The sequence below is a fragment of the Pseudomonas flexibilis genome, from assembly GCF_000806415.1.
Lineage (GTDB): Bacteria > Pseudomonadota > Gammaproteobacteria > Pseudomonadales > Pseudomonadaceae > Serpens > Serpens flexibilis.
On the sequence record NZ_JTAK01000002.1, the window covers coordinates 837,617 to 895,287 of the forward strand.

Genomic DNA, 57,671 nt, shown 5'->3' on the forward strand with positions numbered 1-57,671 from the left:
TACATGGAGCGCCGCCAGCGGCAGGCCGCGAAATGAAGAAAGCCGGGCATGCCCGGCTTTCTTTTGCGGCGCGTTCCGGGTTGATCAGCGCTGGCGCTTGGGCAACACATCCCTGAGCTTGTCGCGCATGGCCAGCACGGCCTTCTCGGTGGTGTCCCAATCGATGCAGGCATCGGTGATGGACACGCCGTACTTGAGCTGGCACAGGTCCTTGGGAATGCTCTGGCTGCCCCAGCCCAGGTGACTCTCCACCATCAGGCCGATGATCGAGCTGTTGCCCTCGACGATCTGGTTGGCCACGTTCTCCATCACCAGCGGTTGCAGTGCCGGATCCTTGTTGGAGTTGGCATGGCTGCAGTCGACCATGATGTTCGGCTTGATGCCGCCCTTGGTCAGCTCCTGCTCGCACAGGGCCACGCTCACCGAGTCGTAGTTGGGCTTGCCGTTGCCGCCACGCAACACCACGTGGGCATAAGGGTTGCCCTTGGTGGTGACGATGGAGACCGCGCCCTGCTGGTTGATACCCAGGAAACGGTGCGGACGGGAAACCGATTGCAAGGCGTTGATGGCCACGGCCAGGCCGCCGTCGGTGCCGTTCTTGAAGCCCACGGCCGAAGACAGGCCCGAGGCCATTTCCCGGTGGGTCTGGGATTCGGTGGTACGTGCGCCGATGGCGGACCAGCTGATCAGGTCCTGCAGGTACTGCGGCGAAATCGGGTCCAGCGCCTCGGTGGCGGTCGGCAGGCCCATCTCGGCCAGGTCCAGCAGCAGGCGGCGCCCGATGTTCAGGCCATCCTGGATTTTGAAGGAGTCGTCCAGGTACGGATCGTTGATCAGGCCCTTCCAGCCCACGGTGGTACGCGGCTTCTCGAAGTACACGCGCATCACCAGGAACAGGGTGTCGGAGACCTCTTCCGCCAGCGCCTTGAGCCGCTCGGCGTACTCGTGCGCCGCCTTGAGGTCGTGAATGGAGCAGGGGCCAATCACCAGGAACAGACGGTGGTCCTTGCCGTCGAGGATGTCGCGTACCACCTGGCGGCCGTGGCTGACGGTCTGCAGGGCGGTGTCACTGAGCGGCATCTCGCGTTTGAGCTGCTCGGGAGTGATCAGGGCTTCGTTGGAAGCAACGTTCAGGTCGTTGATCGGTAAATCAGCCATCGAGGTACTCGTAATCACAGAGCCGGCCGCCTGGCATCCCCTTGCGGCGAGCACAGCTGGAGGCGCGGAGGCGGGGAGGGCGCACCATAACGCGACAGCCCTTGGCTCGACAATGGGACAGGGCGGCGTCGACGTGGATTTATGCCGCACTACTATTGCTGAATGACTTTTTTCTTTGCTCGTATACTCGCGATATGGTTATAAGCAAGGCGGCGTTCGAGTCGAAAGAGGATCACACATGAAGCTTCAGCAACTGCGCTACATCTGGGAGGTGGCGCACCACGATTTGAACGTCTCGGCGACGGCCCAGAGCCTCTATACGTCCCAGCCGGGCATCAGCAAGCAGATCCGGCTGCTGGAAGACGAACTCGGCGTCGAAGTGTTCGCCCGCAGCGGCAAGCACCTGACCCGCGTCACCCCGGCCGGGGAATACATCATCCAGACCGCTGGCGAGATCCTGCGCAAGGTGGAAAGCATCAAGCAGATCGCCCAGGAGTTCTCCAACGAGAAGAAGGGCAACCTGTCCATCGCCACCACCCACACCCAGGCGCGCTATGCCCTGCCGAAAGTGATCGACCGCTTCATCAAGCGTTACCCGGACGTGACGCTGCACATGCATCAGGGCTCGCCGACGCAGATTGCCGAGATGGCCGCCGACGGCACGGTAGATTTCGCCATCGCCACCGAAGGTCTGGAGATGTACGGCGACCTGATCATGATGCCCTGCTACCGCTGGAACCGCTGCGTGATCGTACCCAAGGGACATCCCCTGGCCGCGCTGCCCAAGCTGACCCTGGAGGCGCTTGCCGAGCACCCGATCGTCACCTACGTGTTCGGCTTCACCGGGCGTTCCAAGCTCGACGAGGCCTTCAGCCGACGCGGACTGTCACCCAAGGTGGTGTTCACCGCCGCGGATGCCGACGTGATCAAGACCTACGTGCGCCTCGGGCTGGGCGTGGGCATCGTGGCGCACATGGCGGTGGACGAGCACGACGACGACCTGGTGACCCTGGATGCCAGCGAGCTGTTCGAGTCCAGCGTGACCAAGATCGGTTTCCGCCGCGGCACCTTCCTGCGCGGCTTCATGAGCGATTTCATCGAATCCTTCGCCCCGCACCTGACCCGCGAGGTACAGGCCAGAGCCGTGCAATGCCGCAACAAGCTGGAGCTGGACGAGCTGTTCGCGAATGTGGAGTTGCCGGTCTACTGACCGCAAACCTGCAAAAACAAAACAGCCGGCTTGCATGCCGGCTGTTTTGTTTCTGGGTTTCAACCCTTGTGGATCAGGTTGCCGGCGTGCAGGCCGCATTCCTTGTGGGTGGCTTCTTCCCACCACCAGCGGCCTTCGCGCTCGTGCTGGTTGGGCAGCACCGGGCGGGTGCAGGGTTCGCAGCCGATGCTGATGAAGCCGCGCTCGTGCAGCGGGTTGTAGGGCAGCTCCAGCATGCGGATGTAGCCCCAGACTTCGGCGCTGGTCATCTGCGCCAGCGGGTTGAACTTGTACAGCGGCCGTTCCGGCGTCGAGAAAGCGGCATCCAGTTCCAGTGCGGCGACCTGGCTGCGCGTGCCGGGGCTCTGGTCGCGGCGCTGGCCGGTGGCCCAGGCGCGCACGCCGGCCAGCTTTCGGCGCAGCGGTTCGATCTTGCGGATGCCGCAGCATTCGCCGTGGCCGTCCTTGTAGAAGCTGAACAGGCCCTTCTCGCGCACCAGGGCCTCCAGGCGGGCGTGGTCCGGACTGAGGATCTCGATGGGCAGCGAGTAGTGCTCGCGCACCTGCTCGATGAAGCGGTAGGTCTCCGGATGCAGGCGCCCGGTGTCCAGGCTGAACACCCTGACGTTCCGGTTGAGCTTCCAGGCCATGTCCACCAGCACCACGTCTTCCGCGCCGCTGAAGGACAACCACAGGTCGTCACCGAAGTGCTCGAAGGCGAGCTTGAGGATGTCCTGGGGCGATTTCTCGGCGTAGCGGGCTGCCAGTTCGGCAATGTGGCTGGGCTCGATCATGCGGCTCTCGGCGGGTTGCAACCTGGGGCCGCGATGGTAGCACCGGGCAACCTATGCAATTAAATAACCAAAATGCGCCGTACCCACCCGGCCGGTTATAAGAGTCCAATTGCGCCGCCTGTGCCGACCGGCTAGAGTGCGGCCCTTTCTCACCTCACCCTAGGAGTGTTCTCGTGGAGATCGCTTGTCTCGACCTGGAAGGCGTATTGGTCCCGGAAATCTGGATCGCGTTTGCGGAAAAAACCGGCATCGAGGCGCTGAAGGCGACCACCCGGGACATTCCCGACTACGACGTGCTGATGAAGCAGCGCCTGCGCATCCTCGATGAGCACGGCCTGAAGCTGCGCGACATCCAGGAAGTGATCGCCACCCTGAAGCCGCTGGAAGGCGCTGTCGAGTTCGTCGACTGGCTGCGCGAGCGCTTCCAGGTCGTCATCCTGTCCGACACCTTCTACGAATTCTCCCAGCCGCTGATGCGCCAGCTGGGCTTCCCGACCCTGCTGTGCCACAAGCTGGTGGTCGACGAGACCGACCGCGTGGTGGGCTACCAGCTGCGCCAGAAGGACCCCAAGCGCCAGTCCGTCATCGCGCTGAAGAGCCTCTACTACCGCGTGATTGCGGCCGGTGACTCCTACAACGACACCACCATGCTGTCCGAGGCGCATGCCGGCATCCTGTTCCACGCGCCGGACAACGTCATCCGCGAGTTCCCGCAGTTCCCGGCGGTGCATACCTATGCGGACCTGAAGCAGGAATTCCTCAAGGCGTCGAATCGCCCGTTGAGCCTGTAAGAACCAGCAGGAAAAGGCGGCCCCGGTGGCCGCCTTTTTTGTGCCTGCGCGCGTACGCCGGTCGAGCCGTAGGGTGGACAACGTTGTTCTTGTCCACCATTGCCACTAATCGGGATTCCAGAGAAAAAAAGCTGACCGCCCTACCGGTCAATGCAATGCAGCGGCGCACCCATAGCCAGCATATGCTGCTGCTTGACGCTGACCCCGCCCAGTTTCATCTCCGCCCACACCGCTTGCCAACCGCCCAGCGCGCTGTTGTCCAGATGCCTGGCCTGCAGATGCTGCCGTTGGAAATGCTCGCGGCTGCCCTTGGCCAGCAGCTCCGGGGTGAGCTGCGGCACCAGCAGGTGACTGGCCTGCGGCAGCGTCGCGGCAATCACCAGGCCCGCCGGGTCGTAGTCCGCAAAGACGACAACCGGAACCGAGACGGGCAGGCGTTGCAGCAACTGCCGCGTGCCGCGCGTGGCGGCGCCATGCCCTCGGTACAGCACAAGCGCATCGCCCAGGTTGTCGGGTAGCTGGAAACGGTGAATCTGGTCGAAACAGTCGAGGTTCTCGACCACCAGTACGCTGCCGATGGCTGCCACCTCCAACTGATCCAGCGCAACGCGTAATGCACAGCCGGTGGGCAGGGCGGGCAGCGGCGCAGGCAGCGCGCCCTTGGCCAGCACGAAACCGTCATCGGGCCGCTGCGGCGCGAGCTTTTCGTCGATGGCCTGGGTCGCCGCCTGGATGCGGTCCTCGGCCGGCAGCGGCTCGATCAGGTCCCAGCCAAAATGCCGCTTGGCTTCCTCGCGCAGCAGCTCGCGCTCGCGTGGGGTGAACGTCAGGCGGCGGCGCTCCACCCGGCCCAGTTCAAACGCCCGGTGAATGTCCTGCCAGGTTGCGTTGCAGGCCACCTCCAGCAGGTGGTTGCGCAGCAGATGATGCAGCGCCCTGGCGTGACTTCTGCCTAGGCTGACAGGCACAGCGCCAGGTCCCGCACGATGAAGTTGCCGCTGAACACCGGATGGTCCTCGCCTTCGGGCAGCAGCTCGAAGTAGTCCTTCTGCTCGTCGGGTAGCGCCTCGTAGCCGCCGATCACCTGGTACAGCCAGGTTTCCTCGTCCCAGGGCAGGCGCTGTTCGGCGCGCCAGGCGAGCGCGGAAATCGGCTGGCCGCGCTCGATCACCTGGCAGAGATACTCCTGCACGGCCTCCTGGATCGGGCTGGCCTGCACCTCGAAGCTTTCCACCTCGCCCAGCAGCGTTTCGCCGGCTTCCGGCAGGGCCACCAGGGCGCGCTCCTCGCGCTGCGCACGCACCTGCGCGGCCAGGGCCAGCAGTTCGGCTTCCTGCACGCTGTCGTGGATATCCACGGCGGCCGGGGCGAGCAGCGCCTCGGCCAGGTTGAGCAAGTGCGGCATCTGCGGCAGGGCGGTGTGCTGGCCGGGCTGATAGTCCGGCTGCTGCTCCACATGCAGGCTCCAGCCACGCAGCAGGCGGGTTCGGCCCTGGATCTTGCGGAAGCGGCCGAGCAGGTCGAGCAGGCGTGCCTGCACCACGCCCAGTTCCAGATAGGCGTCGCTGACGCTGCGCTGCAGGCTGGTGACCAGCAGGCGGCGCAGTTCGCGCAGGTCGCCGGCGGTGTCGGCCAGATCCTGGAAGTCGATCAGCTCCAGACCGGCGAGCATTTCGCTGACCTGGGTCTGCGCCAGTTCGTTCTCGCGGATCTTGGCGTTCAGGCTGCCGACGTAGCCGAACTCGTTGTTGATGCGGCTCCACAGCACGCGAATGCCGTGCCCCAGGCCTTCGCAGAAGCTGTAGACGTGCTCGCGCAGATCGGCCAGATAGGCGTCGGCGGCGGCGAAGTCGCCCTGGTGACGCGCCTCGGTGTAGTGGGCGGCCAGCGTGCGGAAAGTGGCCAGGGTGGCGCCGGTGTTGGCGTCGATCTGCCGGTTGCGGTCGTCCTTCAGCGCCTCTTCCAGCAGGGCGCGCACCGTGCGGCGCAGGTGCAGGTCGGCGCCGGGCTCCGGGCGGTAGAGGATGCCGTCCTTGACCAGGCGCTCCTGCACGCCGGGCTCCAGCGCCTCGTCGCTGATGGAGCCGGCCAGGTAGGCGTCCATGATGGGTTCGGCGTGGCGGCCCAGCTGGCGCAGGAAGCGCACGCCGGCCTGGTGCAGGTTGCCGCTCATAGCAGACTGCTCTGGCTGGCGGCCTCGGCGCGATCCTCCAGCGCCAGGCCTTCGGCTTCGTCGATGAAGCGGATCACCTCGTAGAGGTAATCCAGCTTGCCGGTGCCGATGTAAATCTGCTTTTCCGGGTTGGGGCGGATCAGGTAGCCCATGTCGCAGAGCTTCTTGAACACCTGCTTGATTTGTGCGTCGACGCTGGCGCTGGTGGAGCCGAACAGCCGGTAGTGGCTGATGCGCGCCAACTGCTCGCGGAAGGCCGGGGTGTCCTCGACGATGCCCTGCAGTTCATTCAGACGAATCGGACTGCCCTCGGTCAGCGGCGCGTCCTGGGCGCTGGCTTCCTGCACCAGCAGCAGCCATTCCACCAGCGGGGTTAGGGCATTGCAGACGTCGCGAAACTGCTGGCCCACGACCTTGCGCTCGTTCTCGCCCAGCTGGCGGTAGGCGCAATAGAACACTTCCGCCTCGGCGCCGCTGCCCACGCTGGCCACGACCCGATTGAGGGTGCTCAGGTAGTCGTCCACCTGTTCGCGGTTGGCCGGGTTCTTCAGGAAGCGCCAGCCTTCCTCATCGGTGGTGCGGCAGATGAAGCTGCCCTGCAGCAGGCGTTCGATGACCTGTCCCTTGTTGGAAAGCATCAGACGGTCTCCTCGGTCTGGCGGGCTTTCAGGCGCTCGCCGATCACATCCAGGCGCGGCTTGACCACCTGCAGCTGGCGGGTCTGCTTGTTGACGATGTAGCGGTTGCTGAACAGCGACAGCACCTCGGAATCCGGGTTGGGGAAGGCGGCGAGGATGCGGATGCGGTTGCTGGTGCAGGCGTCGAAGATCTTCTTCACGTTGTTGTGGTGCAGCGTGCCCAGTTCGTCGATCGGCCAGTGGATCATCGCCGGCGCGTCGCCGCGCAGCAGGCGGGTGAAAGCCAGCAGAAACTTGCAGAGGATCAGGTAGGCCATGCCGTGGCTGGAGGATTCGTTGAGCTGGCGGTCGGTGCGGATCACCAGGTCGCTGTTGCCCTCGCGCAGACGTAGCTCGATTTCCAGCAAGCCCGCGATGCCGCTGCTCAGGGCCGAGCGGCCGAGCACTTCCAGGGCGCGGCGCATGCTGCCGGTGTAGTCCTCGCCGGGCAGTTCGGCGAAGCCGCTGTCCTGCCATTCGCGGTAGGCGTTCACGAAGCTGCGCAGCTCCGGCCAGAATTCAAGCTCGGTGATGCGCGAGCGGATGGTCACCGCCGAATTGGACACCCCGTCGAGGAACAGCTCGTCGCTGACCTCGCGGGTGATGCGCGCGCTCTGGCTGGCGATGCGCTTGTCGATGTCGGCCAGCACGTCGAAGTAGTCGTACAGGTCCTTGCCGAAGATGCGCCCCTGCTCCAGCAGGCCGCGGATGCTCTGCGGCACCAGCTCGTTGAGCAGTTGCGCGAGCACCGGCACCAGCCGGCGGTAATCCAGGGTTGGCACGCCGCGCTCGCTGACCAGCGTGCATTCCTCGCGGCCGCGTTCCCAGGTCTCGGTGAGGCTGGAGCCGCTCTTGCCGGCCAGCAGGCTGTCGAAGCGGTCGACGTGCTGCTTGATGGTGGTCATCAACGCGTCGCGGCTGTGCAGCAGCTCCTGGCCGAGGCGCAGGCGCTCGTCCAGTTCGCCTTCCGGTGGTATGCCGTCGCGCGGCAGCTTGCACTCGCCGAGGCGGCGCAGCAGGCCCTTGAGCAGGTCCAGCTGCTCGCCAATCTGGCCCTGCTGCTGCAGGCCCTGCTTGCGCTGCTGCTCAAGCTGGTCGCGCTGGCGCTTGTAGGCCTGGGTGGCGCTGTCGAGCCTCTGCTTGAGGTCGCTGGCCTCGGCGCGCCGGGCGACCAGGTCGTCGTGCAGCTGCGGCTTGCGCTTGAGCCAGGTGACCGCGTACCACTCCTCGTAACGGAGCACCTCGGAACGCAACGCCTCGGTTTCGCGGATGCGCTGCTCGCGTTGGCGGATACCGTTCTTCAGCTCGATCAGCTGGGCTTCGTCGACGCCACGGGACTTGAGCTCGTTGCGGTACCAGCTTTCGCAGGCGGCCAGTTCGGTCTTGCCCTGGGCGCGCTGCTCGTCCATCTGGCCGCGCAGCTGCGCCAGGCGCTGCTCCAGATCCTGGATCACCTGCTGCCAGTGGGCCGAGGCTTCCAGGCGCGCGTCCTGGTGCTGCTCGGCCAGTTCGTTCAGCAACAGGCCGTGTTCGGCGCTCAGGCGGGCCAGGCTTTCGTCCAGCGCACTCAGTTGCTTGCGCGCTTCCAGGCGGCGTTCGGCGAGGGCGGCGTCGAGGCGCTCCTTGAGGGCGGCGCGCTCCTCGCGCAGCCGCTGGCGGTCGTCCCTGGCGCGTTGCAGTTCGGTGCGGGCCTGCACCAGGCGGGTGTTGAGGTCGTCCAGCGCGGCGGTCTGTTCGCCCAGCTGCGTCTCCAGCGCTTCCTGCTGATTGCGCGCGGCCTGCAGGTTGTCCTCGGCCAGTTGCACGCGGGCGCGCAGGGCGGCTTCGTCGGCCGCGTGTTCGGGCGTGGGCAGCATGGCCAGGTCCAGGCGCAGGCCGTGGAAGCTGTCGGCCGGGGCGTCGCTCAGCGCGGGCTTGAGGTCGGTGCGCTGCAGCAGACCCGGCTCGATCAGCTTGCCCAGGTGCTGTTCCCAGCCCGGCTGCTCGCGGCGCAGGAATTCCAGCAGGGTGTGCTGGCCGGGGTAGAGCAGGCGTTCCGCGACGTTCTTTTCCTGCTCGCGTTCGGCCACCTTGCGGGCCGCCTGCTGGTGCTGCTGGGCGAGTTCCTCGCGCTGGCGCAGCAGTTGGCGTTCCTGCTGGGTCAGGGTCTCGACCTGCTGGCTGGCCGCGTCGCGCTTTTCGTCGGCCTCTTCCAGGCGGCGGTCGAAGATGTCCAGGCTGCGGCTTTCCTCTTCGCTGTAGCCGAACTGGTTGATGCGCTGCTCGTGATCCTTGCGCTCCAGCTCGCGGGCATGTTTCTGCTCGCGGTAGGTGGTTTCCGACTCCTGGCGGCGGTTGGCAAAGGACTTGTCCAGCTGGCTCAGGGCGTCGTGCTGCTGCTGGGTGCGGGCGGCCAGCTCGTCGCGCACCTTGCCTTCCTGTCCGTGCAGGCGGTCCAGGGCTTCCTGCTGGCGCTCCTGGACGATCTGCTTGCGCTCCAGGTAGGCATTCTGCACGTCGGCATGCTGCTCGGTGAGCAGGCGCAGACGCTCCTTGAGGTTGTCCAGCTCCAGCTTCCAGCCGTCGAGCTTTTCCAGATCGGCCTTGGCCTGGTCGATGTCGGAATCCAGATACTGCTGATACTGCTCCTCGATGTGGTTGAGCTGCTCTTCGTCACTCCGAACGCGGGCCTGCACCTGGGACAGATCGAGGCTCAGCGCATCGCGCTGCTCTTTCCAGTCGCCTTCCAGGCGATTGAGTTCGAAGCCGATCTGCTCCAGCTCGCTCTTCAGGGTTTCCTGGCGGGCGAACAGTTGCGGCTCGTCGGTGCGGAAGGCCTGCAACAGACCGCTGAGGCGCGCCTCGCAGCCTTGCAGTTCCTGGAAGTCGCGCTCCAGGCGGGCGAATTCCGGGCGCAGGTCGGCGAAGCCCTGGATCAGCTGGCTGTCGCGGATCCAGTCCTCGACCTTCTGGGCGCTGAGGCCGGTGGTCGGCGGGGCAACACCGTCCTCCTCGAGGATGGCGGCGACCATCGACTTGATGGTCTCCATCTTGCCTTCGCGCGAATGCACCGCGCGCACCAGCTTCTCGATATGGCGCAGGCTGTGTTCGCCGTTGCACAGGGAGAACTGGCGGGCCAGCTGGCGCAGCTCGCTGCGCTGGCTGTCGCTGGAGAGCAGGGTGCGGTCGTTCTGGATGATCGCCCGGTACTGACGGGTGTTGAGCTGGTTACTCACCGCGATGCCGAGCGAACGGAAATGCCGGCCCAGTTCGTTCATGGTGCGGCAGACGATGCTGTCGCCCTGGCGGCTGCGGATGTAGTCATCCAGGTCGAAGCCTTTCTGTACCAGTCGGTAGTCCACGCCCCGGCCGTCGCTGCTGGTGGCGAGGATCGCCTGGCAGGGCTCGTCGTCCATGCGCTGGTATTCGTAGACGATGAAGCTCTGCTCGGTGGGCAGGTACCAGCGCTCGAAGCTGTCACGGGTGGCCGGCACGACGCGGCTCGGGTATTCGCCGTAGAACACCGGCACCAGGCGCTGCAGGGTGGTCTTGCCGGAGGCGTTGGTGCCGCAGATGTTGGTGTGGTCGTCCACGACCAGCTCCACCACACCCTTGAGGTGGGTGTTGATCAGAATGAGGCGATTCAGGCTGGGCATGCGAGTCCTTCGAAGATGCGAAGCAAGGGCGCAGTTTAAGCAAGCGGCACGCCGCTGCCGAGTCGCAATCGAGCGCGCTCGTCACATTTGGGGCGATTTGCCGCTGTGGCCGCGTCATGGCCGCGCAGGCAGGGCAACGTTTCCCGTGCCCGTTGCGGCCGCGCCGCCGGCGGCAGGAAAGGCGCCGACCGCCCTACCGGGGGAGTCTCTCCAGCGTGCGCAGCAGCACCTCGACCTTGGCAATGGATTCCCGGTACTCGGCCTGCCAGTCGGAGTCCATGACGATGCCGCCGCCGCCCCAGCAGCTGATCTGCCCGTCCTTGACCAGCAGGCTGCGGATGGCGATGGAGCTGTCCATCTCCCCACGCACGTCCAGGTAAAGCAGCGAGCCGCAATACAGCGCGCGGCGGGTCGGCTCCAGCTCGTCGATGATCTGCATGGCGCGGATCTTCGGCGCGCCGGTGATCGAGCCGCCAGGAAAGCTGCCGGCCAGCAGGTCCAGGGCATCCTTGCCGTCCGCCAGTTCGCCGGTCACCGCGCTGACCAGGTGGTGCACGTTGGGGTAGCTCTCCAGCGCGAACAGCTCGGGCACGCGCACCGAGCCGGTCCGGCAACTGCGCCCCAGGTCGTTGCGCAGCAGGTCGACGATCATCAGGTTCTCGGCACGGTCCTTGGTGCTGGCCAGGAGCGCCTCGGCCTGCTGGCGATCCTCGTCGGGCGTGGCGCCGCGCGGCCGGGTGCCCTTGATCGGCCGGGTTTCCACCTGGCCGCCGCGCACCTCGATGAAACGCTCGGGCGAATGGCTGAGGATGTCGCCGTCGGGTCCGCTGATGAAGCCGGAAAAGGGCGTCGGGCAGGCCGCGCGCAACGCGCGATAGGCCTGCCAGGCGTCGCCCCGGCAAGGAGCGCGGAAGCGCTGGGCGTAGTTCACCTGATAGCAGTCGCCGGCGCGGATGTAGTCGAGGATGCGCTGCACGGCACGCTGGTACTGCGCCGCGCTCTGGTCGGGCTGGAAGGGCGCGAGCAACTGGAAGGCCGCGTCGCTCTCGGCCGATGCCTCGGCTTCGAACAGCCGGATCAGGCGCTGCCGCTCGGTGGTTTCGACAGTGGGGTGGAACATCAGCTGCGTGGTGCGCCGGTGGTGATCGGAGATCAGCGCCCAGGCGTACAGGCCCAGCGTTGCGTCGGCGAAACCGAGGTCGTCACGGGCCTGCTCGGGCAGCTGTTCCAGGCGCCGGCCGAAATCGTAGGACAGGTAGCCGACCAGCCCACCGGTGAAGGGCAGCGCACAGCCTACCGGCGCCTCGGCCCGGCCCAGCGTCCCCAGCGCTGCGCGCAGGCGCTGGAAGAAGCCCTTGGCTGTTTCGTCGCACGAAGGGCTCAGCGAAGCCAATGGCCAGGCGGACAGCAGGTCATAACGTCCGCGTTCGGCCCCCGGCCGGCCACTGTCCAGCAAGACAGCTCCCGGCGCGTGGCGAATGCGGGCGAAACGTTCGGTGGGGTCGGCCTGGTAGGGCAGGTCGTGGCAGAGACAGGTTGGCATCGGGATCGCGGGCAATAACGTGACGGGGATTGTATTCCGCTCACCGGGCTTGTCCTAGGGCCGCTGTCGGTTTGCGCGGTCGAGGGGGGGTGATTAGTATCTGGAGCATCCCGCGGGGCCGTTGGCCCGATCATAACGATAAATATAAGCACCAAGGGATTCAGACCATGGACGTCGTCTCAGATACGATGGGCGGCCTTGCGCATCCGTCCAGGCGGTTCCTGCCTCCCGTGCCGGATGGCTATGTGCTCCGCTCCCGGCTACACAACCTGCTGGCCGAACACGCCGATGCCCGACTAATTCTGCTCTGCGCGCCCAGCGGCTCCGGCAAGAGCACGTTGCTGGCCGAACTGATCGCCAGCCGGCAGGCGCAGGGCAGTGCATGCGCCTGGCTGTCGCTGGCCGCCAGCGATACCGATCCCCACCATTTTCTGACCCGCTTGCTACACGCGCTGCGCCTGCAGGTGCCGGGCCTCTGTACCGCGTTGCTGGAAATGCTGGCCAGCCAGGACAGGCCAGCCCCCGGTGTGGTACTGGATGGCCTGCTGGCAGAGCTGGGCGAACTGCGCCGGCCCCTGCTGCTGGTGCTGGATGACTGGCAACCGGCCAGCACGGAGCTGCTCTCGGCCCTCAATCGCTTCATCCAGTTGGCCCCGCCGGGTCTGACCCTTGCCATTGGCTGTACGCAACGGCCTGCGCTGAATCTGGCGGTGCTGCGTGCCAAGGGGCGATTGCTGGAGATCGGCCTGGGCGAACTGTGCCTGACCCTGGACGAGATGCGCGGTGTGTCGCCGGCTGGGCTCGACGAGGAAACCCTGCAGGACCTGCATGCGCTCACCGAGGGCTGGCTGGCCGGCGCACTGCTCACCTGCCAGCCCCTGCCGGACGCACTGCCGCGTGCGGAAGCACTGGCCCACTATGCCCGGCTGCTGGACGATTTGCTGCGGCCTCTGTTTGAGGCGCTGCCACAAGAAATCCGGGAGCTGTTGCTGATCCTGGGCGTGCCGGCGCGAATGAGCGGTGAACTGGTCTGCGCCCTGACCGGACGGGACGATGGTCAGGCGCTACTCGAGGAGCTCGAGACCCGTCAGTTGTTCCTTATCCCCCTGGATCGGGAGCGCCGCTGGTACCGCTTTCATCGCCAATTCGGCCGTTTCCTGCAGTCGCTCCTGCGGCATAGCGATGCGGAGCAGTATCGCCAGCTGCAGTTCAAGACCAGCCTGTGGTTTACCAACCACCACATGCAAACCCTGGCTATCGAACATGCCTGTCTGGCCGAGGATTCGGAAATGCTCGCCGCCCTGGTGGGCGGCTACGGCCTGGAACTGATCAATCGCGGCCAGTTGCACCGCCTGTATCGCTGGCGGCGCAAGATCCCTGACGCCCTGGTGGAGCGCCATCCGATCCTGGTGCTGGTGGATGTCTGGGACAAGGCCGCCGGCCTGACCCTGGCAGAGGCCAATCGGCTGTTGGACGAGCTGCTGGCGCGCTGGGCAAGCGAGGACGAGACACCGCTGGGCGACGGACGTCTAGCCGTGCTGGCGATCAAGGCAATGCTGGCTCTGCAGAAGGATGACCTGCAGCTGTGCGTGGCGCTGGTGCGCAAGGTCGAGGCGCGACTCGAGCAGCACAGTGCCTTTCTCGAAGCTGCCACGCTGCTGATGGGAGCACTGGCCCATGCGGTGCTGGCCCAGCCGGAGCAGGCCCGGCGCCTCATCGCGCTGGCCCGGCAACGTAATCACTTCCTGAGCGGCCGCTACCTGGACATTCAGCTCGACAACATCGAGGTATTTCTGGCCTACGAACAGGGCCGCCTGCGTCAGGCCAGCATGCTCTGCGAGCGCTTGCTGGAACGAAGCCAGGGTTGTTTCGAGCCCGGCAGCACGGCGCTGGTGCTGCCGCAGATCAGCGCAGGCCTGATCGCCTATCAGCAGGGGCGTTTCGAGGGCCTGGAAGAGCGCTTGCGCCGCGCGTTGGCGGGTGTGGATGTCATCAACCCCATCGACTTCTACGCCCAGGGCCTGCTCTGTCTGGCGCGCCTGCAACGGTTGCGCGGCCAGGCCAGGGAGGCCCAGGCCACGCTCATGGAGGTGCAGAACCTGGGCGCCCGTCATCAATCCTGGCGCTTCTATGCCCAGGCGGTGGGGGAGGAAATCCTCGGATTGCTGCAGGACCCGGGTGGCGAACGCGCCAAACGTGCCGAGCAGCGCCTGAAATCAGTCGATTGGCAGCGCCAGGCGGCCGCATACCCCCAGCACACCTTCAATGCGGTGCAGTGGGTGCTGGGTTTGAGTCGGGTGCGTCTGCAGCAGGCGCGCAATCAATTCAGTGAGGCGCTGCACGAGATCACCCAGCTGCGCGCCCTGCTGCAGCCGGGTTGGCACGAGCTGCAGCGGCTGCGCCTGGACCTCCTGGCAGCGCTCAGCTACCAGCACCTGGGCTACCAGGAGCGCGCCTTGAGCCTGCTGGTGCAATGCCTGTTGGCGGCCGAGCGCGAAGGGATGCGCAGTCTGTTTGTGGAAGAGGGTGAAGGTGTACGCGCGCTGCTGCAGCATCTGGAAGCGGTCGAACGCCAGCCGGCGTTGCAGGGATTCCTGCGCGAGCTGATCGGTATGTGGCCGGGACAACCCGCCAGCAGTGAGCAATATGGCTTGCCCGAGGCACTCACCGAGCGCGAACTGGAGGTCATTCGCCTGGCTGCCCAAGGGTTCTCCAATGACGAGATCGGCCGGCAGCTATCGCTGGCGCTGGGCACCGTGAAGTGGCATCTGCACAACATCTACGAGAAGTTCAGGGTGCGTAACCGGACCCAGGCGATCCGTCGCGCCCGCGATCTGGGAGTGCTGGCATGAACCATCTTGAAAGGGGCGCGATGCGGGCGCCCCTGCTGCGCACCAAGCTGTTTCCGGCTGGCCTGGAGAGTCAGGCACTGCTCGGGCGAGACCTGCTGGTAGAGCGCCTTTACCAGGCACGCCATCATCCGCTGCTGGTGCTCGGTGCGCCGGCCGGATACGGCAAGAGCACGGCGCTGGCTCTGCTGCGCCAGCGCCTGGAGCAGGCGGGTTGCTGCGTGGCCTGGTTATCTTGCGACGAGGCGGACAGTGAGCCGCATCGCCTGCTGGAGTATGTGCTGGCGGCGCTGGAGCTGGCGCAGCCCGGCTTTGGCGGCAGCACGGCCGAGCTGCTGCGCGATGGGCCGAGCTGGCCGGTGGAGGCTTTGCTCGATGCTTTTCTGGCCGAAGTACAGCGGTTTCCCCGCGACGTCTATCTGATCCTCGACGACGTGCACCGCATTCGTCATCCGGAGTTTCCGGAAGCCGTACGCTATCTGTTGAGCCGGATGCCGCCACGGCTGCACCTGGTTGCCAGCAGCCGCTTCCTTCCCCGCTTCCTGCGCGACGAAACGGCACTTCCCGAGGGGGCCTGCCAGCTGATCGGGGCCGGCGACCTACGGCTGAGTCGGGCCGAGACGGCCGAATACATCAAGCGCCTGCGCCACCTCGAGCTGACCGAGCGTGAGCTGGATCTGCTCTACCAACGTACCGAGGGCTGGATCACCGCGCTGCACCTGGCGGCACTGGCGTTGGCGCGCCATCCGGACCGCAAGGCGTTTATTGACGGCTTAAGCGGCACCGAGCGCGACATCGCGGACTACCTGGCCGAGGATGTGCTGTCGGGTCTCCCGCCGGCGTTGTGCCGCTTCCTGGAACAGACCTCCGTGCTTGACGAGTTCAGCGCCGAGCTGTGCGATGCGCTGACCGGGCGCACGGACAGCGCCGAGCTGCTGGCACGTCTGCAACGGGAGCAGTTGTTCATCATTCCGCTGGATGGCCAGGGCCACTGGTTTCGTTACCACCACTTGTTCGCCGAATTCCTCCAGGGGCGCCTGGCGCGCAATGGCAGCCCAACGCCGCTGTTGCTGGTTGCCGCCCGCTGGAGCGAGGCGCAGGGGCACGGCGACCGCGCCATCGCCTATGCCCTGCGCGCGCGGGACTACACCCTGGCCGCCAGTCTGCTGGAGCGGCAGGGCGCTCGCCTGGTGGCGAGCAACCGGGCCTACGGGGTCCTGACCCTGCTCAAGCAGGTGCCCACCGAGCAGATCCGTGAGCACACAGTCTTTCAGCTGTTCTACGCCTGGCAGCTGGCGTTCGATCAGCGCTTCGCCGAATCCGAGGCGCTGATCGAGGAGGTCAGCGGACGCCTGCTGCAGGTGAGGGGCAAGACGCCGCAGCCCGGTCTGATCGAATTGCTGGGCGCCGCCCAGGTGCTCAAGGCGCTGGTGCTCCTCTACCAGGACAAGCTGGAGACCTGCCTGAAGATTTCCCGACAATGGCTGACGCTGGTGCCGAGCGGCCAGCCGGTTTTCCGTGCCAGCCTGGCCTGCGTGCAGGCCGCCGCCCTGGCCTTGCTCGGTGATTTTGCCGAGGCCGGCAAGGCCATCGCGCTGGCGCGCAGCGAGCTGCGTCAGGTGGACAGCGCCTACCTGTACGTTGTGACCAGTCTGATCGAAGCCCTGATCAGCAAGGAATATGGCGAACTGGAGCGCGGGCGTGCCATTGCCGAGGCGGCGCGCAATCGAGTCGAGCGGGTGTTCGGCCGGCGCAGCCGGGTCGGCGGGCCGCTGGCCCTGGCCTATGCCGACCTGCTTTACGAGCAGGATCGCCACGCTGCGGTCCTGGCCGAGCTGCCCCTGGCCACCACCTGGCGGGATGTCGCGACGCCCATTGAGCTGATCAACCGGGCAAGACTGGTCATGGTGCGCGCGCGCTTCTATGCCGGGGAACCCGAGCAGGGACTGGCGGAGCTGGAGGACTGGTTGCTGAATCTGCAGGGCCCCGGCTACGAGCGCGTCTATGCCCTGGCGATGGGCTGCAAGGTGAGCTTCCTGCTGTGGTTGCATCGTCCCAACGAAGCGGAGCGCGCCTGCCTGCAGCTGGAGCGGCAACTGGATCGCCTGGACATCAGCCGCTATCCAGACGCCTTTGCCGCCCTCAGTCTGGCCCAGGCACGCCTGGCCCTCAGTGAGCGGCGCCCGGAGAAGGCCCAGGGGGTTCTGGAGCCGCTGCTGTCTGCGCAGGCCGGCGAACATCAGCGCGACCGGCGTCTGCGCCTGGGCTTGTTACTCTCCGTAGCGTACTGGCGCAAGGGTAACAGCGAAAAGGCGTTCAACCTGCTGGAACAGACCGTACGTGATGCCTGGGAGCGGGGCTATCGACGCCTCTTCCTGGATGATGCGCTGTGGCTGTTGCCACTGTGGGAGGCCTGGCAGTCGGAGGTCGCCTGGCCAAGTCTGGGCGAGATGCTGCGCGAGCAGTGCCGGCGGCTGACCGTAGACCCGGAGAAAATTGAAGAGAATCAGGTGGTTAACCACCGCGAGCGGGAAATTCTCCGGTTGGTTGCGGCGGGCTTGTCGAACCGTGATATCGCCCAGGCGGTGCACCTCTCCGAAGCCACGATCAAATGGCACCTGCACAACCTGTTTGCCAAGTTGGCCGTGCGCAGCCGTACCCAGGCGGTACTGAAGGGCAAGAGCCTGGGCCTGCTGGGTGAGGCCTGAGGTTCGGCTGGAAGCCATCTGGCCTGTGCCATCCCTTGGATAGGCTGGCAGGTCACCGAAGCCTCAGTAGCTTTATGCGCAGGACGAGTTCGATGCTATCCGACTGTCGACCGAGGTGCTGCGGCAGGCGAGACGAAGCGCTCCTGCTGTCGAGGCGGGTGCCGCGACAGCTTCTGGGATGATCCCTAGCGAACCGAACCTTCTGGAGATAACAACAATGAAATTGAACCAACTGGCTCTGGCTGCCGCTGTTCTCGCCGCTCCGTTCATGGCTCAGGCCGATCTGCGCGCCCTGGACGACGCTTCCCTGGCAGGTATCAGCGGTCAGGACGGCATCAGCATTGCCGGTGACTTCAATGGCACCATCGGCGCCATCGTCTACACCGACAACGATGCTTCCGGCAGCGGCACCCTGCGTCTGGAAAACGTCTCCATGACCGGCTTCAGCATCACTGACGACAACCCGCTGATGATTGACGTGGTTACCACTGATATTTCCGGTACCGCTACCGATCAGCTGCAGATCACCCTGCCGGAAATGACCGGTCAGGTGTCCATCGGCGCCATCCGTGTGGGTGATACCGGTGCCAGCCTGGGCTCCCTGGCCATCATCGACCAGAACATGGCCGGTACCCAGCTGCGGATCTGGGGTCACTGATCCCCGGGCACGCGCCTGACAATCCGCCGGGCAACCGGCGGATTCCTGGATCGAGAGAACAGCAATGATAGAAATTCTGCTGGGTAGCCTGCTGGCTGTCTGGGGCTTCACCGAGGCCGTTGACACCCGGACAGTGCCCGAAGGCGGCGTGAATGTCAGTCACGGCATGACGGTCGCCGGCCCGGTGCGGGAGTCGGTGGTGGTCGAGCCACTGAGTCAGCTCAAGTATCGCAACGTCGTCCGCCAGGCTTACGACTACAGCTGTGGTTCGGCAGCTCTGACCACGGTGCTGGATTATTACCTGGGGCTCAATCTGGATGAACGCCAGGTCATGGAAGGGCTCCTCCATTATGGTGAGGCCGACAAGATCGCCGAACGGCGTGGCTTCTCGCTGCTGGACATGAAACGGCTCACGGCGGCGCTGGGCTACCAGAGCGGCGGTTTCCGTGCCGACTTCCAGGATCTGGTGACCCTGGAGCATCCGGCGATCGTTCCGATCGAATATGCCGGTTTCAAACATTTCGTGGTGCTGCGCAAGGTTCAGGAAGGTCGGGTTTATGTGGCCGATCCGGCCCTGGGCAACATCAGTTTTACCCAGACACGATTTCAGGACGTCTGGGATCAGAATGTCGTGTTCATCGTGTATCCGGGCGAGCGTCCGCCCGTGAACGCGCTTGCCCTCAGCGACGCAGACATGCGTCTGGTCGATGACAGGACCACCAGCCTGCTGGCATTTCGGGAGTTCCCGGTTCTGGCCAAATTCACCGAGAACCAGGCGACCGAAATCGGGTCCGCGGGTCAACTGCGAGAAACCCATTACATCCGCCGCAAATAGCAAGCACAGATCGCGCAGCGGACGCGCGACCCGTAATTCAAAAATAACAAGGGGTAGGCCATGGGAGTTCGGGGACTGGCGTGGCTGGCGATCATCTCGCTGGTCAGCGCGGGGCAGGTTTATGCCGAGGAAAGCAGTGTCGAGCAGGCCCGGGAAGCACTGAGCAAGAAAGAAGACGACGCGGACAGCACCAAGGCGCTGGAAGAAGTATTCCAGGCGGCCGAACAGAGCTACACCCTGCTCAAGAAGGGGGAGCGGACCCTCACTTACGGTTTCGACTATTCACTGACCCGCGACATGGCCATCCAGACGGTGCGCACGAACCAGGACAGCCAGGGTGTGCCGAGTTACAGCGTCATTGGCCAGAGCGAGGCTCAGCACAGCTTCACCAACGCCTTTACCTTCGACTACGGTGTCTGGGACAACCTGACCTTCAGTGTGCGCCTGCCACTGGTGGCCAAGTACGATACCGAGCGCGATCTCGACGTCTACAGCATCGGCGATCTCTCCACCAGTCTGCGCTGGCAGCCCTGGAACTCGGTGCGCGGACGCCCCGTTACCACGTTCTACGCGAACCTCGGCTTTCCCACCGGGGAAAGCCCCTATGACATCAACATCAACCGAGATCTGTCGACCGGCAATGGCTACTACAGCCTAGGTCTGGGGGCCAACGTCTCCCATGTCCTCGACCCGGTCGTGCTCTTCGGTTCGCTGGGGTACGCCTACAACGCGCCCATCAAGGACATCGACCAGGTGCGCGGTGGACGGTTGCTGGAAGAGGTTTACCCCGGCGCCACCTTCTCGCTCAGCATGGGCTTTGCCTACGCCCTGTCCTATGACGTGTCGCTGGCCACCTCCTACCAGATGGCCCACAGCCTGAAGCCCAAGTTTCGCTTCGCGGATGTTTCCGGTGACGGCAACGAGCAGACCAGCGCTGTCATGAACTTTTCGCTGGGCTTGCGAACCTCGCCGGATCGCATCGTCAACGTCAACGCCGGTTTCGGTCTGACCGAGGATTCGCCGGATGTCCTACTGGGGTTCTCCATGCCCCTGGATATCAAAGGCCTCAAGGCCCGATAACGCGCAGGCGGACAGCCCATGAAAATGCGATTTTCGCCGCTTGCGCGCGCGATTGCCGGGGTGACCTTGCTCTGGGCAATGGAAAGCCAGGCGCAGTTTTCCCAGAACCTGACCGTGGGCAACCCCAAGGCCATGGCGCTGGGCAACGCCATTACCGCCGATTCCAGCGGTATCGATGCGGTGCACTACAACCCGGCGGCGCTTTCCAAGCTCAAGGGTCGCCAGACCGCGCTGAAGCTGGTGACCGGGGTGATGGATATCCGTGCCGAGTTCGATGCGCCGCCCCATTACGGCGACAACTTCTTCAATTTCAAGAACGATCCGATCGCGGGCAGCCGCAGTCGCACCACCACCTCCACCATGTACCTGCCCGGTCTGGGCGGGACGGTCGATGTGCCGGTGCTGGTCGCGCCGCTGGCCGGGGTCTCCATCAATCCGCCGGGGTCGAAGTTCACCTTCGCCACCAACGTGTATACCCCGCAGGCGGTCGGTTTTCGGCGCGACAAGGATGATCCGGGCCGCTACATGGGGCAGGAAATCGCGCTGCAGCGCATCACCTACTTTTCGCCTTCGGTGGCCTACCAGGTCAACGATGAGTTCTCCGTGGGGCTTTCGGTCGGGTTTTCCCACCAGGCGCTGGCCCTGAAGCAGGATTTCCGGGCTCCAGGCATGCTCACCGGTGTGGTGGCCGCGGTTCAGGATGCGCTCTGCACCATCGAGGGCAACCCGATGGATGTGCTGATCAACCTGTGTGGCGCGCCCTTTGGTCCCTTCACCGACCTGGCGAACCTGGACGTCGACATGCAGCAGACGCTGTCGCCGACCTGGAACCTGGGTTTCCTCTGGGAACCGACCGAGTGGTTCTCCCTGGGGGCCGTCTACCAGAGCGAAGCGAAGATGCGCCTGCAGGGCAAGTACCGCGTCGAGTACACCGACAACTGGCAGAACTTCTGGAGGGGCCTCGACAGTTCACTGTTTGGCGCCATTTTCACCAGCATCACACCTGACGGCGTCTGGGAGAACGAGCAAGGCAACGTCTCCCTGGATGTGACCCATCCGGCGCATTTTTCCACCGGGATCAAGGTCCGCCCCTTGCCGCGCTGGCAGGTCAATTTCGACGTGAAATGGACCGACTACGGCAGCTGGGAAAACCTGGAGCTGGAGTTCGACCGTCAGTTGGATCTGCTGACCATTGCCATGCTGTTTGCGCCCGACAACGCCACCAACCGTTCGATCATCCTGGATCGCGGCTACGAGTCGGTGTGGAGCTGGGCCCTGGGCGTGCAGTACGACGTCAACGATCGTCTCAGCCTGCGGGTGGGCTATGAACCGCGTAGCTCATCCATCCCGAGTGATCGGGCGGATATCCTCGCGCCGCTGGGCGATGCCGACCTTTACGGCATCGGTGCCGGGTATCGCTGGGACAAGGATACGGAGATCGATATCGGCTTCAACTACCTGATCAGCAAGCAGGACATTCCCGCCGGCACCAGCTGTAACGTGAACTGCTCGGGATTGCTGGACATGGTCTACAACCCGTATGCCGACCTGGATATCAAGACCAAGGTTGAGGCGTATATCTTCTCGATCAGTTACCGGACGACCTTCTGAGAGTCGAGATGCGCAACTGGCTGCCGCTGTTGTGGGTGATCCTGGCCCTGCCCGTCGAGGCGGGGCAGGGGCGCTATCTGACCTGGCTGGATGACCAGGGACGTGTCCATAACACCTTCATCCAGGCTGAGGGTGCTGCCGGTGGCTTCTGGCGAAGCGGACCTACCCCGGAAGCGAACAGTCGGGATGGTGCCGGCTGGGCCAACAACGCTCCGGGCAGCAATGAGGCCAAGCGCCGCTACTTCACCTGGGTAGATGCCAGTGGCGCGTTGCAGAGCAGTTTCCATGTTTCGGCGACCGCGCCGGCCGATACGCAGGTATCCGGCCGCGATCCGCTGGAGGGTGACTATGTGGATTCGGAATGGCTGGAAGGCCGCAACTTCCAGGCGGATGATCGCGCAGGTGCCTATTTCACCTGGGTCGATGATCAGGGGCGGGTGCGCAACTCGCCGGTTGGCCAGCGCGGCGGCCCCGTCGGGCCGGCCGCCGCACCGGTTGAATACAGCGAAGGTCGGCAGGTAGCGTTCAGCCGACCGTCGCCCCTGCTGCCCAGTCTGGATGGTCAGCCCGCACTGGCCTGGCAGCCGCAGGAGTCCGCGGCCGGGATGACCGAGTTGCACCGGGAGTTGCTGGAGCGTTGTTGCGAGCAGCTGGCGGAAAGCGACATCATCGAACTGTCGACCGAAGAGCCCCGTTACGAGGAGTTCAATCGGTTCTCGCCGCGTCTCAGGTTGCCGCACCTTGACAGCCGTTACGTGGCCATCAAGCTGCCGCGCTCCGCGCAGCGTTATGGTCTGCGGGTGCGCAGTTTCGCCAACCGGCAACTGGTCTATCCGTCGCTGCTGTTTCTCGATGAGTCGCGCCGCCCCACGCGTCTGGTGAGCGAGGCGGTGTCCACTCTGCATCCGGAAAGCTGGCACCGCTACGCCTTCCTGGAGGGTGTGGTGCCGGTTTTCGGGGGTCGCGGCGAGCGCTACGTCCTGTTGCTGACCACCGAGGAGGACCGGGCCCGACAAACGCTGGACAACCGGCCCTACAAGCGCCCGCTGCAGTCCCTGGAGCTGAACGAGGCCGGTGTGCAGGTCCATCGCCATGCCGAGGACGGCAGCTTCGAACTCACCGTGCTGCGTTGATCAGTCCCTGGGCTTCACGTGCCCGAACACTTCCTGGGCGAAGCGTACCCGCTGCTCCGGAGTTTCGGTCACGGCTGCCTTGCGCAGGGTTTCCAGATGCGCCTCGACCGCCTGGGTGCGCAGGGTGAGGCCACAGTTGTTGGCAATCTGGATGTTCAGGCCGGGTCGTGCGTTGAGCTCGAGAATCAGTGGCCCCTTGTCCTGGTCGAGCACCATGTCGACGCCGATGTAGCCAAGCCCGCACAGCTCATAGCAACCGGCGGCCAGGCGCATGAAGCCGTCCCAGTCGGGCAACTGCACGCCATCCACCGCGTTGCCGGTGTCGGGGTGACGGATGATCTTGTTGTTCAGCCAGGTGCCGCCCAGGGTGATGCCGGTGGCCAGGTCCACGCCGACACCGATGGCGCCCTGGTGCAGGTTGGCCTTGCCATTGGACTGGCGGGTGGGCAGGCGCAGCATGGCCATCACCGGATAGCCCATCAGCACGATGATTCGGATGTCCGGCACGCCCTCGTAGCTGATGCTCTTGAAGATCGGGTCCGGAGTGACGCGGTACTCGATCAGTGCGCGGTCCCGGTGACCACCCAGGGAGTAGAGGCCGGACAGGATGGTCGACAGCTGCTGCTCGATCTCTTCATGGCTGATGATGCGCCCCGAAACCGTCTTGTAACGCCCCTCGAAGCGGTCGGCGATCACCAGGATGCCGTCGCCGCCGGCGCCCTGGGCTGGCTTGATCACGAAGTCGTTGCGCCCACCGATGATGCGGTCGAGCCCTTCGATCTGCTTCTCGGTCTCGATGATCCCGTACATCTCCGGCACATGGATCCCCGCTTCCAGCGCGCGCTGTTTGGTGAGGATCTTGTCGTCGACGATGGGGTAAAGGCTGCGCTTGTTGTACTTGAGCACGTAATCCGCGTTGCGGCGGTTGATGCCCATGATGCCCTTGGCATCCAGGGCCTTCCAGGTTTTCCAGAGTCCCAGCATGGTGTCAGTCCTTCAGGAAAGCCTTGAAGCGGAACAGTTCGGTCAGCCGGTAGCCGCGGTAGCGACCCATCGCCAGCATGAAGGCAACCATGATCAGCAGCACGCCAGGGAAGGTGAAGACGAAGTAGGTCAGCTCCGGAATGGTCATCAGCAGGTAGGCCAGAGTGGCCGCCACCAGGGTGCCGATAGCGACCTTGAAGGCGTGCGCGCCGCCGCGTTCTTCCCAGGTGATCGACAGGCGCTCGATGGTCATGGTCAGGATCACCATGGGGAACAGGGCGATCGACAGGCCGCGCTCCAGGCCCAGCTTGTGGCTCAGCAGGCTGATCACCGCCATGAGCACCACCACGAAGGTCAGCACCACGGACAACCGCGGCAGCATCTGCAGTTTCAAGTGCTCGAGGTAGGAACGCAGCATCAAGCCCAGCGCCGTGACCAGGGTAAACAGCAGGATGCCGAATCCCAGCTGGGTTTCCCGGAAAGCCAGGGCGATCAGCACTGGTGTGAAGGTGCCCAGCGTCTGCAAGCCGCCAAGGTTACGCAGGATCAGGATCATCAGTACGCCGATGGGGATCATGATCATGATCTGGTAGGTCTGCTGGGTCTGCAGCGGCAACCCGTAGAGGGAGTACTCGAGGAAACCCGCCTGGGCCTGAGCGTCCGACAGTTGCGCCAGGCGGATGGCGTTGATCTGACTGTTGTTCAGCGTGAATTCGACTTGCGGGTTGCGCCCGCCCTCCACGCTGATCAGCGGTTCTTCGCCAAACCACCAGATCAGCCGGTCTGCCGGCAGGCCTTGCTCGCCGGTCTCCGGATTGAAGTACAGCCACTGGGTGCCGTTGTAGCTGCGCAGCCACAGCTCCGGGGTCTGTGCGATGCCATTGGCCAGGCGGATCGTGTTGACGCGCTCCATGGGTACATGGGCAATGGACAGCAGCAGATCGATGACGCGGGCTTTATTTGCCGTGGAGCGATCGCCGCCCAGTAGCAGGCCGACGTTGTCGTCGTTCAGGTTGTTGACACGCTTGATGGTCTCGCTGATGAACGTCTCCACATCCGCGGAGTGCTGGCGGATGGGGGCCAGCAGCGCTTCGGCGGCGATCTTCTCCGGCCCTTCGACCGGGATGCTTTCGCGGAAGATCGGTCCTTTTTCCTCGCTCTGCTCACCCCCGTAGCGCTTGGTCAGCACCATCCGGTAGTACAGGGTCTGATCGCCGCTGGCGCGCCGGGCCGACCAGGTGACCCGGCGATTGCCATCGACCCGGTTGACGCTGACCCCATAGTTGTTGGAGATGAAGCTCTCGTTGAGGCTGACATGGCTGGCTGCCGGCGGCGGCACGAACATCTGCACCTTCACTGGCTCGCGGGGGTTGGCCTGGAGTTCCACCCGGGCGTCGATGTTCCACAGGTCCGCGGTTTCGTCTTCGGTCAATGGAATGCCGAGCACGAAGATCTGGTAGGCCGTAGTCAGCACCCCCAGCGTCACCAGCACGGTGATGAGAATTTTCAGATGCAGAGTCAGTGAGCGCATGGAGCTGTTTACTCGCCGGGAGTTGTTTCTGGGGCAGGGCAGGCAGGCTTGCCGGCCACGTATTTAATGCTGGGATCGACCAGGGCCGCAAACTCGGACAGCGCGTCGGAACCAATCAGCAGGGGGTACTGGAAGGCGCTGCGGTCGGTCAGGTTCACTTCGATCGTGCGCAGGGTCTGGCCCATGCACAGCTGCAGCTCGATAACCGGGCGCGCGGTGTAGCTTTTGCCTTCTTCAGGATCGAAATCGCCCGCGCGCCGCTTGATCCGGCTGATGCGTGACACCGGGCGCTCGATCGGTTTGCCTTCCGCGTCACCATTATCAAGCTGAAAACGCACCCAGGTTTCCCCGTCGCGTTCGAAGCGCTGGATGTGATGGGCACTGAGCGAGGCGGTCATGGCTCCGGTGTCGAGCTTGGCGGGCAGTTCCAGATCGAAATCCATGATCCGGGCGTATTCGTTCAAACCATAGATGGTTTTCTGATCGGCGGTGCTGGCAGTGGCCAGGCCGAGCAACAGGCAGAAAAGGAGGGGAGGCGTAATTCTCATAGGTCTTGGAGTACAGGCAGTGGCGGTTCTGAACCGACCGGAGTCAGCTGCGGACCGGCAAGCGCGTGGAACGCGGGAGAAGGTATGCAGAGACGCCCCCTGGAACAAGCGGGGCGAATTCTACCATGGCGCCGGAAGTCCGGCGCCTGGCGGATCGTGAACCGGGTGGTGGAAAGACAACTCGACCAAGGTGGCATGGCTTGGCAGGGTTCGTGTTGACAATCTTCTGCTGAGATCTAGCATTGACCCGTTTTTTTGAGTATTTTTTAGACATCTAGTAAATGGATTGTCGACAATGAATGAGTGGCTCCCACCAGCCTTGCTGTCTGTGGCGGAAGAAGGCGAAACCCTGGCCGAGCAGGTGTTCCGTCGTATCCAGGCCGCCATCGTCAGTGGAGAGATCAAGCCCGGCAGCAAGATCTCCGAGCCTGAGCTGGCGCGTACCTACGGCATCAGCCGCGGGCCGTTGCGTGAAGCGATTCACAGGCTGGAAGGACAGCGCCTGGTGGTGAGAGTTCCCCACGCTGGCGCCAGAGTGGTCTCGCTGGGTACCCGCGAGCTGGTGGAGCTGTACCAGATCCGGGAGTCCCTCGAAGGTATGGCGTGTCGCCTGGCCGCGCAGCGCATGACCCGCGCCGAGGTCGACGAACTGCGCCGGGTGCTGGATGCCCACGAGCGCGACGAGGCCTTCCAGGCCGGGCGCGGGTACTACCAGCAGGAAGGCGACTTCGACTTCCACTACCGCATTATTCAGGCCAGCGGCAATGCCACGCTGTCCCAGCTGCTGTGCGGCGATCTCTATCAACTGGTGCGCATGTACCGCATCCAGTTCTCCAGCACGCCGAATCGGCCGCACCAGGCCTTCGCCGAGCATCAGCGGATTCTCGAAGCCATTGCCGAGGGCGATGGCGAACTGGCCGAGCTGCTGATGCGCCGACATATCGCGGCTTCGCGCCGCAACGTGGAACAACAGGTAGACAACCAAAGCAGAGGTGACGCATGAGCTCCAACACCCCCGGTCAGCGCTTCCGAGACGCCGTGGCCGCTGAACATCCGCTGCAGGTGGTGGGCGCCATCAACGCCAACCACGCGCTGCTGGCCAAGCGCGCCGGCTTCAAGGCCATTTATCTCTCCGGAGGCGGCGTGGCTGCCGGCTCGCTTGGCCTGCCCGATCTGGGCATCACCGGCCTGGACGATGTGCTGACCGACGTGCGTCGCATCACCGACGTCTGCGACCTGCCGCTGCTGGTGGATGTGGACACTGGTTTCGGCGCCTCGGCCTTCAACGTGGCGCGCACCGTCAAGTCGATGATCAAGTTCGGCGCCGCCGCCATCCATATCGAGGACCAGGTGGGTGCCAAGCGCTGCGGCCACCGCCCGAACAAGGAAATCGTCTCGCAGCAGGAAATGGTCGACCGCATCAAGGCGGCCGTGGACGCGCGCACCGATGACAGCTTCGTGATCATGGCGCGCACCGACGCGCTGGCCGTGGAAGGTCTGAACGCCGCGCTGGATCGTGCCGCCGCCTGTGTCGAGGCCGGTGCCGACATGGTCTTTCCCGAGGCGATCACCGAGTTGGCCATGTACAAGACCTTCGCCGACCGCGTGAAAGCGCCGATCCTGGCCAACATCACCGAATTCGGTGCCACGCCGCTGTACACCACCGAGGAGCTTGCCTCCGTGGACGTCTCCCTGGTGCTCTACCCGCTGTCGGCGTTCCGCGCCATGAACAAGGCTGCCGAGAACGTCTATACCGCTATTCGCCGCGACGGCACCCAGAAGAACGTGATCGATACCATGCAGACGCGCATGGAGCTGTACGACCGCATCAACTACCACGCCTACGAGCAGAGTCTCGACGCGCTGTTTGCGCAGAAGAAGGGCTGAGGAAGAGGACCGTGCGGCCCATCAGCCTGGGTCGCGCCTGAGGCAATTTGCAGTATCCAGAACAAATTCAATAAGGAGAGAGCAATGGCTGAAGCAAAAGTACTGAGCGGTGCGGGTCTGCGTGGGCAGATCGCCGGACAGACCGCCCTGTCCACCGTTGGCAAGGAAGGCGCCGGCCTGACTTACCGTGGCTACGATGTGCGTGAGCTGGCCAAGGACTGTCAGTTCGAGGAAGTCGCCTACCTGCTGCTCTACGGCGAACTGCCCAATGCCGCCCAGCTGGAGGCCTATGTGCGCCGCCTGCAGGGGCTGTGCGACCTGCCGCAGGCGCTCAAGGAAGTGCTTGAGCGCATTCCTGCCGACGCCCACCCCATGGACGTGATGCGCACCGGTTGCTCGATGCTCGGCACCCTGGAGCCCGAGCACAGCTTCGAGCAGCAGCTCGACATCGCCGACCGCCTGCTGGCGGCCTTCCCGGCGATCATGTGCTACTGGTACCGCTACACCCATGATGGCGTGCGCATCAACTGCGTCACCGGTGAGCCGGACCTGGCCAGCCATTTCCTCGCCCTGCTGCACGACAAGTCGCCCAGCGAGCTGCACCGCAAGGTGATGAACGTCTCGCTGATCCTCTACGCCGAGCACGAATTCAACGCCTCGACCTTCACCGGTCGCGTCTGCGCCTCGACCCTGTCCGACCTGTACTCCTGCATCACCGGTGCGATCGGTTCGCTGCGCGGCCCGCTGCACGGCGGCGCCAACGAGGCAGCGATGGACCTGATCGACCGCTTCAAGACGCCGGCCGAAGCCGTCGCCGAACTGGAGCGGATGATGGAGCGCAAGGAGAAGATCATGGGCTTCGGTCACGCGATCTACAGCATTTCCGACCCGCGCAACGAGGTGATCAAGGTCTGGTCGAAGCAACTGGCCGAGGAGGTCGGCGACACCATGATCTTCCCGATCTCCGTCGCCATCGACGAGCTGATGTGGGAGCGCAAGAAACTGTTCCCCAACGCCGACTTCTACCACGCCTCCGCCTACCGGTTCATGGGCATTCCCACCAAGCTGTTCACCCCGATCTTCGTCTGCTCGCGGGTTACCGGCTGGGCCGCCCACGTGTTCGAACAGCGCAGCAACAACCGCATCATCCGCCCGAGCGCCGAGTACATCGGTGTCGAGCCGCGCGCCGTGCCGCCCATGGCGCAGCGCTGATTGGGGAAGGCAGGGCCCGCTGACGGGCCCTGCCTGCTCCGTTTTACCCATTACCCCATCGAGTCCATGGCATGAACACCGCATACCGCAAATCCCTGCCCGGCACCGCGCTGGATTACTTCGACACCCGCGCGGCGGTCGACGCCATCCAGCCCGGCGCCTACGAAAAACTGCCGTACACCTCGCGCGTGCTGGCCGAGCAGCTGGTGCGCCGCTGCGATCCGGCGCTGCTGACCGATGCGCTCAAGCAGCTGATCGAGCGCAAGCGCGACCTGGACTTCCCCTGGTATCCGGCCCGCGTGGTCTGCCACGACATCCTCGGTCAGACCGCGCTGGTCGACCTGGCGGGGTTGCGTGACGCGATCGCCGAACAGGGTGGCGACCCGGCCAAGGTCAACCCGGTGGTGCCGACCCAACTGATCGTCGACCACTCGCTGGCCGTCGAATACGCCGGCTTCGACCCGGACGCGTTCGAGAAGAACCGCGCCGTGGAAGAGCGCCGCAACGAAGACCGTTTCCACTTCATCGAGTGGACCAAGACCGCATTCAAGAACGTCGACGTGATCCCCGCCGGCAACGGCATCATGCACCAGATCAACCTGGAGAAGATGTCGCCGGTGATCCAGGCCCGCGGTGGCGTGGCCTTCCCGGACACCTGCGTCGGCACCGACTCCCATACCCCGCACGTGGATGCCCTGGGCGTGATCGCCATCGGCGTCGGCGGCCTGGAAGCCGAGACCGTGATGCTCGGCCGCGCTTCGATGATGCGCCTGCCCGACATCGTCGGCGTCAAACTGACCGGCAAGCGCCAGCCGGGCATCACCGCCACCGACATCGTGCTGGCCCTGACCGAATTCCTGCGCAAGGAGCGCGTGGTGGGTGCCTGGGTGGAGTTCTTCGGCGAAGGCGCCGACAGCCTGTCGATCGGCGACCGCGCCACCATCTCCAACATGTGCCCGGAATACGGCGCCACTGCGGCGATGTTCTACATCGACCAGCAGACCATCGACTACCTCAAGCTGACCGGTCGCGAGCCGGAGCAGGTGGCGCTGGTCGAGAACTACGCCAAGACTACCGGCCTCTGGGCGACCGCGCTGGAAGGCGCCGAGTACGAGCGCGTGCTGACCTTCGACCTGTCCACCGTCGTGCGCAACATGGCCGGCCCGAGCAACCCGCACAAGCGCCTGCCGACCTCGGCACTGCATGAGCGCGGCATCGCCGACGAAGCCATGCTGGCCGCCGCGCGCGCCGAAGAGGAAAAGGGTCTGCTGCCCGATGGCGCGGTGATCATCGCCGCCATCACCAGCTGCACCAACACGTCCAACCCGCGCAACGTGGTCGCCGCCGGCCTCGTGGCCAAGAAGGCCAACGCGTTGGGCCTGGTGCGCAAGCCCTGGGTGAAGACGTCCTTCGCGCCGGGTTCCAAGGTCGCCAAGCTGTACCTGGAAGAAGCCGGCCTGCTGCCGGAACTGGAAAAGCTCGGCTTCGGCATCGTCGCCTACGCCTGCACCACCTGCAACGGCATGTCCGGCGCGCTGGACCCGAAGATCCAGCAGGAAATCATCGACCGCGACCTGTACGCCACCGCTGTCCTGAGCGGCAACCGCAACTTCGACGGCCGCATCCACCCGTACGCCAAGCAGGCCTTCCTGGCCTCGCCGCCGCTGGTGGTCGCCTACGCCATCGCCGGTACCGTACGCTTCGACATCGAGCAGGACGTGCTGGGCCATGACAAGAACGGCAAGGCCATCACGCTGAAGGACCTGTGGCCGAGCGACGAAGAGATCGACGCCATCGTCGCCGCCTGCGTCAAGCCGGAGCAGTTCAAGCAGGTCTACATCCCGATGTTCGACCTGGGCAGCGTGGAAGAGGCCAAGAGCCCGCTGTACGACTGGCGCCCGATGTCCACCTACATCCGTCGTCCGCCGTACTGGGAAGGCGCGCTGGCCGGTGAACGCACCCTCAAGGGCATGCGCCCGCTGGCGGTGCTGCCGGACAACATCACCACCGACCACCTGTCGCCGTCCAACGCCATCCTGGCCGACTCGGCCGCCGGCGAATACCTGGCGAAGATGGGCCTGCCGGAGGAGGACTTCAACTCCTACGCCACCCACCGTGGCGACCACCTGACCGCGCAACGCGCCACCTTCGCCAACCCGCAGCTGGTCAACGAGATGGCCGTGGTCGACGGCCAGGTGAAGAAGGGCTCCCTGGCGCGTGTCGAGCCGGAAGGCACCGTCATGCGCATGTGGGAAGCCATCGAGACCTACATGGAGCGCAAGCAGCCGCTGATCATCATCGCGGGCGCCGACTACGGTCAGGGCTCGTCCCGCGACTGGGCGGCCAAGGGCGTGCGTCTGGCCGGTGTGGAAGCCATCGTCGCCGAGGGCTTCGAGCGCATCCATCGCACCAACCTGATCGGCATGGGCGTGCTGCCGCTGGAGTTCAAGCCGGGCACCACCCGCAAGACCCTGGGCATCGACGGCACCGAAACCTTCGACGTGATCGGCGAGCGCAAGCCGCGTGCCGACCTGACGCTGGTCATCCACCGCACCAACGGCGAAAGCCTCAAGGTGCCGGTGACCTGCCGCCTGGATACCGCCGAGGAGGTGTCGATCTACGAGGCGGGTGGGGTGCTGCAGCGCTTCGCTAAGGACTTCCTGGAAGGCAACGCCTAAGCAACGAACGAGGCGGCCCTGAGGGGCCGCTTCACTTTTCATCTGGAGCAGCGTAATGGCTCATCAACCTCAGATTCGAATCCCCGCCACCTACATCCGTGGCGGTACCAGCAAGGGCGTGTTCTTCCGTCTGCAGGACCTGCCCGAGCGCTGCCAGGTGCCGGGCGCGGCCCGTGACCAGCTGTTCATGCGCGTGATCGGCAGCCCCGATCCCTATGCCGCGCACATCGACGGCATGGGCGGCGCCACTTCCAGCACCAGTAAGTGCGTGATCCTGTCGAAAAGCAGCCAGCCCGGGCACGACGTGGATTACCTCTATGGCCAGATCTCCATCGACAAGGCCTTCGTCGACTGGAGCGGCAACTGCGGCAACCTGTCCACCGCGGCCGGCGCCTTCGCCATCCACGCCGGGCTGATCGATCCTGCGCGCATTCCCCAGAACGGCACCTGCGTGGTGCGCATCTGGCAGGCCAATATCCAGAAAACCATCATCGCCCACGTGCCGGTCACCAACGGCCAGGTGCAGGAGACCGGCGATTTCGAGCTAGACGGGGTGACTTTCCCGGCGGCGGAGATCGTGCTGGAATTCCTCGACCCGTCCGACGACGGCGAGGAGGGCGGCTCGATGTTCCCCACCGGCAACCTGGTCGACGACCTGGAAGTGCCCGGCGTCGGTACCTTCAAGGCCACCATGATCAGCGCCGGCATCCCCACGGTGTTCGTCAACGCCGAGGACATCGGCTACCAGGGCACCGAGCTGCGCGAGGACATCAACGGCGACCCCGCCCAGCTGGCACGCTTCGAAAAAATCCGCATGGCCGGTGCGCTGCGCATGGGGCTGATCAAGACGGCCGAAGAGGCGCTGACCCGCCAACACACGCCGAAGATTGCCTTCGTTTCCCCGCCGAAAACCTACAAGGCATCCAGCGGCAAGACCATCGAGGCCGGCGAGATCGACCTGCTGGTGCGTGCCCTGTCCATGGGCAAGCTGCACCACGCCATGATGGGCACCTGCGCGGTGGCCATCGGCACGGCGGCGGCGGTGCCCGGCACGCTGGTGAACCTGGCTGCCGGCGGTGGTGAACGCCAGGCCGTGCGCTTCGGCCATCCCTCCGGCACGCTGCGAGTCGGTGCCGAAGCGAAGCAGATCGACGGTAACTGGACGGTGACCAAGGCCATCATGAGCCGCAGCGCGCGCATCCTCATGGAAGGCTGGGTGCGGGTGCCGGGCGACGTGTTCTGATTACCTGTTTGCGAGAACGAAAAAGCCGGCCTGGGGCCGGCTTTTTCGTTTGTTCGGGCGCCCTACTTGAGACGGCGCTCCACGCCCATCTCCACCAGGATCTTGGCGGAGATCTCCTCCACCGAGAAATGCGTGGTATTCAGGCACGGGATGTTCTCGCGCTGGAACAGCTTCTCCACTTCGCGCACCTCGAACTCGCACTGGGCGAAGCTGGCGTAGCGGCTGTTGGGCTTGCGCTCATGGCGAATGGCGGTCAGCCGGTCCGGGTCGATGGTCAGGCCGAACAGCTTCTGCTTGTGCACCTTGAGGGCTGCCGGCAGTTGCAAGCGCTCCATGTCCTCTTCGGTCAGCGGATAGTTGGCCGCGCGGATGCCGTACTGCATGGCCATGTACAGGCAGGTGGGTGTCTTGCCGCAGCGTGACACGCCCACCAGGATCAGGTCGGCCTTGTCGTAGTAGTGGGTGCGGGCGCCGTCGTCGTTGTCGAGGGCAAAGTTCACCGCCTCGATGCGCTCCATGTAGTTGGCGGAGTGGCCGATGGCGTGCGACTTGCCCACCGAATAGGACGAGCTGGCGCTCAATTCCTGCTCAAGCGGCGACAGGAAACAGGAAAAAATGTCGATCATGAAGCCACTCGACTGCGCCAAGATGTCGCGGATCTCCTGGTTCACGATGGTATCGAAAATGATCGGCCGGCAACCGTCGCGCTCGGTGGCCAGATCGATCTGCTGAACCATGGCCTGAGCCTTGGCGGGCGTGTCTATGTAGGGTCGGGTGAGTTTCTGGAACTGGATGTTCTCGAACTGGGCAAGCAGGCTCTGTCCAAGGGTTTCGGCGGTGATGCCTGTTCCGTCAGAGATGAAGAAAGCGGTTCGTTTCATACGCCGAAAGCCTTAAGGTGAAAGCGATTCTTGGCTATCATAGCCGGGCTGTGCCATAGCTAGACGGCTGGCATTCTTACCTATTTCCCCGGGGCAGGCCACACCGGTGCGGACACAATCCGCTGGCAGCATTCCCCTACAGCGTGGAGAAATCACCTTGGTTGAGTACGTAGTTTCCCTCGATAAGCTCGGCAACCACGATGTCGAGCGGGTAGGGGGCAAGAACGCCTCCCTGGGCGAAATGATCAGCAACCTGGCGGGTGCCGGTGTTTCCGTCCCCGGCGGGTTCGCCACCACGGCCCAGGCCTATCGTGATTTCCTCGAGCAAAGCGGTCTGAATGATCGTATTCACGCCGCGCTGGATGCGCTGGACGTCGATGACGTCAATGCCCTGGCCAGGACCGGCGCGCAGATCCGCCAGTGGGTGATGGACGCCGAATTCCCTGCCCAGCTGGACGCCGACATTCGCATGGCCTTCGCCGAAATGAGCGGCGGCAACGAACATATGGCGGTTGCCGTGCGCTCCTCGGCCACCGCCGAAGACCTGCCGGACGCCTCCTTCGCCGGCCAGCAGGAAACCTTCCTGAACATCCGTGGCGTGGACAACGTGATCCGTGCCGCCAAGGAAGTGTTCGCCTCTCTGTTCAATGACCGCGCCATCGCCTACCGCGTGCACCAGGGCTTCGACCACAAGCTGGTTGCCCTGTCCGCCGGTGTACAGCGCATGGTGCGTTCGGAAACCGGCGCCGCCGGTGTGATGTTCACCCTGGATACCGAGTCCGGCTTCCGTGACGTGGTGTTCATCACCGCCGCCTACGGCCTGGGCGAGACCGTGGTGCAGGGCGCGGTGAACCCCGACGAATTCTATGTCCACAAGCAGACCCTGGAAGCCGGCCGCCCGGCCATCCTGCGTCGCAACCTGGGCAGCAAGGCCATCAAGATGATCTATGGCGACGAAGGCAAGGCCGGCAAGTCGGTGAAGACCGTCGACGTGGCCCGCGAGGAGCGCGCGCGCTTCGCCATCAGCGACGAGGAGGTCGCCAACCTGGCACGCCAGGCGCTGATCATCGAGAAGCACTACGGCCGCCCGATGGACATCGAATGGGCGAAGGACGGTGACGACGGCCAGCTGTACATCGTGCAGGCTCGCCCGGAAACCGTGAAGAGCCGCGCCAGCGCCACCGTCATGGAGCGCTACCTGCTCAAGGAAAAGGGCACCGTGCTGGTCGAGGGCCGCGCCATCGGCCAGCGCATCGGCGCCGGTCCCGTGCGCGTGATCCACGACGTGTCCGAGATGGACAAGGTGCAGCCGGGCGACGTGCTGGTCTCCGACATGACCGACCCGGACTGGGAACCGATCATGAAGCGCGCCAGCGCCATCGTCACCAACCGCGGCGGCCGTACCTGCCACGCGGCGATCATTGCCCGCGAGCTGGGCATTCCAGCGGTGGTGGGCTGCGGCAATGCCACCCACGTGCTGAAGGACGGCCAGGGCGTCACCGTTTCCTGCGCCGAGGGTGATACCGGCTTCATCTTCGAAGGCCAGCTGGGCTTCGACGTACGCAAGAATTCCGTCGATGCCATGCCCGAGCTGCCGTTCAAGATCATGATGAACGTCGGCAACCCGGACCGCGCCTTCGACTTCGCCCAGCTGCCCAACGCCGGTGTCGGCCTGGCGCGCCTGGAGTTCATCATCAACCGCATGATCGGCGTGCACCCCAAGGCGCTGCTGAACTTCGCCAGCCTGCCGGCCGACATCAAGGAAAGCGTGCAGAAGCGCACCGCCGGCTACGCCGATCCGGTGAGCTTCTACGTCGAGAAGCTGGTGGAAGGGGTCAGCACCCTGGCCGCCGCTTTCTGGCCGAAGAAGGTCATCGTGCGCCTGTCGGACTTCAAGTCCAACGAATACGCCAACCTGATCGGCGGCAAGCTCTACGAGCCCGAGGAAGAGAACCCGATGCTGGGCTTCCGTGGCGCCTCGCGCTACATCAGCGAGTCGTTCCGCGACTGCTTCGAGCTGGAATGCCGGGCCATGCGCAAGGTACGCGATGAGATGGGCCTGACCAACGTCGAGCTGATGGTGCCGTTCGTACGTACCCTCGGCGAAGCCTCCCAAGTGGTCGACCTGCTGGCCCAGTACGGCCTCAAGCGCGGCGAGAACGGCCTGCGCGTGATCATGATGTGCGAGCTGCCCTCCAACGCGCTGCTGGCCGACGAGTTCCTCGAGTATTTCGACGGTTTCTCCATAGGTTCCAACGACATGACCCAGCTGACCCTGGGCCTGGACCGCGACTCCGGGATCATCGCCCACCTGTTCGACGAGCGTAACCCGGCGGTCAAGAAGCTGCTTTCCAGTGCCATCCAGGCCTGCCGCAAGGCGGACAAGTACATCGGCATCTGCGGCCAGGGCCCATCCGACCACCCGGATCTGGCCCGCTGGCTGATGGAGCAGGGCATCGAGAGCGTGTCGCTGAATCCGGATTCCGTTCTTGATACCTGGTTCTTCCTCGCCGAAGGGCAAATCTGAGCGCTTTGACCATACTGGAAGGGCGGGTCTGAACCCGCCCTTTTCATATCCACGCGATAGAACCCTGTAATGCAAAGCAGCAGCCGACTCTTTCCTGTCTCCCTGCTCGGCGCCGAACTCCGCGGCGACCTGAGCGAGGACGTCTACCTTCTCAAACCACGCAACAGTCCCGATGCCAGCGTCGAGCTGGCGGTCACCCGCCTGGGGCGCGCCGATGTACAGGGGGGGCGGGGCGTACCTGTGATCCTGCTGCACGGCACCTTCACCAACCGGCGTTTCTGGTACTCGCCCAAGGGCATTGGTTTTGGCGCGCACCTGGCCCGGGCCGGCTTCGATGTGTGGATTCCGGAAATGCGCGGGCATGGTCTTTCGCCGCGCAACCGGAGCTACCGGCACAATCGAGTGGTCGACTATGCGCGCTACGACCTCCCCGCCATCGCCGCCTTCGTCATGGAACAGACCGGGCAGACACCGCACTGGATGGGCCATTCGCTCGGCGGGGTGGTGCTCGCCGCTGCCGCGGGCGGTGGTTATCTGGACCAGCACAGCGCAGCCTCGCTGGCGCTGTTCGGCAGTCAGGTCAGTCGCTTGTACCTGCCGTTGAAGTTTCCGCCGGTGGCGTGGGGCGGGCACTTGCTGCTGGGCTGCCTGCCGCATCTGTCCGGCATGCGACTGGGGCGCGGACCCGAGGACGAGCCGATCGGCGTGGCGCGCGACGCCCTGCGCTGGCATGGACTGTTCGGTCGCTTCGGCTGCGGGCGGGAAAACTGGTGGCAGGGCCTGGCCACGGTGCGTATTCCGGTGCTGGCGGTTTCCGCCGAGGGGGATCGTCAGGATCCGCCGGCGGCTTGCGAGCGTCTGCTGCGCCAGTTCGGTTCGGCCAGTCGCGAGCACCTGTGCCTCGGCCCCCGGAATGGCTTCTCCAGCCCCTTCGGCCACGTTGAAATGCTCATCAGCAAGACGGCGCAACGCGAGGTCTGGCCATTGCTGACCGACTGGCTGCGGCGCCAGGCGAGCACCTCGGCGGAAGTTCAGGGGTGTGCCACGCGCGAAGCCCTGTGCTAAAGGGGATCGCTGCGGCTAAGATGTGCGCCCCCGCAGCAGCACCATCTCAAGGAGTTCAGCATGCAATACGTCACCCCTGACCTGTGCGACGCCTACCCGGATCTGGTTCAGGTCGTCGAGCCGATGTTCGCCAACTTCGGCGGCCGCGACTCCTTCGGTGGTCAGATCGTCACCGTGAAGTGCTTCGAGGACAACTCGCTGGTCAAGGAGCAGGTCGACCTGCCCGGTGAAGGCAAGGTGCTGGTCGTGGATGGTGGCGGCTCGCTGCGTCGCGCCCTGCTGGGCGACATGCTGGCCGAGAAGGCGGCGAAGAATGGCTGGGAAGGCATCATCGTCTACGGCTGCGTACGCGACGTCGACGTGCTGGCGCTGACCGAGCTGGGCATCCAGGCGTTGGCGAGCCATCCGATGAAAACCGACAAGCGCGGCATTGGCGACCTGAACGTGGTCGTTACCTTTGCCGGCGTGACCTTCCGCCCTGGCCAGTACGTGTATGCCGACAACAACGGCATCATCGTTTCCCCTGAACCGCTGAGCATGCCCGAGTAGGTTCGATCGGATCTTAGCGCTCCGCGCCTCTGGCCGGAGCGCTTGCCCTGCTGTGACCCTCGGTTGTCCCGCCGCGTCTACCCGTTTGTACTCCGCGGAGGTGCGCATGCACGACCCCTTCGAAGAATCCCTGCGTGATCTGCTCAAGAACGCACCGTCGTCCCAGCATGACGACGATGCGACCCTCGATCGCGTGCTCAAGACCGCCAATCGTCAGGTGGGCGTCGGCGATCTGTTCTCGCTGATGGGCAACTGGTTCGAGGCCCTGATGATCGCGCTGAATGCCGGTTCCCGGAACGTGGAATCGGGCCATGCCGCCACCAAACGCTGTGCTGAAAAGGCTGAATGAAGATGGAATTCGATCCCTGGACCCAGAGCCTCGTCAACGCCATGAGCACCATGTGGGGCTCGGTGGCGGCTTTCATCCCGCGCCTGTTCGGCGCCCTGGTGGTGCTGTTGCTGGGCTTCGTGGTGGCCAAGCTGCTGGACACGCTGCTGTCCAAGTTGCTGGCCAAGTTGGGCCTGGACCGACTGATGGCCGGCACCGGCCTGACCAAGATGATGGCGCGCATCGGCATCCAGGTGCCGGTTTCCACCCTGATCGGCAAGATCGTCTACTGGTTCGTGCTGCTGGTGTTCCTGGTGTCGGCTGCCGATTCCCTGGGCCTGCAACGTGTCTCAGCTACCCTCGACGTGTTCGCCCTGTACCTGCCCAAGGTCTTCGGTGCAGCCCTGGTACTGCTGGCCGGTGTGCTGCTGGCGCAACTGGTCAACGGCCTGGTGCGCGGAGCCGCGGAAAGCGTGGGCCTGGATTACGCTGCCAGTCTCGGTCGTGTCGCCCAGGCCATGGTCATCATCATCAGTATCTCGGTGGCCATCGGCCAGCTGGAGGTGAAGACCGACCTGCTCAACACCGTCATTGCCATCGTCCTGATCTCAGTCGGCCTGGCCGCTGCGCTGGCCTTGGGGCTGGGCAGCCGCGAGATCGCCGGGCAGATCCTCGCCGGCATCTACGTGCGCGAGCTGTATGAGGTGGGCCAGGATATCCAGGTCGGCGACATCCAGGGGCAGATCGAGGAAATCGGTACGGTGAAGACCATCCTGGTCACCTCGGATGGGGATTTGGTGTCAATAGCCAATAAGACGCTGCTCGAACATCGCGTCAACAGCCGTTGAGGCGGCAAATCCTGTTATCTTATTGCGCCGCGACGACCGCCCGGTCGCTCGCCGCGCATCCGCCTCAATCGCCGACGATTCGTTTTGAACAAAGTCCAGCACCCCGGCCAGCGCTACGACCCCCGCGAGCTCTCTGACGAAGAGCTGGTGGCGCGCGCGCACCAGGAACTCTTCCATATCACCCGCGCCTACGAAGAGTTGATGCGGCGCTACCAGCGCACGCTGTTCAACGTCTGTGCGCGGTACCTCGGTAACGATCGGGACGCCGATGACGTCTGCCAGGAAGTGATGCTCAAGGTGCTCTACGGCCTGAAAAACTTCGAAGGCAAGTCCAAGTTCAAGACGTGGCTGTACAGCATCACCTACAACGAGTGCATCACCCAGTACCGCAAGGAGCGGCGCAAGCGTCGGCTAATCGATGCCCTCAGCCTGGAACCCATGGAAGAGGCCTCGGAGGAGAAGACACCGAAAGTCGAGGACAAGGGTGGCCTGGATCGCTGGCTGGTGCATGTGAATCCCATCGACCGGGAAATCCTCATCCTGCGTTTTGTCGCCGAGCTGGAGTTCCAGGAAATCGCCGACATCATGCACATGGGCCTCAGCGCCACCAAGATGCGCTACAAGCGCGCGCTGGACCGTATGCGCGAAAAATTCGCCAGCGCGGAAACTTTGTAACCCATCCGCCTCTCTGAATGGTGACTCCCCTGTTTCTGGGGAGCCATCCATACCATTCAGATGGGGATTTACGGATGAGGCTCAAAAACACCTTAGGCGCGGTCATTGGTGCTGTTGTCGCCGCGACCTCCGCGCACGCGTTGGCTCAGGGCCAGGGCGCCGTCGAGGTGGAAGTGTTTGCCAAGCAGTACTACCCCGATAGCCGCCGCAACATCGAAAGCGAAGGCGAGCTTTACGGGGCCGGGGCTAGCTACTTCCTCACGGATGACGTCTCCCTGGGCATTTCTCACGGCGAATACCACGATCTCACCTCGGACGATCCGGTCACGGTCGATGGGCGTTACAAGAACATCAAGGGCAGTTTGACCTCGCTAGATGCGGTCTATCACTTCGGTGAGCCGGGCCCTGGCGTACGTCCCTACCTGTCGGCCGGTATGGCCCACCAGAGCATCGGCCAGGCGGAGCGCAGCGGGCGAGACCGCAGCACCTTCGCCAACGTCGGCGCGGGGGTGAAGGTCTACTTCAGCGAGAACTTCTTCGCCCGGGCCGGGGTGGATGGCATGCACAACATCGACCAGGGCAACAGCGAGTGGATGGCAGGCGTCGGTGTAGGCTTGAACTTCGGCGGCGGTCGTCAGGAAGTTGCCCAGGCCGAGCCCGAGCCGGTCTATGAGCCTGTGGTCGAAGCTGAGCCCATTCCTGAGACGGTGCGGGTCGAACTGGATGTGAAGTTCGATTTCGACAAGGACGTGGTGCGCGAGGACAGCTACGACGATATCCGCAACCTGGCGGAGTTCATGCAGCAGTTCCCGCAAACGACCACCGTGGTGGAAGGCCACACCGACTCGATCGGTACCGAGGCCTACAACCAGGACCTCTCCAACCGCCGCGCACGTTCCGTGCGTAACGTACTGGTCGACCAGTACGGCATTTCGGGCAACCGCGTGGACTCGATCGGCTATGGCGAAACTCGTCCGGTGGCGGACAACGCCACCGAGGCCGGCCGCGCCATCAACCGTCGCGTGGAAGCCGAGGTGGAAGCGCAGGTCGAATGACAGTCCGTTCGATCTGCGTGACCGGGACCGGGGCCTGAAGGGGCCCCGGTTTTTTTATGACCGTTTGCTGGCTCAGGGAGCGGGGGAAGGAAATACCACAAGCGGCCCGGCAGGCTTGCCGGGTGGCGGTACGAAGGCGGGTGCCGGCGTGCCGGCCGGTCCGAGATGGCTGACGAAGCGATGGATGCTCAGCAGATCCTGGTCGCTCATCAGACGAAGCGCGTGATTGGGCATCGGGGGTCGATAGTTGGCGTTGCGAGCCAGTTGCAACCATTGCGCTTCGCTCAGTTGCGGCAGGAGCAGGCGCAGGTTGCTGGCATAGGTCGTCCCCCACGGGCCGCTCCACCCCAGTCCTGCGCCCAGCAGCCAGGCACTTTCCGGAACCTGATCCGGCGCCTGCAGATAATTCTCGGTGTGGCAGTCGTTGCAGCCGGCGATCTGTACCAGGTAGCGGCCACGCTCCACCCGCTCCGCGTTCTCCGGAGGAGGGGCCCGCCCAAGCAGGCATGGGCAACAACAGGGCGGCGGCAAGCAGCGAAACTCTGTTCATGGCGGTTCTCTCCCTGAATCCCGCTTCAAGGTATAGCCCAGGGTCGAGACCGCGAGCGCCCGTCGCAACACGGGAAGACTCATGGCGCCGACACTATTCGGCGAATTTCCGGCAGGCAGGAACCGCACTGGGTTCCACAGCGCAGCTCGCGTTGCAGGGCGGACAGATCCAGGCCCTGTTGCAGACTCGCCAGGATGGCGCTGGCGGAAACGTTCAGGCAGTTGCAAACCAGCCGATCGGTGGCGGCCTGGCGACCCGCTGGCGCGGCGAGTGGCGCCAGCAACTGCTGATGCGGCACGTCGACCGGCTGGCCTTCCCGCCAGACCTGCATGAGCCAGTCGCGGGCCAGGACCTCGCCGGCCAGCCGCACGGCGGTCAGACGGCCCTGCTCGAGGCGCAGGCGCTTGCTGATCCCGGCTTCCGGATCTTCGTAGGCCAGTAGCGGTTCGTGCAATGCCAGCGTCCGGTCCAACTGCATCAGCCATGACTGCGGCGGCGCCTTGGCGCGGGCGGCTCGAATCACCAGGGCCGTGCGCTCTCGCCCCAGCAGACCCAGGCTTACATAGGGGAACTCCACCAGCAGCGGCCGTAGCGCATCGAGGTGCGATAAACCGATACCTTCGACCAGCGCGAACAGCCGCCAGGGCAGGTCGGCCGGTTCGAGCGCCACACCGCTGAGCTTGAGTTCCGGCTGGCGTGACAGCGGATCGAACCCCGGCTGGGTCAGCACGTTGGTACCCAGTCCCCTGAGGAAGCGGTCGCCCCAGTGCATTGGCAGCCAGGTATGCCCTGGCCGCAGGCCTGCATCGCCCTGCACCGGCAGCACCAGGCTGCCGCGTCGACTGGAGACCCGGACCAGGTCGCCTTCGTGCAACCCCAGGTTGGCCAGATCATCGGGGTGAATACCCAACAGGGGCTCGGGCGCATGGCCGAACGCCTGTGCAGCGGTGCCGGTGCGGCTCATGCCATGCCACTGATCACGCAGCCGACCGGTATTGAGCAGCCAGGGAAAGGGGGGCTCCGGCATTTCCAGGACGGCCCGATAAGGCTCGGCGATGAAGCGCGCCCGTCCGCTGGGCGTCGGGAACCGGCGGTCGCTGTACAGGCGAGGCGTGCCCTGGCGGGCTCCGGCCGGGAAGGGCCACTGCTGAGGGCCGAGCGCGTCGAGCAAGGTATAACTGAGCCCGGCATAATCCAGGTCGCGCCCGGCGGTTAACGGTGTGAACTCCTGGAACAGGGCCTGCGGCGAATCGAAGTCGAACAGGCTGGGGAGGCCAGGCCGCAGTCGCTGTTCCAGCCGGCGGGCGAAGTCGCAGACGATGGCCCAGTCCGGCCGCGCATCGCCCGGGGGCGGTACGGCCTTGCGCACGTGGCTGACGCGCCGCTCCGAGTTGGTCACCGTGCCTTCCTTCTCGCCCCAGCTGGCGGCCGGCAGCAACAGGTCTGCATAGGCGCAGGTCTCGGTGCCGACGAATGCCTCCTGCACGACCACGAACGGGCAGGCCGCCAGTGCGTCGTGGATGCGCTGCTGGTCGGGCATCGATTGCGCCGGGTTGGTACAGGCGATCCACAGTGCCCTGATGCGGCCCTCCGCCACGGCTTCGAACAGCTCGACCGCGCTCAGCCCGGCGCCGGGAAGGCTATCGACACCCCAGTAGCGGGCGAGCTCGGCGCGGTGTTCGGCATTGTCGGCCTCCCGATGGCCGGGTAGCAGATTGGCCAGGGTGCCGGTTTCCCGGCCGCCCATGGCGTTGGGCTGGCCGGTCAGTGAGAAGGGGCCCGCGCCCGGCCTGCCGATCTGTCCGGTGGCGAGGTGCAGGTTGATCAGGGCGCTGTTCTTGGCGCTGCCGCTGCTGGACTGGTTGAGGCCCATGCACCACAGCGACAGGAAGCGGGGAGCGTCACCGATCCAGCGCGCGGCCTGTTCCAGATCGTCTGCACTCAGCCCGCACAGCCGACTGACCCGCTCCGGCGGGTACTCCTGTACCAGGCTCTGCAGTGCCGCGAAGCCTTCGGTGTGCTCGGCGATGAAGGCAGTGTCGATGCGTTCGTCACGCAGCAGGATATGCAGCAGGCCATGCAGCAGCGCCACGTCAGTCCCCGGCTGCAGCGCCAGATGCAGATCGGCCAGCTCGCAGCTGTCGGTGCGCCGTGGGTCGACCACGATGACGCGCATCTGCGGGCGCTGCGCCTTGGCGGTTTCCAACCGGCGAAACAGCACCGGATGGGCGAAGGCCGGGTTGGCGCCAATGATCAGCACGCAGTCGGCCAGCTCCACATCCTCGTAGGAACAGGGCGGCGCGTCGGCACCCAGGCTGCGCTTATAGCCCACTACGGCGCTGGACATGCACAGCCGCGAATTGCTGTCGATGTTGGGTGTACCGATCAGGGCTCGGGCCAGCTTGTTGAAGGCGTAGTAGTCCTCCGTGAGCAACTGGCCGGAGACGTAGAAGGCAACGCTCTGCGGTCCGTGTTCGCGGATCGTCGCAGTGAAGCGCTCGGCGGCATGCTCCAGGGCGCTGGGCCAATCGGTGCGGGTGCGGCCCAGCGTCTTGCCCAGGCGCAGTTGCGGGTGGAGCGCGCGGTGCTCCAGTCCGCCTGTCAGATGAAGACTCGCGCCCTTGCTGCACAGTCGACCCAGGTTGGCGGGGTGCTCGGGATCGCCACGCACGCCGAGGATGCGGCTGCCATCGTGCTCGATCAGCACGCCGCAGCCGACACCGCAGTAGCAGCAGGTCGAGGCGGTGGTGCGGCGTTCACTCGACATGGTGGATCCCCCGGTGTGCAAGGGCCTCACCGAACATCAGCCGGTCGCGGAAGCCGGCGATCGATGCGCCCTCGTGAATCAGGCGCTGATACCAGCCACTGTCGGAGCTGTCGCCGTACAGGCAAGCACCCACCAGGCGGTCTGCGCGCAGGACCAGTTTGCGGTATACACCGCCGACAGGGTCGCGCAGGAGGATGCTCCGGGTGCCCTCGCCGCCGGCATGCTCGCCGGCCGAGTACAGGTCGATGCCGCTCACCTTGAGGCGGGTCGACAGCAGCGAGCCTGTGTAGCGGCCAATGCCCAGCCTCGCCAGGTGGGTGGCACACACCCGGGCCTGCTCGAACAGCGGCGCCACCAACCCATAGCTGATGCCGCGATGGCTGGCGCACTCCCCCACGGCATAGATGCGTGGGTCGTAGGTTTGCAGGGTGTCGCTGACCAGAATGCCCCGCCTGCAGGGCAGGCCGGCCGCTTCGGCCAGTTCGCTGTTGGGGCGGATGCCCGTCGCCACCACCACCAGCTCGACGGCCAGCTGGGTGCCATCGCGCAGACAGACCGCACGTACCCGGCCGTTCTTGTCACCCAGCAGGCGCTCGGTATGGGCGGCCAGGCGGAAGCCGAGGCCACGGGCCTCCAGCGTCTGCTGCAGGAGCGTCCCGGCCTCGCGGTCCAGTTGACGCTCCAGCAGCCATTCACCCCGGTGCACGACAGTCACCTGCATGCCGCGCTGGCGCAGTCCGTTGGCCGCTTCCAGGCCCAGCAGGCCGCCGCCGATCACCACCGCGTGACGATAGCGCTCGGCGGCTTCGAGCATGGCGTGCGTGTCGGCGATATCGCGGTAGCCGGTGACGCCGTGCAGCTCATGACCGGGCAGCGGAGGAATGCAGGGCCGCGAGCCGGTGGCCAGCAGCAGGCGGTCATACACCGCCTCGGTGCCGTCATCGGCGATCACCAGACGCCTCGCGCGATCAATGCGCACCACGCTGCGACCTGCGTGCAGGCGAATGCCATTCTGCCGGTACCAATCGAAATCGTTGAGGACGATGTCCTCGAACTGCTGCTCGCCCGCCAGCACCGGAGTCAGCAGGATGCGGTTGTAGTTGGGATGGGGCTCGGCACCGAATACCTGTATGTCATACAGGTCCGGGGCCAGTCCCAGCAGCTCTTCCAGCGTGCGCACTCCGGCCATGCCGTTGCCGACCATGACCAGTCTGGGTCTGTTCATTCGCTTCTCCGTCACGCATGCCAAAAACAAAAAGGCGTCCCGTCGCCAGTGCGACGAGGACGCCTTTGTCCGTGCCGGTCGAGTCTGCCTTCGCCGTTGAAGGCCGTGCCGGTGATGCAAGAACCCAAGCAGGCTGCGTGCCAGATCGGCAACCGGTTGATTATCAGGGGCTTGGCGACGACGGTTGCATACCGACGGAGAAGGTGGATGCCCGCTGCTGGTGCGTCCTGCCCGGGCGCAGTGCGTTCGGGGGCAGGCTAGTTACGCAGCTCTTTCAGGTAGCCATCAATCAGCAGCGGCTGGTGGAAGGGCATGCCCTGGGCCATGCGCAGCACGGCGCGATTGTGTTCGTAATGGCCCAGCGCATAGCCCAGGCGCTCGGCGCAGGTGGCGACCAGGAACGTCAGCAGCACCACGCGCAGGCCAGGCAGTGGCAAGCGCGGTGCAAAGAGAATCACCAGACTCGCCAGGCTGCGCAGCAGGCTCTGGATGAGCAGAAACGCTGCGGCAAGGGGGAGCGGGTTAAGTGCGCGCAGGAAGTCCATTATCGCGCCACGGGAGAGGTCACCGAGGTGATGGCCTTGCAGGGTCCAGAGCTGATTGTCCACGTGCGCCAGCAGATGTACCAGGACGACCAGCAGCACCTGGCCGCCCAGCTGCAGCGAACGCGGCAGCCAGGCGAGCGGCCGGGCCAGCAGCCAGGCCGGTGCCAGGAACATCAGTGCGTAGCTGCCGATGAGCAGCCAGCGATAGGCCTGCTGGGGAAGGTTGTGCGCATCGGTGATGAACAGGTGCAGGTGCAGCAGGAGCGCCAGCCAGGACAGGCACCAGAACAGGGTATCCGAGCGTTCATGGTGATCGGAGCGATAGTGCACCAGGATTCCCGGCTCCGCGGCGGTGCCCCGCCAGCTGTAGGCCGGTGCCAGACTGTTCTTCTTCCTGAAAAGCGACATGCTGACCCCCGGAATCCTGAATCATCGGAAGGGACGGGCAGTAGTGGCACTCTGCCCGTGTGCTATCGCTGTCGGCTGCTGTGGGGATTTCTTTAACGACCGGCGCGGTGCGCCGGCCGTCGCCTCAGTGCGCCATGAAGCGGCGAATACCCTGAAGCTGGCTACGGATGGACGGAAGGGTCTGCTGCACGACTTGCATGGCATTCGGCAACGCCAGGTCGTCTGCACGCGTGGCCTGGAGCGCGGTGAAGTTGCCGGTGGCAAACGGCAGTACCACCTTGTGCTCTTCGCTGATGAACGCCAGGCGATCCCAGTCGCCGGCAATCAGATGACGTCCCGGTTTCGGATCGAACAGGCTGTGTCCGATGCCGTACTGATGCGCAGGATTCTGGACGCCCAGCAACGGCAACAGGGTGGGCAGCAGATCCATATGGCTGGTGCGCAGGGTTTCTTCGTGGCGCTCGCGGCCCGGCACCCAGAGCACCAGCGGTACGCGGATCTGTTCGTCGGAGAACGTCGAGTTGTGGCCCCAGCGGCCGTTCTCCATGAACTCTTCGCCATGGTCGCCGGTAATCACGATAAGGGTATTTTCCATCAGCCCGCGCGCCTTCAGGTGGTCGACCACACGGGCGATCTGACCGTCCAGGTGGTGCACCGCATTCAGGTAGCGCTTGTGGATGCCACCGATGTCCCGCTCCAGGTCCATGCTGGCGTAGCTGAAATCCGCCAGGTAATCCGGCTCGATCACCGACTCGGGCGGGAAGTTGTAATTGGCGTGCGGCGATTCGAAGAACATGAAGGTCATGAAGGGCCGGGCACTATCACGCTGATCGATGAACGCCAGCAGATCATCGATGTTCTTGCGGTCGCGCTGCCAGGTTTCGCCCTCTCCGTAGGCCTGCATCTGCTCCTGCGGTACCCGTACGAACAACGTCTTGTCGAATTCCGGATAGGTGAACTTGGCACTGGTGAACAGACGCATCTGGTAGTCCTGCTGCTGCAGAACGTCAATCAGGGGACTACCGACGCGAGCATTCAGAACCGGGAACCAGAGGCTGGCCGGAAGGCTATAGAACTGACTGAACAGCCCCATGCGGGTGCCGTTGCCGCCCGAAAAATGATTGCTGTAGCGAAGGGACTCTGCGGCAAAGGCATTGGTCTGTGGCATGACCCGGGGATTCAGCGTGTCGGCTCGCCAGGACTCGGCTACCAGCCACACCAGGTTCAGCGGCTTGGCCGGCGGCTGGATCTGCAGCGGTGCTTGCGGATAGGCCAGGCGGCCCTTGATGGCGACGTTCTCCACCTCCAGGCTCTGCGGACGCTCCATGCCCAGCGTGCCGACGAAGAACTCGCGCATGGTCAGCGGCTGATACAGCGGCAGGCGCTGGGCGGTCTCCAGCAGAGGGCTGTAACCGTAAAAATGGCTGACCGCGTGGCTGACCCGCTCGGTCAAGGTGCCCACCATGAACAGCGTGAGCGCCCAGGCCAGGCGGGGTACCGGCAGGCGCGGCAGGATGCGGGTCAGGGCGCTGGCCAGCAGGCGCAAGGCCAGTTGGCCGCCAACAAAGCCCAGGCCAATCAGCGCGAAGCCCAGGTAGCTGGATTCCGACGAGCCCAGCGCCGCGATGCCGCCAGGAGTGGTAATGATGTTCCAGACGAAACCATTGAGGTGGAAGCCGTACAGCTTCCACAGCAGGCCATCGGCGTAGAGCAATAGCTGAACGGCGGTGGTCAGCACCACGTGCAAGGCCAGTTGCGCGCCCCGGGGCAGCGGACGGGCCAGCTTGCTGATCAGCCAGGCCGGTGCCAGGAACATCAACGCATACGTGGAGATCAGGAGACCCTGATAGAACGCCATCCCCACGCTTTCCGGTGCATCCAGGAAGAACCCGAGGTGGACGGCCAACGCCAACCAGGAAAGCGTCCAGAAGAGGGTGTCTGCGCGACTGCGATGCGTGCTTGAAATCATGGCGTTCCTTTGTCCGGCTGGGATCGGTGGCGCTTAATCCCACAACACGAGCCGGAAGGCAAGTGCGAGGACAAGCAGCCTGGCGGAGAATCCGCGCTCAGCATGGCGGCACTATGCGGAAATTCTTGAGGAGCGAAATGCAGCCCCGCAGGGTCGCATTCAACGACCCTTCATGCGGCTGGACGCCGCTGACGCTGGTAAAGGAACTCCAGCACCGCGCCCCGGTAGTGGTGGTAGAGCGGATCGTTGGCCAACGCCAGGCGCTCACGCGGGCGCGGCAGCTCGACGGTGAGGATGTCGCCGACGGTGGCCGCCGGCCCGTTGCTCATCATCACGATGCGGTCGGAGAGCAGCACCGCCTCGTCCACGTCGTGGGTGACCATCACCACGGTGCTGCGGGTCTGGCCGACGATGCGCAGCAGTTCGTCCTGCAGATGGGCGCGGGTCAGGGCGTCCAGCGCGCCGAACGGTTCGTCCATCAGCAGCACCTTGGGTTCCATCACCAGCGCGCGGGCGATGCCGACGCGCTGCTTCATGCCGCCGGAAATCTCGCTGGGGTATTTGTGCAGCGCGTGGTCCAGGCCGACCATGCGCAGGGCCGCCTCGCTGCGTTCCCGGCGCTCGGCCTTGCTCCGGCTGGCGAACACCTTGTCGACGGCCAGCTGCACGTTGCCCAGGCAGGTCATCCACGGCAGCAGGCTGTGGTTCTGAAACACCACGGCGCGCTCCGGGCCGGGCCCGTCGATCTCGCGGCCGTTGCAGATCAGCCCACCTTCGCTGGGCTCCAGCAGCCCGGCGATCAGGTTGAGCACCGTGGACTTGCCGCAGCCGGAATGGCCGATCAGCGACACGAATTCGCCACGGGCGATGTCCAGGTTCACCTCGCGCAGGGCCACGAAGCGCCCCTTGCGGGTCTCGAAGTGTTTGCCGACGCGGGTCAGCTCGACGAACTTGTCCATGGGGTCTCCCGAATCAGCTGTGGTAGTCGAAGCGGCGGGCCAGCAGGAGCAGGCTCTGCTCCAGTGCCAGGCCGACCAGGCCGACGATGACGATGGCGATGAGGATGTGCGCCACGTTGAGGTTGTTCCATTCGTCCCACACCCAGAAGCCCAGGCCGATGCCGCCGGTGAGCATCTCCGCGGCGACGATCACCAGCCAGGCCACGCCGATGGCCAGGCGAATGCCGGTCATCAGGTGCGGAAGCACAGCCGGGAACAGGATGCGGGTCAGCACCTTGTACTCGGAGAGCTTCAGCACCCGGGCGACGTTCAGGTAGTCCTGCGGCACGCTGGCCACGCCGGCGGCGGTGTTGAGGATGATCGGCCAGATGGCGCTGATGAAGATCACCCAGATCGACGCCGGTCCGGCGGCCTCGAACACCAGCAGGCCGATCGGCAGCCAGACCAGCGGCGACACCGGGCGCAGCAGGCTGATGATGGGCGCCAGCATGCGCGCCAGGAAGGCGAAGCGGCCGATGGCGAAACCCAGCGGAATGCCGACCAGCGCCGCCAGACCGAAGCCGGCGCCGACCCGTCCCAGCGAGTGCAGGATGTTCCAGCCGATGCCCATGTCGTTGGGCCCGTTGTCGTAGAAGGGATCGGCGAACAGCTCCAGCGCCGCCTGCCCGGTGACCAGCGGGCCCGGCAGTCCTTCGCTGCGCGCTGCCAGCAGCGCCCAGAGGAAGAGGAACAGCAGGATACCGAGCAGCGGCGGCAGCACCTGCTGCAGGCTCTGGCGCAGCCAGGCGGCCATGGCCAGACGGCGCAGTGGGTGGGTTTCGCGGTGGGCCACCGGCGGTGGGCTCAGGGGAATGGACATGGGAACCTCCTCGGTCAGGCCTTGATGGCGAAGGAGCGGGCGTAGCCGGCCGGGTCACTGCCGTTCCAGACGGTGCCGTCAATCAGCGTGCTGCTGCGCAGCGGACTGGCCGGCACGGCCAGGCCCAGGGCGCCGGCGGCCTCGCTGAAGAGGCGGGTCTGGTTGACAGCCGCGGCGACGGCGGCGTAGTCCGGGTCTTCGGTCAGCAGTCCCCAGCGGCGGAACTGGGTCAGGAACCACATGCCGTCGGAGAGGTAGGGGAAATTCACGCTGCCGTCGCGGCAGAACTGCATGCTGTGCGGGTCCTGCCAGCTGTTGCCCAGGCCATCCTCGTAGTTGCCGAGGAAGCGTTGCTCGATCACCTGCACCGGGGCATTCACATAGGCCTTGCCGGCGATCAGCCGGGCGGTGCTGCGGCGGTTTTCCTCGTTGGCGTCGATGAAGCGGCCGGCTTCCAGCAGCGCCATGACCAGCGCGCGGGCGGTATTGGGGTACTGCTCGACGAAGGCGCGAGTGGTACCCAGCACCTTCTCCGGGTGGTCCGGCCAGATCTGCTGGCTGGTGGCCACGGTGAAGCCCACCTTGTCGAAGATGGCCCGGGCGCCCCAGGGCTCGCCGACGCAGAAGCCATCCATGTTGCCGACGCGCATGTTGGCCACCATCTGCGGCGGCGGCACGACGATGGTCTTCACGTCGCTCATCGGGTTGATGCCGTGCGCGCCCAGCCAGTAGTAGAGCCACATGGCATGGGTGCCGGTGGGGAAGGTCTGCGCGAAGGTCAGCGGGTTGGCGGACTGCTTCACGTGGGCGGCGAGCTGTTCGCCAGTGGTCACGCCGGCCTCGCGCAACTGCCTGGAAAGGGTGATGCCCTGGCCGTTCTGGTTGAGGCCCATGAGCACCGCCATGTCGCGCTGCGGGCCGGCCAGTCCGAGCTGGGCGCCGTACATCATGCCGTACAGCACGTGAGCGGCATCCAGCTCGCCGGTGTTCAGCTTGTCGCGCACGCCGGCCCAGGAGGCTTCCTTGCTGGGGGTGATGTTCAGCCCGTACTTGCTGCCGAAGCCCTGGGTGGCGGCCACCACCACCGAGGCGCAGTCGGTGAGCGGAATGAAGCCGATGCGCAGGTCGGTCTTTTCCGGCGCATCCGAGCCGGCCGCCCAGGCCGCGCTGCGCAGGAAGGCTGGCGCGGCCAGGCTCAGGCCGGCCACGGCGATGGACTGCTTGAGGAAGGTGCGACGGGTCGAATCACGTTCATTCATGAAGACTTCCTTTTTAGGGCAATAAAAAACGGCGTACGCGCCGGGTTCCCTGCGAGGGGAAGGCAACCCGGCGGACGCCGTTGTCCGCGATCCGCGGCCCGCCGCCATTGGCGTGCTGCGAGAGTTCACCATGAACGAAGCAAAGGCCTTGCCAAGTGACTAATGGCGATTAAAGTCTTTTGAAAACAATGACATGTGGCCCGGAGCGGTAGTCAGGAGTGCCCTGTCGTTGTGAGGGGAGAAGGAGCAATGCGCCAGGGCGGCGCACGCTGCGCGGTAGTAGGGCGACATCCGCGCAGTCTGGTCGACGCCTGGGTGTATGCCGCATCGGCGGCCGGGAAAGCGCCGCCGCCCTAGCGGAAGGCGCGGCGGATTCGCAGACCGTAGTGTGGTCAACGCAACGCGTTGGCCGCCGAGCATGGCCGCAATGCACACCGCATTGGCGGCCGGGAAAATCGCCGACCGCCCGAGGGGCCGGCGTTGCGCCGGCCCCTGAAGGTCAGGCCTCGGTCTTGCGCGCCTTGGCCGGCGGGGTGACCAGGCCGTCGGCGCGGAACATCGCCTTGATGCCACGGATGGCCTGGCGGATGCGGTCCTGGTTTTCAATCAGCGCGAAGCGCACATGATCGTCACCGTACTCGCCGAAGCCGATGCCCGGCGACACCGACACCTTGGCGTCGGCCAGCAGCTTCTTGGCGAACTCCAGCGAGCCCAGGTGTGCATAGGGCTCGGGGATCTTCGCCCAGATGTACATGGAGGCCTTGGGGTTCTCGACCATCCAGCCGGCCTCGTGCAAACCCTTGACCATCAGGTTGCGGCGCTGGCGGTACTGCTCGGCGATGTCGCGCACGCACTGCTGGTCGCCTTCCAGGGCCGCGATGGCCGCCACCTGCAGCGGGGTGAAGGTGCCGTAGTCGTGGTAGCTCTTGATGCGCGCCAGTGCGGCGACCAGTTCCGGGTTGCCGACCATGAAGCCGATACGCCAGCCGGCCATGTTGTAGCTCTTGGACAGGGTGAAGAATTCCACCGCCACGTCCTTGGCCCCCGGCACCTGCATGATCGACGGCGCCTTCCAGCCGTCGTAGACGATGTCCGCGTAGGCCAGGTCGTGCACCACCAGGATGTCGTACTGCTTGGCCAGGGCCACCACGCGCTCGAAGAAGTCCAGCTCCACGCACTGGGCGGTAGGGTTGGAGGGGAAACCGATGATGATCATCTTCGGCTTGGGGATCGACTCGCGGATCGCCCGTTCCAGCTCGGCGAAGAAGTCCATGCCGGGAATCAGCGGCACCGAACGTACCTGGGCGCCGGCGATCACCGCGCCGTAGATGTGGATCGGGTAGCTGGGATTAGGCACCAGCACGGTGTCGCCCTGATCCAGGGTGGCCAGCATCAGGTGCGCCAGGCCTTCCTTGGAGCCGATGGTGACGATGGCTTCGCTTTCCGGGTCGATCTCGACGGCATAGCGGTCCTGGTACCAGCGCGAGATGGCGCGGCGCAGGCGCGGAATGCCGCGCGAAGTGGAGTAGCCGTGGGTGTCTTCGCGCTGGGCGACCTGCACCAGTTTCTCGACGATATGCGGCGGGGTGGCGCCGTCCGGATTGCCCATGCTGAAGTCGATGATGTCCTCGCCACGGCGGCGGGCGGCCATCTTCAGTTCGGCGGTGATGTTGAAAACGTAGGGGGGCAGACGATCGATGCGCGCAAAGCGGCGCTTGCCGTGTTCGGCCATGATTTCCTCGATGTGACGTAAGCGCCCGGAACCGTCCGAGCGACGCTGGTCGCCTGTGCGACCGCCAGCGACGATACGCCCAAAGCGAGACGGGCGGCAATAGCCCGCTTCAGCCGCGCATCAGCGACTGCATGGCGATGATCTGCTCGGCCACCTGGATGAGCTTCTGCTGCCGGTCCATGGCCTGGCGGCGCATCAGGGTATAGGCCTCTTCCTCATCGCAGTGGCGGATCTTCATGAGCAGGCCCTTGGCCTGCTCGATGCGCTTGCGCTCGTTGAGCTGCGCTTCGCGCACCTGCAACTCGCTGCGCAGGGTCTGTTCGCTGTCGAAGCGGGCCATGGCCACGTCGAGAATGGGTTTCAGGCGCTGGGCCTGGATGCCTTCGACGATATAGGCGCTGACCCCCGAGCGAATCGCCTGGCGCATCACCTGTGGGTCCTGCTCGTCGGTGAACATCACGATCGGGCGTGGCTGGGCGCGCGACACCATGACCACCTGTTCAAGCACGTCACGACCAGGCGATTCGCTGTCGATGAGGATAACGTCCGGCTTGAGCGCCTCCACGCGGGCGGGCAGGTCGATGGTCGGGCCGGATTCGGCCGTCACCTCGAAGCCGGCCTCGCTCAGGGCCTGTCGGAGACGCCCCACATGGCGAGCGGTATCGTTGATCAGCAGGATGCGCAGCATGGCAGTCTCTCCACGATGTGCTCCGCCGAACCACTCCGCGCCTGCGCACAACAAGGGCGCACGGCAAGGCGGTCATGCCTCATTGTGGAACGGCGGCGCACGGGGCACGGCAGGGCGCGGTTGCGCCGTTATAGGTATGCCGATGCCGGAGCAACTGCCATGCCAGGGCGCCTGGCCCTGGATCAGCGCTCGATGATCTGCCGCACCTGGGACTTGGGAATCTGCCGGGTGCGCCCCTCGCTGTCCTCGTATTCGATCAGGCCGGTCTTCTTGTCGAGCTCGGGCTTGTCCTGACTGGCCAGCATCTGGCCGTCGGTCGTGGCGATGATGTAATCGCTGGCGCAACCCGCCAGCCCCAGCGCGCAGCACGCAGCAATGATCCAGTGCTTCATTGAGGAGCCTCCTACCGTTTCACCCGAACGGGCGTACAGGGCTGTGACCAGCCGGCAGGGCGGATGCTCCCCACGTTCGTCCGAACCCGCTCAGACGTGGAAGCGCGAACTGAGTCGCTCCAGGCGATCAGTGAGCGCCTGCAACTGCTCGCTTTCCTGGTCCAGGCGCCGGGCGTCATCGGCGTTGCGTTCGGCCACTTCGCGGATGCTCTGCAGGTTCTGGGCGATCTGCGTGCTGACCGCGCTCTGTTCCTGCGTGCTGGAGGCGATCAGGGTATTCATGCGGCTGATCGCCTCGATCTCGTCACCCATGGCAACCAGCAGTTCGCCCGCGCGGCGACTGTCCGTCACGCAGTCCAGCGCGGCTTCGCGGCTGCTTCGCATGACCTGGGCAGCGGCCTGGCTGCCGTGCTGCAAGCGTTCGAGGATGTCGTGGATCTCGCGGGTAGAATCGGCCGTGCGTTGCGCCAGGTTGCGCACTTCGTCGGCCACCACGGCGAAGCCACGACCAGCTTCGCCGGCCCGTGCCGCCTCGATGGCCGCGTTGAGGGCCAGCAGGTTGGTCTGCCCGGCGATGCTGCCGATCACCTCCAGTACCTTGCTGACCTGCTCGGACTGCTCGGCCAGCGCCTGCACGGTCTGGTTTGCGTCATTCAACCGTTCAGCCAGCGCGTCGATCGCCTGCTGCGAGACCCTGAGCAGGCGGTCGCCTGCGTCGGATTTCTCGTTGATCCCCTGGGCTGCGCGAGCCGCTTCGCTGGCGTGGTCGGCGACGCTCTCGATGGCGGCGACCATCTCGTCCATGGCCGCCAGCATTTGTGCGGTTTCGTCCAGCTGTCGGTTGGCGCCGCTGCGTAATTGGTCGGTGGTGGCCGCCAGATGATCGGCCGACTGCTCCAACTGGCGGCTGTCGCGCACCACCGCGCCGGTGAGTTCGCCGAGCTCGTCGAGGAATTCGTTGAAGCGCTGGGCAATCGGCCCGCGCTGGGGAATGCGGTAGGTCAGGTTGATCTTGTCGTCGGACACCAGGCGATCGGTGGCGGTCATCAGGCCTTCGCCTTCTGCGGCGGCCTTGTGGCTCTGCTGCGCCAGGTACACCAGGATGGCTGTTTCCAGCACCACGTAGAAGGCGTGCAGGAAGATGGTGCCCCAGCCGCCCTGCTGGATCACCACCAGATCGAAGCCGCGGGTCTGCAGGGCGAAGAACACCAGGTGATGTACAGCCGCCGTCCCCGCCGCCGTGAGAATCGGCAGCCAGTCGCGGTAGAACAGCAGGACCGCCAGAAGCACGAAGATGCCGAAGTGGAACTCCACCACGCCGTGGGCCAGGTTGATCTGCAGGGCGGCCATCACCATGAAAGCTGCGCCCATCAGGCTGCGCAGCAGACGCTGGCCGGGAATCAGCTGGCCGAGCACGGTCAGCGTCACGCAGGTGAGGCCACCGATCACCAGGGCTTGCCCGGCATTGTCGAACCAGAAGCCCAGGATCAGGGCGTAGAGAAACATCGCCCAGAGCACGCCGCGCATGACGCGGTCGGCCTGGCGGTGATGGCGTTGGAGGGAAGTCAGGCTCTGGTTCATGGTCGGCAGCCAAAAAAAAATTAATGGAAAACCCCGCGCGGCGTTCGGGAACGCGCACGGATGCGGCAAGGACCGTTTAGTTGTTATTGGGCGGCGAGGGAGAAGCAGCGGGTGCCGGCGGGCGCAGGAAACACCCGCGGCAAAAGTGTGGGCATTATGCTAGCACGGCGCCCTACGGCTCAAATGCTTAAAACTGATACCAAGCGAGTGATGCTTGGCTGATTGTTGAACTAACTGAACGGGCCTTCGGCCAGGCGAGTCTCGATGCTGATCTGCACCTGGGTCATCAGCTTGTGCAGTGGGCAGTGGCCGGCCACCCGCTTCAACTCGGCGCGCTGATCGTCGGTCAGGCTGCCACGCAGGGTCAGTTCCGCGGTCATCGCGTAGAAACCCTCCTTCTCGCGACTGCCATCGTGGCTGACTTCCACGCTGATGCCGGTCAGCGGGATGCCGTTCTGACGGGCGTAATGGGTCACGGTCAGCGCCTTGCAGGTCGCCAGGGCGACATCGAAGTAGTCGTGGGGCTCGGGTGCGCTGCCCTGGCCACCCAGGCCAATCGGCAGGTCGGTGGCCAGTTCATGGCGCCCGTCCACCATGACGCTGTGGCGGTAGCTGGCACTGGTCAGGGTATGCACGACGATGCTCATGGACGTTCTCCAGCGAGTGATCGAGCAAGGTAGAGCACCTGAGGCGGCACTTGTTCCGCCGGGCCGACCGGCCTTTCATGCGAGAATCCCGCCGCTGACCGACGCGGGGTCAACAGGCCCCAGGGGGAGAAACACCATGCATGAAGACTTCTGGCGGGCGCGCTGGAACCGTAACGAGATCGGCTTTCACCTGTCCGAAGTGAATCCCTGGTTGCTGCGGCACTGGGCCGTAGAGCCGGGAGCCCGGGTGCTGGTGCCGCTGTGCGGCAAGAGCCTGGACATGGCCTGGCTGGCCGGGCAGGGCCATCGGGTGCTGGGCGTGGAGCTGATGGAAACGGCCGTGCAGGCCTTCTTTGCGGAGCAGGGACTGACACCTCACATCATCGAAAACGGTCGTTTCCGCTGCTACCGGCACGGCGAGCTGGAGCTCTGGTGCGGCGATTTCTTCGCCCTGCGCGCCGAGGATGTGGCCGACTGCCCGCACTTCTACGACCGGGCGGCGCTGATCGCCCTGCCGCCGGCCCTGCGCGAGCGCTACGTGGCTCACCTGTCGGCGATCCTGCCGGAACGCTGCGAAGGGTTGCTGGTGACGGTGGACTATGACCAGGCGCTGCGCGACGGTCCGCCGTTCGCGGTCGACGACAGCGAGGTGCGCGAGCGCTGGGGCGCGGCCGGCTGGTCGGTGACGCTACTGGAGCATCGCGACGTGCTGGCGGAGAACTGGAAATTCCTGAAGCTGGGCGCCACCCGGCTGGACGAGACGGCCTACCGGCTGGCGCGCTGAATCAGCTGTTCTGCTGCAGGTTGCGCACGAAGGTGTCGGCTTCGTCGATCGCGCGCTGCATGTCGCGCAGCAGCTGGTCGACGTTGCCCTGCAGGGTGCGGTATTCGCCCTGCAGCGCGCTGATGGCGCGGGCATTGAGGTTGTGCTTGAGAAACAGCACCTGGTCGCGCAGCACGCTCAGTACCGGCTCGATACGGCGTTCGGCGGCGCGCATGCGCCCCAGCAGGGTCTTGTACTGCGCACGGGTGCGCTTGAGTTCGGCGGCGCTGGCGTTGCGCAGGCTGGCATTGCTATACAGCTTGAGCTCGCCTTCCCACTCTTCGAACAGCGCCTCGGCCACATCCTCGACGGCTTCGATGCGCGCGCGTACCTCCTTGGCACTGGATTCGCTGGCCAAGTATTCCTTGTTCAGCGCCTCGTAGCGGGCCTCGAGCTCACCG

General features: G+C 65.0%; 47 protein-coding genes and 1 pseudogene (2 of these 48 running past the window's edge). 23 read left to right on the forward strand and 25 right to left on the reverse strand.

Annotation, left to right across the window (positions count from 1 at the left end):
- On the forward strand, nt 1–36 hold the 3' portion of the coding sequence (locus PT85_RS07670) for a GNAT family N-acetyltransferase (RefSeq protein WP_027589749.1). The gene continues 240 nt to the left of window position 1, outside the view; only the last 36 of its 276 coding nucleotides appear in the window; its start codon lies off the left edge, out of view; it ends in the stop codon at nt 34–36.
- 48 nt (nt 37–84) lie between these two features.
- Here PT85_RS07670 and PT85_RS07675 read toward each other — a convergent pair whose 3' ends face one another.
- The gene (locus PT85_RS07675) at nt 85–1,158 is read right to left on the reverse strand and encodes a 3-deoxy-7-phosphoheptulonate synthase (protein ID WP_027589750.1); all 1,074 of its coding nucleotides are present in this window, start codon (nt 1,156–1,158) and stop codon (nt 85–87) included.
- A gap of 238 nt (nt 1,159–1,396) precedes the next feature.
- Here PT85_RS07675 and cysB point away from each other — a divergent pair, with 238 nt between their 5' ends.
- The gene (gene cysB / locus PT85_RS07680; protein ID WP_027589751.1) at nt 1,397–2,368 is read left to right on the forward strand and encodes an HTH-type transcriptional regulator CysB; all 972 of its coding nucleotides are present in this window, start codon (nt 1,397–1,399) and stop codon (nt 2,366–2,368) included.
- 59 nt (nt 2,369–2,427) lie between these two features.
- On the opposite strand, the gene PT85_RS07685 is transcribed toward cysB, so the two are convergent.
- Nucleotides 2,428–3,162 carry a phosphoadenylyl-sulfate reductase gene (locus PT85_RS07685; protein ID WP_039606328.1) on the reverse strand — a complete coding sequence of 245 codons (735 nt, stop codon included), beginning with the start codon at nt 3,160–3,162 and terminating at the stop codon, nt 2,428–2,430.
- Nucleotides 3,163–3,335: 173 nt separating this feature from the next.
- Between PT85_RS07685 and thrH the strand changes: the two genes are divergently transcribed.
- The gene (gene thrH, locus PT85_RS07690; RefSeq protein ID WP_039561821.1) at nt 3,336–3,953 is read left to right on the forward strand and encodes a bifunctional phosphoserine phosphatase/homoserine phosphotransferase ThrH; all 618 of its coding nucleotides are present in this window, start codon (nt 3,336–3,338) and stop codon (nt 3,951–3,953) included.
- Between the two features lie 140 nt (nt 3,954–4,093).
- On the opposite strand, the gene PT85_RS07695 is transcribed toward thrH, so the two are convergent.
- From PT85_RS07695 to pabB, 5 genes are all read right to left on the reverse strand, one after another.
- Nucleotides 4,094–4,921: a DUF7281 domain-containing protein gene (locus PT85_RS07695; protein ID WP_039606329.1), complete on the reverse strand. Its 828-nt coding sequence runs from the start codon at nt 4,919–4,921 to the stop codon at nt 4,094–4,096.
- The gene (locus PT85_RS07700) at nt 4,906–6,126 is read right to left on the reverse strand and encodes a hypothetical protein (RefSeq protein WP_039606330.1); all 1,221 of its coding nucleotides are present in this window, start codon (nt 6,124–6,126) and stop codon (nt 4,906–4,908) included. Before PT85_RS07700 ends, PT85_RS07695 begins: the two co-directional genes overlap by 16 nt.
- Entirely contained in the window at nt 6,123–6,764 is a 642-nt protein-coding gene (locus PT85_RS07705; protein WP_039606331.1) for a hypothetical protein, read from the reverse strand. Before PT85_RS07705 ends, PT85_RS07700 begins: the two co-directional genes overlap by 4 nt.
- Entirely contained in the window at nt 6,764–10,438 is a 3,675-nt protein-coding gene (locus tag PT85_RS07710; protein ID WP_039606332.1) for an ATP-binding protein, read from the reverse strand. Before PT85_RS07710 ends, PT85_RS07705 begins: the two co-directional genes overlap by 1 nt.
- 193 nt (nt 10,439–10,631) lie before the next feature.
- Nucleotides 10,632–11,981: an aminodeoxychorismate synthase component I gene (gene pabB, locus PT85_RS07715; protein ID WP_039606333.1), complete on the reverse strand. Its 1,350-nt coding sequence runs from the start codon at nt 11,979–11,981 to the stop codon at nt 10,632–10,634.
- A gap of 167 nt (nt 11,982–12,148) precedes the next feature.
- Between pabB and PT85_RS07720 the strand changes: the two genes are divergently transcribed.
- The 7 genes from PT85_RS07720 (at nt 12,149) to PT85_RS07750 (ending at nt 22,855) form a co-directional block, all read left to right on the forward strand.
- Entirely contained in the window at nt 12,149–14,833 is a 2,685-nt protein-coding gene (locus PT85_RS07720; RefSeq protein WP_082013039.1) for a LuxR C-terminal-related transcriptional regulator, read from the forward strand.
- The gene (locus PT85_RS07725) at nt 14,830–17,538 is read left to right on the forward strand and encodes a LuxR C-terminal-related transcriptional regulator (RefSeq protein ID WP_039606334.1); all 2,709 of its coding nucleotides are present in this window, start codon (nt 14,830–14,832) and stop codon (nt 17,536–17,538) included. Before PT85_RS07720 ends, PT85_RS07725 begins: the two co-directional genes overlap by 4 nt.
- Before the next feature lie 217 nt (nt 17,539–17,755).
- Nucleotides 17,756–18,196 (forward strand): DUF6160 family protein, encoded by a 441-nt coding sequence (locus PT85_RS07730; protein WP_027589761.1) that lies wholly within the window; start codon nt 17,756–17,758, stop codon nt 18,194–18,196.
- 64 nt (nt 18,197–18,260) lie between these two features.
- Nucleotides 18,261–19,031 carry a C39 family peptidase gene (locus PT85_RS07735; RefSeq protein WP_027589762.1) on the forward strand — a complete coding sequence of 257 codons (771 nt, stop codon included), beginning with the start codon at nt 18,261–18,263 and terminating at the stop codon, nt 19,029–19,031.
- Between the two features lie 60 nt (nt 19,032–19,091).
- Nucleotides 19,092–20,111 (forward strand): transporter, encoded by a 1,020-nt coding sequence (locus PT85_RS07740; protein WP_027589763.1) that lies wholly within the window; start codon nt 19,092–19,094, stop codon nt 20,109–20,111.
- Between the two features lie 18 nt (nt 20,112–20,129).
- Nucleotides 20,130–21,722, forward strand: a complete 1,593-nt coding sequence (locus tag PT85_RS07745) for an outer membrane protein transport protein (RefSeq protein WP_139181978.1) — start codon at nt 20,130–20,132, stop codon at nt 21,720–21,722.
- An 8-nt stretch (nt 21,723–21,730) separates the two neighbouring features.
- The gene (locus tag PT85_RS07750; RefSeq protein WP_039606335.1) at nt 21,731–22,855 is read left to right on the forward strand and encodes a MalM family protein; all 1,125 of its coding nucleotides are present in this window, start codon (nt 21,731–21,733) and stop codon (nt 22,853–22,855) included.
- On the opposite strand, the gene PT85_RS07755 is transcribed toward PT85_RS07750, so the two are convergent.
- The 3 genes from PT85_RS07755 to rloA are packed head-to-tail and all read right to left on the reverse strand — an operon-like array spanning nt 22,856 to nt 25,918.
- Entirely contained in the window at nt 22,856–23,836 is a 981-nt protein-coding gene (locus PT85_RS07755) for an alpha-L-glutamate ligase-like protein (protein WP_169745311.1), read from the reverse strand. It abuts the gene before it with no gap.
- A gap of 7 nt (nt 23,837–23,843) precedes the next feature.
- Nucleotides 23,844–25,370, reverse strand: a complete 1,527-nt coding sequence (rloB, locus tag PT85_RS07760) for an osmotic stress tolerance membrane protein RloB (RefSeq protein ID WP_027589767.1) — start codon at nt 25,368–25,370, stop codon at nt 23,844–23,846.
- 8 nt (nt 25,371–25,378) lie between these two features.
- Entirely contained in the window at nt 25,379–25,918 is a 540-nt protein-coding gene (gene rloA, locus PT85_RS07765) for a retropepsin-like aspartic peptidase RloA (RefSeq protein ID WP_027589768.1), read from the reverse strand.
- Nucleotides 25,919–26,213: 295 nt separating this feature from the next.
- Between rloA and PT85_RS07770 the strand changes: the two genes are divergently transcribed.
- The 5 genes from PT85_RS07770 (at nt 26,214) to prpF (ending at nt 32,938) form a co-directional block, all read left to right on the forward strand.
- Nucleotides 26,214–26,921: a GntR family transcriptional regulator gene (locus PT85_RS07770; protein WP_037008614.1), complete on the forward strand. Its 708-nt coding sequence runs from the start codon at nt 26,214–26,216 to the stop codon at nt 26,919–26,921.
- On the forward strand, nt 26,918–27,805 hold the full coding sequence (gene prpB / locus PT85_RS07775; RefSeq protein ID WP_027589770.1) for a methylisocitrate lyase: 888 nt from the start codon (nt 26,918–26,920) through the stop codon (nt 27,803–27,805). The genes PT85_RS07770 and prpB overlap by 4 nt, the downstream gene beginning before the upstream one ends.
- Nucleotides 27,806–27,889: 84 nt before the next feature.
- Nucleotides 27,890–29,017, forward strand: a complete 1,128-nt coding sequence (gene prpC / locus PT85_RS07780) for a bifunctional 2-methylcitrate synthase/citrate synthase (protein WP_027589771.1) — start codon at nt 27,890–27,892, stop codon at nt 29,015–29,017.
- A gap of 71 nt (nt 29,018–29,088) precedes the next feature.
- Nucleotides 29,089–31,695 carry a Fe/S-dependent 2-methylisocitrate dehydratase AcnD gene (gene acnD / locus PT85_RS07785; RefSeq protein WP_027589772.1) on the forward strand — a complete coding sequence of 869 codons (2,607 nt, stop codon included), beginning with the start codon at nt 29,089–29,091 and terminating at the stop codon, nt 31,693–31,695.
- Between the two features lie 55 nt (nt 31,696–31,750).
- Complete coding sequence (prpF, locus tag PT85_RS07790; protein WP_039606336.1) at nt 31,751–32,938, forward strand: 2-methylaconitate cis-trans isomerase PrpF; 1,188 nt, start codon at nt 31,751–31,753, stop codon at nt 32,936–32,938.
- A gap of 62 nt (nt 32,939–33,000) precedes the next feature.
- Here the strand turns inward: prpF and ppsR are convergent, their stop codons facing one another.
- The gene (gene ppsR / locus PT85_RS07795; protein ID WP_027589774.1) at nt 33,001–33,819 is read right to left on the reverse strand and encodes a posphoenolpyruvate synthetase regulatory kinase/phosphorylase PpsR; all 819 of its coding nucleotides are present in this window, start codon (nt 33,817–33,819) and stop codon (nt 33,001–33,003) included.
- A 157-nt stretch (nt 33,820–33,976) separates the two neighbouring features.
- Between ppsR and ppsA the strand changes: the two genes are divergently transcribed.
- The 7 genes from ppsA to PT85_RS07830 all read left to right on the forward strand — a co-directional run bounded on the left by ppsA (nt 33,977) and on the right by PT85_RS07830 (nt 40,866).
- Nucleotides 33,977–36,346: a phosphoenolpyruvate synthase gene (ppsA, locus tag PT85_RS07800; protein WP_039606337.1), complete on the forward strand. Its 2,370-nt coding sequence runs from the start codon at nt 33,977–33,979 to the stop codon at nt 36,344–36,346.
- Between the two features lie 69 nt (nt 36,347–36,415).
- Complete coding sequence (locus PT85_RS07805; protein ID WP_039606338.1) at nt 36,416–37,411, forward strand: alpha/beta fold hydrolase; 996 nt, start codon at nt 36,416–36,418, stop codon at nt 37,409–37,411.
- A gap of 60 nt (nt 37,412–37,471) precedes the next feature.
- Nucleotides 37,472–37,960, forward strand: coding sequence for a ribonuclease E activity regulator RraA (gene rraA, locus PT85_RS07810; protein ID WP_039606339.1), 489 nt, complete (start codon nt 37,472–37,474; stop codon nt 37,958–37,960).
- Between the two features lie 106 nt (nt 37,961–38,066).
- Nucleotides 38,067–38,309: a hypothetical protein gene (locus tag PT85_RS07815; protein ID WP_027589778.1), complete on the forward strand. Its 243-nt coding sequence runs from the start codon at nt 38,067–38,069 to the stop codon at nt 38,307–38,309.
- 2 nt (nt 38,310–38,311) lie between these two features.
- The gene (locus tag PT85_RS07820; protein ID WP_027589779.1) at nt 38,312–39,136 is read left to right on the forward strand and encodes a mechanosensitive ion channel family protein; all 825 of its coding nucleotides are present in this window, start codon (nt 38,312–38,314) and stop codon (nt 39,134–39,136) included.
- Nucleotides 39,137–39,220: 84 nt separating this feature from the next.
- A complete protein-coding gene (gene sigX / locus PT85_RS07825) occupies nt 39,221–39,811 on the forward strand; it encodes an RNA polymerase sigma factor SigX (RefSeq protein WP_027589780.1) in 591 nt (196 codons plus the stop codon).
- A 74-nt stretch (nt 39,812–39,885) separates the two neighbouring features.
- Nucleotides 39,886–40,866: an OmpA family protein gene (locus PT85_RS07830; protein WP_039606340.1), complete on the forward strand. Its 981-nt coding sequence runs from the start codon at nt 39,886–39,888 to the stop codon at nt 40,864–40,866.
- Between the two features lie 72 nt (nt 40,867–40,938).
- On the opposite strand, the gene PT85_RS07835 is transcribed toward PT85_RS07830, so the two are convergent.
- The 13 genes and pseudogenes from PT85_RS07835 to PT85_RS07895 all read right to left on the reverse strand — a co-directional run bounded on the left by PT85_RS07835 (nt 40,939) and on the right by PT85_RS07895 (nt 56,447).
- Nucleotides 40,939–41,331 (reverse strand): cytochrome C, encoded by a 393-nt coding sequence (locus tag PT85_RS07835; RefSeq protein WP_139181977.1) that lies wholly within the window; start codon nt 41,329–41,331, stop codon nt 40,939–40,941.
- A 164-nt stretch (nt 41,332–41,495) separates the two neighbouring features.
- Complete coding sequence (locus PT85_RS07840) at nt 41,496–44,183, reverse strand: nitrate reductase (protein WP_039606403.1); 2,688 nt, start codon at nt 44,181–44,183, stop codon at nt 41,496–41,498.
- A gap of 25 nt (nt 44,184–44,208) precedes the next feature.
- Nucleotides 44,209–45,408, reverse strand: a pseudogene (locus PT85_RS07845) (NAD(P)/FAD-dependent oxidoreductase); the annotation flags it as partial.
- Nucleotides 45,409–45,665: 257 nt separating this feature from the next.
- Complete coding sequence (locus tag PT85_RS07850; protein ID WP_039561847.1) at nt 45,666–46,361, reverse strand: hypothetical protein; 696 nt, start codon at nt 46,359–46,361, stop codon at nt 45,666–45,668.
- A gap of 124 nt (nt 46,362–46,485) precedes the next feature.
- Entirely contained in the window at nt 46,486–48,330 is a 1,845-nt protein-coding gene (locus PT85_RS07855) for a sulfatase-like hydrolase/transferase (protein WP_039561848.1), read from the reverse strand.
- 170 nt (nt 48,331–48,500) lie between these two features.
- Nucleotides 48,501–49,289: an ABC transporter ATP-binding protein gene (locus PT85_RS07860; protein ID WP_039606341.1), complete on the reverse strand. Its 789-nt coding sequence runs from the start codon at nt 49,287–49,289 to the stop codon at nt 48,501–48,503.
- A gap of 13 nt (nt 49,290–49,302) precedes the next feature.
- On the reverse strand, nt 49,303–50,082 hold the full coding sequence (gene ntrB / locus PT85_RS07865; RefSeq protein WP_139182002.1) for a nitrate ABC transporter permease: 780 nt from the start codon (nt 50,080–50,082) through the stop codon (nt 49,303–49,305).
- A gap of 80 nt (nt 50,083–50,162) precedes the next feature.
- Nucleotides 50,163–51,407, reverse strand: a complete 1,245-nt coding sequence (locus PT85_RS07870; RefSeq protein ID WP_027589788.1) for a CmpA/NrtA family ABC transporter substrate-binding protein — start codon at nt 51,405–51,407, stop codon at nt 50,163–50,165.
- A 499-nt stretch (nt 51,408–51,906) separates the two neighbouring features.
- Nucleotides 51,907–53,139 carry an alanine transaminase gene (gene alaC, locus PT85_RS07875; protein ID WP_027589789.1) on the reverse strand — a complete coding sequence of 411 codons (1,233 nt, stop codon included), beginning with the start codon at nt 53,137–53,139 and terminating at the stop codon, nt 51,907–51,909.
- 109 nt (nt 53,140–53,248) lie between these two features.
- Complete coding sequence (locus tag PT85_RS07880; protein WP_039561854.1) at nt 53,249–53,827, reverse strand: ANTAR domain-containing response regulator; 579 nt, start codon at nt 53,825–53,827, stop codon at nt 53,249–53,251.
- A 182-nt stretch (nt 53,828–54,009) separates the two neighbouring features.
- The gene (locus tag PT85_RS07885; protein WP_027589791.1) at nt 54,010–54,219 is read right to left on the reverse strand and encodes a YgdI/YgdR family lipoprotein; all 210 of its coding nucleotides are present in this window, start codon (nt 54,217–54,219) and stop codon (nt 54,010–54,012) included.
- Between the two features lie 90 nt (nt 54,220–54,309).
- Nucleotides 54,310–55,800, reverse strand: a complete 1,491-nt coding sequence (locus PT85_RS07890; protein ID WP_027589792.1) for a methyl-accepting chemotaxis protein — start codon at nt 55,798–55,800, stop codon at nt 54,310–54,312.
- A gap of 230 nt (nt 55,801–56,030) precedes the next feature.
- A complete protein-coding gene (locus tag PT85_RS07895) occupies nt 56,031–56,447 on the reverse strand; it encodes an OsmC family protein (RefSeq protein ID WP_039606342.1) in 417 nt (138 codons plus the stop codon).
- Between the two features lie 136 nt (nt 56,448–56,583).
- Between PT85_RS07895 and PT85_RS07900 the strand changes: the two genes are divergently transcribed.
- Nucleotides 56,584–57,231, forward strand: a complete 648-nt coding sequence (locus PT85_RS07900) for a thiopurine S-methyltransferase (RefSeq protein ID WP_039606343.1) — start codon at nt 56,584–56,586, stop codon at nt 57,229–57,231.
- A 1-nt stretch (nt 57,232) separates the two neighbouring features.
- Here PT85_RS07900 and PT85_RS07905 read toward each other — a convergent pair whose 3' ends face one another.
- Nucleotides 57,233–57,671, reverse strand: the 3' portion of a protein-coding gene (locus PT85_RS07905; RefSeq protein ID WP_039606344.1) for a DUF2959 domain-containing protein. 212 nt of this gene lie beyond the right edge of the window; the window shows 439 of its 651 coding nt (coding positions 213–651); its start codon lies beyond the right edge, outside the window — the gene reads right to left on this strand; it ends in the stop codon at nt 57,233–57,235.

Excerpts from the sequence above, each read along its gene's own strand:
- PT85_RS07705 (WP_039606331.1), bottom strand. The coding sequence starts at position 6,764 with ATGCTTTCCAACAAGGGACAGGTCATCGAACGCCTGCTGCAGGGCAGC.
- PT85_RS07870 (WP_027589788.1), bottom strand. The coding sequence starts at position 51,407 with ATGAATGAACGTGATTCGACCCGTCGCACCTTCCTCAAGCAGTCCATC.
- PT85_RS07700 (WP_039606330.1), bottom strand. The coding sequence starts at position 6,126 with ATGAGCGGCAACCTGCACCAGGCCGGCGTGCGCTTCCTGCGCCAGCTG.
- PT85_RS07750 (WP_039606335.1), top strand. The coding sequence starts at position 21,731 with ATGCGCAACTGGCTGCCGCTGTTGTGGGTGATCCTGGCCCTGCCCGTC.
- PT85_RS07685 (WP_039606328.1), bottom strand. The coding sequence starts at position 3,162 with ATGATCGAGCCCAGCCACATTGCCGAACTGGCAGCCCGCTACGCCGAG.
- prpF (WP_039606336.1), top strand. The coding sequence starts at position 31,751 with ATGGCTCATCAACCTCAGATTCGAATCCCCGCCACCTACATCCGTGGC.
- PT85_RS07860 (WP_039606341.1), bottom strand. The coding sequence starts at position 49,289 with ATGGACAAGTTCGTCGAGCTGACCCGCGTCGGCAAACACTTCGAGACC.
- PT85_RS07735 (WP_027589762.1), top strand. The coding sequence starts at position 18,261 with ATGATAGAAATTCTGCTGGGTAGCCTGCTGGCTGTCTGGGGCTTCACC.
- PT85_RS07830 (WP_039606340.1), top strand. The coding sequence starts at position 39,886 with ATGAGGCTCAAAAACACCTTAGGCGCGGTCATTGGTGCTGTTGTCGCC.
- PT85_RS07855 (WP_039561848.1), bottom strand. The coding sequence starts at position 48,330 with ATGATTTCAAGCACGCATCGCAGTCGCGCAGACACCCTCTTCTGGACG.
- cysB (WP_027589751.1), top strand. The coding sequence starts at position 1,397 with ATGAAGCTTCAGCAACTGCGCTACATCTGGGAGGTGGCGCACCACGAT.
- rloB (WP_027589767.1), bottom strand. The coding sequence starts at position 25,370 with ATGCGCTCACTGACTCTGCATCTGAAAATTCTCATCACCGTGCTGGTG.
- PT85_RS07805 (WP_039606338.1), top strand. The coding sequence starts at position 36,416 with ATGCAAAGCAGCAGCCGACTCTTTCCTGTCTCCCTGCTCGGCGCCGAA.
- PT85_RS07895 (WP_039606342.1), bottom strand. The coding sequence starts at position 56,447 with ATGAGCATCGTCGTGCATACCCTGACCAGTGCCAGCTACCGCCACAGC.
- PT85_RS07675 (WP_027589750.1), bottom strand. The coding sequence starts at position 1,158 with ATGGCTGATTTACCGATCAACGACCTGAACGTTGCTTCCAACGAAGCC.
- PT85_RS07815 (WP_027589778.1), top strand. The coding sequence starts at position 38,067 with ATGCACGACCCCTTCGAAGAATCCCTGCGTGATCTGCTCAAGAACGCA.
- PT85_RS07900 (WP_039606343.1), top strand. The coding sequence starts at position 56,584 with ATGCATGAAGACTTCTGGCGGGCGCGCTGGAACCGTAACGAGATCGGC.
- PT85_RS07710 (WP_039606332.1), bottom strand. The coding sequence starts at position 10,438 with ATGCCCAGCCTGAATCGCCTCATTCTGATCAACACCCACCTCAAGGGT.
- acnD (WP_027589772.1), top strand. The coding sequence starts at position 29,089 with ATGAACACCGCATACCGCAAATCCCTGCCCGGCACCGCGCTGGATTAC.
- prpC (WP_027589771.1), top strand. The coding sequence starts at position 27,890 with ATGGCTGAAGCAAAAGTACTGAGCGGTGCGGGTCTGCGTGGGCAGATC.
- PT85_RS07720 (WP_082013039.1), top strand. The coding sequence starts at position 12,149 with ATGGACGTCGTCTCAGATACGATGGGCGGCCTTGCGCATCCGTCCAGG.
- PT85_RS07730 (WP_027589761.1), top strand. The coding sequence starts at position 17,756 with ATGAAATTGAACCAACTGGCTCTGGCTGCCGCTGTTCTCGCCGCTCCG.
- PT85_RS07745 (WP_139181978.1), top strand. The coding sequence starts at position 20,130 with ATGAAAATGCGATTTTCGCCGCTTGCGCGCGCGATTGCCGGGGTGACC.
- PT85_RS07840 (WP_039606403.1), bottom strand. The coding sequence starts at position 44,183 with ATGTCGAGTGAACGCCGCACCACCGCCTCGACCTGCTGCTACTGCGGT.
- ppsR (WP_027589774.1), bottom strand. The coding sequence starts at position 33,819 with ATGAAACGAACCGCTTTCTTCATCTCTGACGGAACAGGCATCACCGCC.
- PT85_RS07725 (WP_039606334.1), top strand. The coding sequence starts at position 14,830 with ATGAACCATCTTGAAAGGGGCGCGATGCGGGCGCCCCTGCTGCGCACC.
- alaC (WP_027589789.1), bottom strand. The coding sequence starts at position 53,139 with ATGGCCGAACACGGCAAGCGCCGCTTTGCGCGCATCGATCGTCTGCCC.
- prpB (WP_027589770.1), top strand. The coding sequence starts at position 26,918 with ATGAGCTCCAACACCCCCGGTCAGCGCTTCCGAGACGCCGTGGCCGCT.
- PT85_RS07850 (WP_039561847.1), bottom strand. The coding sequence starts at position 46,361 with ATGTCGCTTTTCAGGAAGAAGAACAGTCTGGCACCGGCCTACAGCTGG.
- ntrB (WP_139182002.1), bottom strand. The coding sequence starts at position 50,082 with ATGGCCGCCTGGCTGCGCCAGAGCCTGCAGCAGGTGCTGCCGCCGCTG.
- PT85_RS07820 (WP_027589779.1), top strand. The coding sequence starts at position 38,312 with ATGGAATTCGATCCCTGGACCCAGAGCCTCGTCAACGCCATGAGCACC.
- PT85_RS07770 (WP_037008614.1), top strand. The coding sequence starts at position 26,214 with ATGAATGAGTGGCTCCCACCAGCCTTGCTGTCTGTGGCGGAAGAAGGC.
- rloA (WP_027589768.1), bottom strand. The coding sequence starts at position 25,918 with ATGAGAATTACGCCTCCCCTCCTTTTCTGCCTGTTGCTCGGCCTGGCC.
- PT85_RS07740 (WP_027589763.1), top strand. The coding sequence starts at position 19,092 with ATGGGAGTTCGGGGACTGGCGTGGCTGGCGATCATCTCGCTGGTCAGC.
- rraA (WP_039606339.1), top strand. The coding sequence starts at position 37,472 with ATGCAATACGTCACCCCTGACCTGTGCGACGCCTACCCGGATCTGGTT.
- PT85_RS07885 (WP_027589791.1), bottom strand. The coding sequence starts at position 54,219 with ATGAAGCACTGGATCATTGCTGCGTGCTGCGCGCTGGGGCTGGCGGGT.
- PT85_RS07890 (WP_027589792.1), bottom strand. The coding sequence starts at position 55,800 with ATGAACCAGAGCCTGACTTCCCTCCAACGCCATCACCGCCAGGCCGAC.
- PT85_RS07880 (WP_039561854.1), bottom strand. The coding sequence starts at position 53,827 with ATGCTGCGCATCCTGCTGATCAACGATACCGCTCGCCATGTGGGGCGT.
- pabB (WP_039606333.1), bottom strand. The coding sequence starts at position 11,981 with ATGCCAACCTGTCTCTGCCACGACCTGCCCTACCAGGCCGACCCCACC.